Raw genomic sequence first — 55245 nt, forward strand, 5'->3', positions numbered from 1 at the left:
TGGTGGAGGGCGACAACCACAACGAACCGGTCGCCGACGCGGTGCGCGGCATCCTCGACGGCCACATCGTGATGGAGCGCCAGATCGCCGAGCGCGGCCGCTATCCGGCGATCAACGTGCTGAAGTCGGTGTCGCGGACCATGCCGCGGGCGGTGCCGGAGGAGCGGCGCGAGAGCCTGATGGAGGCCAAGCGGCTGATGGCCACCTATGCCGACATGGAGGAGTTGATCCGGCTCGGCGCCTATCGGCCGGGGTCGAGCGCCGAGGTCGACGAGGCGATCCGGCTCAATCCGGCCTTCGAGACATTTTTGAGACAGGGCAAGGAAGAATCGACGTCGCTGCCGGCGGGATACGACCGTCTCGCGGCGATCCTGGCTTCATGACGGAAAAGACTCACTTTTTGGCAAGGGGTGTCGGCTAGGATGACCTTCGATCACGGGGAGTAGCCGGTCATGAAGTCGCGCGACAGTCTCATTCGTCTGAAGCGGTTCCAGGTCGACGAGAAGCGTCGGCAAGTGTCACAGATCGAGTTGATGATCGCGGATTTCACGCGGATGATCGGCGATCTCAACGATCAGATCGTCGGCGAGCAGAACCGCGTCGGCATCCACGACATCGCCCATTTCGCCTATCCGACCTTCGCCAAGGCGGCGATCCAGCGGCGCGAGAACCTCAAGGTGTCGATCCACGACCTCGAGGAGAAGCTCTCGACCGCCCGCGACGAGCTGTCGCTCGCCGTCGAGGAGCTGAAGAAGATCGAGTTGATCGAGGAGCGCGACCAGCACCGCGAGCGCAACGAGCGCGACGCCGCCGAGCAGGACGTCCTCGACGAGTTGGCCGGCCGCCGCCACGCCTACGGCCACTGAGGTGCGGTCCGCCCGGGCTCTCCCCCGCCCGCGCGACGATCGACCCATCCCGAACCCATTCGAAGGCCGCCCAACGGGCGGCCTTTCGTCGTCTCTGGGGCCTGCGAGGGCCGCGGATCTTCGCCGCGGTCAGTGCCAGCCGACGCCGAAGCGCCAGGCGACGCCGAGGCCGACGGTGAACTGGTCGCGGGCGCCGTCGGCGCGGACGATCGGCGAGGTCGCGGCATCGTCGGCGAGGCGGGTCCAGCCGGCGTCGGCGCGGACCACCCAGCGCGGGTCGATCTCCCAGGACGCGGCGGTGGCGAGACCGGCACCGCGCACACCCCCGCCCGGACGATGGGTCGCGAGCCCGGTGCGGGCGCTCTCGGCGGCGGTGACGCCGAAATAGGTGTTCATGTAGGCGGCCGAGGCGAGGGACAGCCGCGGGCCGGCGGAGAGCGTCACGTGCTCGAACGGATGCACGATGCCGTCGAGGCCGAGATCGACGATCTGGCCGGTGTGGCCGCCGAAGCCCTGGCGGACCTCGACCGAGGCGCGGAACCAGGTGTCGGTGTAGTCGGCGGCGAGGCCGAGCTCCCAGGCGGCATCGACCTTGTCGAGGCCCCAGAGGCGATCGTGGACATCGAACTTGCGTTCGCCGACATGGCGGAAGGCCGGGCGGATGCCGAAGCCGGTGTCGGTCGTCGGCTGGCCGGTGAAGGGCGAGCGCAGGAAGCGGAAGCCGACGATCGGCATCGGCGACAGGACGTAGGACTTCGAGCCGTCCCACTCGGGGGCGAGGCGGGCGCCGCCGCCGAGCGTGACGATCGCGTCGTCGCCGGGCCCGGGCAGCGGCGCCCCGCCGGCGAAGGCCGCGAGGGTCGTGGCCGGCAGAGCGGCGAGGAGGACGAGGGTGAGGCGCATGGCGTTCCCGGGCGTGAGAGGGCTCGCGGACGGGGGTCCGAGAGGAAGCGTCGATGATGACCCCGCCATGGTTACCGGATCGTCGACGAGATTGCGCGGCGGTTCGGCAACGGTGGGGGGAAATCGCGGGGAGGGCGCACGGGGCGGGTGACGCGTCAGGGGGAACCTCTCGGCCATGCCTCGGCGGCGGCGCGGCGAAGGTCTGCCCCTGCTGCGACGACGTCCGTAGGGAACATCCCAAGGTCTACGGCCAGCGAGTCGCACTGGTTCGCCCGATCGCCCCGCCCCTGATGCAACTCGCTGTGCTCGATGCACCCTAAGATGCCATTCGTCCGACAAGGGCGCGCGACTGGCGGTTCCAACATCCAGCCGGCGCGTAGGACTCTGGGATACCGGTAGCTCTTGTCCATTAGGTGAAAGCCGATCCGGCCCGTCGGTATCGACTATTGCCAAATCAACCTGCGCTGGTAGTGTCGCGCTGGGGTGGCCAAATGGCAATTAGAAACCTTCCGCTTAGCTCGCTCGAGGTCAATCGTGCTAATGACCGGCACGGTGAACTCGAAAATGAGACGGCTGCTATCGCTTGGCTCTTCAAAGAGCGCGAGCAGCACATGCGCAATCTCGCAAAGGACATCGTTGATCGCGGCGAGATTTATGAGTTTCCGCTCGTCTCGCCGAACAAGGAAAAGTTCATCGTATTTGACGGGAATCGGCGAGTTACTTGTTTGAAATTGCTTGATGATCCTCGCCGGGCGCCGACCGTTGAGCTTCAACTTTTCTTTCGCGAGCAGCGTGCGCGTTGGAACGGCCCGTTTCCAATTCACTTCCAATGTCAGGTGGAAACCGATCGGGATCGAGTCGACGAGATACTCTATCGCCGACATACAGGCACGCAGAACGGCGTTGGCCAGAGTACGTGGGACGACCGAATGAAGTCGACCTTCGAGGCTCGTACAGGCAAGGGCAATGGTCCTAGTGTCGCTGATGAGATAGAGAAGCGCTTGGCTGACGCGCACCTATTACCCTCACGCCGCAAGATCCCCCGCTCGACGCTCAACCGCCTGCTTTCAGCTGAACCGTTTAGGAACCGGGTTGGCATTAGCATGAAGGGCGGCCGATTTGAGTACACACATGACGAGACGGCTACTCTTGGCGCGTTGGCCAGGATCGCGCACGACCTCTCAAGCCGCGAAGTCGTGCTTGGTGACATCTGGGATGTAGACGGGAAAGTGGGCTACCTGGACAAACTCGAGGGTGAAGGCATCCTTCCAGCCGCAAGTCATGAGGTTGCCAAGGATGGGAGAGCAGTTGTAACGTCAAAACCATTAAGGGTTAGGCCGACCGCGAAGGCAACTCCGACAATCCGTACGACTCTAATCCCGCCAAAGAATTTTGGACTAACGTGGCCCGGACGACTTCAGAGGCATCACCAGATTTGGGAGGAACTTCAGTTTCATCTTGATCTTCGGAAGCGCCCCAATGCAGTTTCGGTGCTGCTCCGCGTTTTGATCGAACTTGCTCTAGAAAATTACATCAGGGAGGCGGGTGTACTAGTTCACGAAAATGACAAGCTCGCTACCCGGCTGGAGAAAGCAGGCCAGCACCTCCATGCAGCTAATAAGATCGATGGAAAGCAGATGGAGGTGATCCGTAAATTCAAGCAGGGCGACAAACTTGTTTCGGCTGATACGCTAAACAAGTATATCCATTCACCAAATTTTGCACCATCTCCGGAGCATCTCACGTCAATGTGGGATAGTCTAGCTGATGTGATCGTTCTTTTTCTTAATTCTTAGATTGAAATTTTCAAAAATTTAGCGGTTTTCAGTTATTATGTCTGCTACTTGGATTTTAAGAAATACATCTTGTCGTCTACGGGGGTGGAATTTTATCAGAATTTCGGTTTCAGGTGCCATTCGACATGGTCGTAGTGGACCCGTTGCTGGTGTATATTTGGTCTATTGCATGAGACAGTTGCTTGTGGTCAGATACGCACCAGAAGGTTCCGCATTCCTCCCCCCTCAAATACTCCCCACCGTCTTCAACCGCACCCGCGGGTGGACCTCGGCCTGGCTCATCACCACGGTGTGCGGGCGGAAGCGCTCGACGATGGCGCGGACGTGGGTGCGGGTGCCGGGGCTGGTCAGCAACACCGGGATCTCGCCCATGCGGGCGGCGTCGTCGAAGGCCTCGCGCACCGTCGACACGAACTCGCCGAGCTTCGACGGCGCCATCGCCAGGCTCTTCATCTCGCCGTCGCCGATCAGGCTCTCGGCGAAGGCCATCTCCCAGGCCGGCGACATCGCCAGGATCGGCAGATAGCCCATCGGCGACAGGTTGGCCGCCGAGATCTGGCGGGCGAGGCGGCCGCGCACGTGCTCGGCGATCGACGACACGGTGCGGGTGAAGGCCACGGCCTCGGCCACGCCCTCCAGGATGGTCGCGAGGTCGCGGATCGAGATGCGCTCGGCGAGCAGGCTCTGCAGGATCCGCTGGATGCCCGACATGTTGATCTGCGACGGCACGATGTCGTCGACCAGCTTGTGCTGCTCCTTGGGCAGGTCGGCGAGCAGCTTGGCGACGTCGGCGTAGGACAAGAGGTCGGCGACGTTGGCCTTGAGGATCTCGGTCAGGTGGGTCGACATGACGGTCGCCGGGTCGACCACGGTCAGGCCGCGGATCGCCGCCTCTTCCTTCAGCGCCGGGTCGACCCAGGTCGCCGGCAATCCGAAGGTCGGTTCGGTGGTGTGGGTGCCGGGCAGGTCGATCTGCCGGCCCTCGGGGTCCATGACCATGTAGAGCGAGGGGAAGATCTGGCCGCGGCCGGCCTCGACCTCCTTGATCTTGACCACATATTCGTTGGGCTGGAGCTGGACGTTGTCGAGCAGCCGGCAGGGCGGCATGACGAAGCCCATGTCGGAGGCGATCTGGCGGCGCAGCGCCTTGATCTGGTCGGTCAGGCGATCGGAGCCGTCGGGGCCGTTGATCAGCGGCAGGAGCGCATAGCCGAGCTCGATGCGGAGCTCGTCCATCTTCAGGCTCTCGCTGATCGGCTCCTCCTTGGGGGCGGCGGCGATGCGTTCGGCGACGCCTTCGGCGGCGGTCTTGGCGGCGACCTCGGCGTGCTGGCGGGTGGCGGCGATGGCCAGTGCGGCGGCGCCGGCGGCGAGCCCGAGGAAGGGCAGAGTCGGCATGCCGGGCAGGAACGACAGGACGATCATCACCGCCGAGGACATGCCGAGCGCCCGCGGGTAGCCGGAGAGCTGGCCGATCAGCGCCTTGTCGGCGGCGCCGGAGACGCCGGCCTTGGAGACCAGCAGGCCGGCGGCGGTCGAGACGATCAGCGCCGGGATCTGGGTGACCAGACCGTCGCCGACGGTCAGCAGGGTATAGGCGTGGCCGGCTTCGGCGAAGGTGATGCCCTGCTGGGCGACGCCGATGATGATGCCGCCGATGACGTTGATGAAGGTGATCAGGAGGCCGGCGACGGCATCGCCGCGCACGAACTTGGAGGCGCCGTCCATGGCGCCGAAGAAGGCGCTCTCGCCCTCGAGATCCTTGCGGCGGGCTCGCGCCGCCTTCTCGTCGATCAGGCCGGCGGAGAGATCGGCGTCGATCGCCATCTGCTTGCCGGGCATCGCGTCGAGGGTGAAGCGCGCCGCGACCTCGGCGATGCGCCCCGAACCCTTGGTGATGACGATGAAGTTCACGATCAACAGGATCGCGAAGACGATGATGCCGATGACGAAGTTGCCGCCCATCACGAAGTTGCCGAAGGCTTCGATGACGTGACCCGCCGCCGCGGTGCCCTCGTGGCCGTGGCCGAGGATCAGGCGGGTCGAGGCGAGGTTGAGCGACAGCCGCAGCATGGTGGCGATCAGCAGCAGGGTCGGGAAGGACGAGAATTCGAGCGGCGCCTGGATGAACAGCGAGGTCATCAGGATCAGCACCGACAGGGTGATCGAGATGGCCAGCGACAGATCGAGCAGCCAGGCGGGCAGGGGGACGATCAGGACGACCAGGATGGCCATCACGCCGATGGCGAGACCGACGTCGCCGCGGCGGGCATGGGCGAGGAGTTCGCCGAAGTTGGGCAGGCCGAAGGGCATGGCGAAGCCGGCGGTGGCCGGGGTGGGGGGCGGTGTCACGGTGAGGTCGGTCATCGCGTCTCGGCATCCCTCGGTCGGCACACGGAATCGTGGCCGGCGCCTTTCGGCGGCTGGGCAATTTTTGCCGGGTTCATGGTTAACGGGTGGTTAAGGATGGGCCGGCCGAACGACGCGGGGCCTCGCGCGTTGACAGGGAAGGCCGCAGCCCGGCGAGGGCGAGGGAGGACGACGGCATGGCGGGACGGATCGGGCGGGCGGTGGCTCTCGCCGCGGCGATGGCGATGGCGGGCGCGACGAGCGGCGCGGTCGCGGCGGCCGACGGCGGCGTGCCCCAGGGCGGGGCCAAGGCCGACCAGATCCGCGCGGTACTCGCGGGCATCCGCCTGCCCGAAGGATTCCGCATCTCGCTGTTCGCCCTGGTGCCGGGGGCGCGGCACATGGCGGTGGGGCCCCAGGGCAAAGTGCTGTTCGTCGGCTCGCGCGGGTCGGGCGTCCATGCGGTCGATCTGACCGCGACGAACGGCGAGCGGCGGGTGTGGCGGTTCGCCCCGGACGTGGCTTTCAGCGTGCCCAACGGGCCGTGTTTCGCCCCCGACGGCACGCTCTACGTCGCCGAGGTCAACCGCATCCGCGCCTTTGCGAACGCCGAGAGCGAGGCCGCGCGGCCGGCGCCGCCGTCGCGCGAGGTTGTGGCCGAGGGCGATCTGGCGCCGGCCGGCGAGACCGGCGGGCACAATGCGCGGGTCTGTCGGATCGGGCCGGACGGCCGGCTCTACGTGGCGATCGGCCAGCCGCACAACGTGCCGCCCAAGGCCAAGCTGGCGCTCTACGCCGAGCGCGGCCTCGGGGCGATCGTGCGGATGGACCGCGACGGCGGCCACCGCGAGATCTACGCCTCGGGCATCCGCAATTCGGTCGGCCTCGACTTCAATCCGGCCGACGGCACGCTGTGGTTCACCGACAATCAGGTCGACCTGATGGGCAACACCATCCCGCCCGGCGAGATCGATCGCGCGACGGCGGCGGGGCAGAACTTCGGCTTTCCCTGGTACGGCGGCGGCGCGGTGCGGACGCGGGAGTATGCCGACGATCCGGTCCCGCCCGGGGTGGTCTTTCCCCAGGTCGAGATGGACGCGCATGCCGCCGATCTCGGCATGGTCTTCTACCTCGGCACGACGTGGCCGGCGCCGTGGCGGGGCGGCATCTTCTCGGCCCAGCACGGCTCATGGAACCGGCAGCCGTCGATCGGCGCACGGGTGATGTTCACGAGCGTGAAGCCCGACGGTACCGCCGGCGCGACGATGGTCTTCGCCGAGGGCTGGCGGCGCGCCGACGGCAGTTACGCCGGCCGACCGGTCGACGTCGCCGAATTGCCGGACGGCTCCCTGTTGGTCTCCGACGACGCCGTGGGGGCGGTCTATCGGATCGAGTGGACGCAGAAGTGAGGCGCCGCGGCGGGAGCACTCCCCCGCCGCGGTGCGGACGGTCGCCGGCCTCAGGCGTTCGCCAGGGCCTTTTCGGCGGCTTCGGCCGCCTTGACGATCGAATTGATGTTCAGCGTCTCGTCGGCCGCCTGTTCCGGGGTCAGCGTCAGGCCGCGGTCGAGGATCTTGCGCGAGGCCATGTGGTCGGCGACGCGGTTGAGGCTCGCCGTGCCGAGGAACTGCTCGCCCTTGAAATAGAAGGCGGAGAACTTGTAGCCCTCGATGTCGCCGCGGGTCACCACCCGGTCGTGGTCGAGCGAGGTGCCGACCATCTGCAGCTTGATCTCGTACTGGTCGGACCAGAACCACGGGGCGAGCAGGAACGGCTTTTCGCGGCCCATCAGCGCGGCGGCGCCGGATTTCGCCTGTTCGAGCGCGTTCTGCACCGATTCCAGCCGATGCAGCGGCATGCCGGGCTCGTGGGCGGTGGCGGTGCAGTCGCCGATCGCCACGATGTGCGGGTCGATGGTGCGCGAGCAGCGGTCGACGATGATGCCGTGGTCGCAGGGTAGGCCGCAGCCGCGGCCGAGCTCGTCGGCGGGCACCAGACCGATGCCGGCGACGATCAGGTCGGCTTCGATCACCCGGCCGTCGGTGAGCTTGACGCCCTTCACCTTGCCGCCCGCGACGATCACTTCGGCGACGGTCGACTCGAGCGCCAGATGGACGCCGCGTTCGCGGTGCAGGCGGGCATAGGTGTCGGAGATCAGGGGCGAGACGGCGCGGGCGAGGACCCGGGATTCGCGCTCGACGACGGTCACCACCTTGTCATTGAGGCGGCAGCAGGCGGCGATTTCCATGCCGACGAAGCCGGCGCCGACCACCACCACGGTCTCGGCTTCGGCCAGCGACACCGCGAACTTGTGGGCGTCGTCGACGCCGCGGATCGAGACGATGTCGGGATGGTCGCCGTTCGGCACCGGCAGGCGGCGATTGACGCCGCCGGTGGCGATCACCAAGCCCTCGTAGGGCTGGCGGGTTCCATTGGCCAGGGTCACTTCGCGCTTTGCCCGATCGACCGCGGTGACGCGGGTGTTGGGGCGGAAGTCGATGCCCTTGTCGACCAGGGCCTCCGGCCCGCGCAGCACGATCGACGACAGATCGAGCGGCTCGAGCAGCGCCTCCTTGGACAGCGGCGGACGGTAATAGGGCGCGATCCGCTCTTCGCCGAAGAGGATGATCTCACCCTCCCAGCCCTCCAGGCGCAGCGATTCGGCCGCCTGCAGGCCACCTTGGCCGGCTCCGGCGACGACCATCGGGCGTTCGGTGCGAGTGGGGCGTTCCATCAGTCTTGTCTCCGTTCGTCGGTTCCAGGGGCATGAGCGAGCGCTGCGGCCCACAGGGCGGTCCGCAACGTGAGGGTGGCGACCGGCGGCGTGCCGACGGTGAAGCGGCGGGCATCGCCGCCGTAGAGGGTGGCCGGTTCGTCCGGGCCGATCGAGCCCCAAGGAATCGCCACCGGATTGGTGCCGAAGCGGCCGAGCAGCGGGATCGAAATCTCCAGGCGCAGGGCCTCGGCGTCGGCGCCGACCCGCACGCAGTTGCGCCAGCGCACCGGGCCGATCATCAGATCGGCGCCGGTGGCGATCGGGTCGACGGGGCCGGTGGGGGCCTGCCAATGGGCGGCGAGGACCTTCCAGTCGCCGCCCGGCGCGGCGGCGGCTATGCCCGGGCGGGCGCCGACGACCGGCGTCGGGGGGGCGGTGAGGCGCACGGCGGGTTCGACGGGAGACACGCGGCGGCGGCGGAAGAAGGTCCGCAACACCAGAAGAACGATCGCCGCGGCGACGACGTCGATCAGGATCTCGCGGAGGTCGATGGGCATCGCGGGCTCTTGGGCTCTTGTCGGTCGGTCGCATGCGGCGGCCGTTGACCGACCCTAGCGCGCGCCGCAGCCCACGGCGTCCGTATTCGATCGGGGTTCGACGAAGGATGGAGCCATGGGGCGGCGCCGACGCTCGCCGGCATCACGGGCGCCGGGGTGGGAGGGAAGCCTCACGCCGCCTCGACGCCGCCGCCGGGCGGCGGGATCGGATGGCCGTCGTCGCCGTATTCCTTGAGCTTGTTCCTCAGCGTGCGGATCGAGATGCCGAGGATGTTGGCGGCGTGGGTCCGGTTGCCGAGCGTCGAGCCGAGGGTCTCGAGGATCAATTCGCGCTCGACGTCGGCGACGGTGCGGCCGACCAGCGCCCGCGTGACGGCTTCGGCGGTCTCGGCGGCGTGGCGGACCGCCGGATCGCGCGACAGCGGCGGGCGACCCTCGCCGTGGGCCTCGTCGAGGCGCTGGCCGTCGGGGGTGCGGATCGCCTCGACGCCGATGGTGTCGCCGATCGCCAGCAGCACGGCGCGGTGCATGCAGTTCTCGAGTTCGCGGACGTTGCCGGGCCAGCGGGCGCGGGTCAGTTCGCGGCGCGCCTCCGGGTCGAGCGGCCGGTTCTTGACGCCGTTGGCCTTGGCGTAGCGGTCGAGGAAGTGCTCGGCCAGCGCCTGGACGTCGGCGGGCCGGTCGCGCAGCGGCGGGATCTTGAGATTGACGACGTTCAGCCGGTAGAGCAGATCCTCGCGGAAGGTGCCCTTGCGCACCTCCTCGGCCATGTTGCGGTTGGAAGTCGCCAGGATGCGGATGTCGACCGGCACGGGGCGGGTGCCGCCGACCCGGTCGATGATGCGCTCCTGAATGGCGCGCAGCAGCTTGGCCTGGAGGCGCAGGTCCATCTCGGAGATTTCGTCGAGCAGCAGGGTGCCGCCGTCGGCCTCTTCGAACTTGCCGATGCGGCGGGCGACGGCGCCGGTGAAGGCGCCCTTCTCGTGGCCGAACAGCTCGCTCTCGAGCAGCGCCTCGGGGATCGCGGCGCAGTTGACGGCGATGAACGGTTTGCCCGAGCGGTGCGATTTGCGGTGGACGTGGCGGGCCAGCACTTCCTTGCCGGTGCCGCTCTCGCCGGTGATCATGATCGAGGCGTCGGAGACGGCGACCTGATCGGCGAGGCGGACGACGCGGGCCATCGCCTCGTCGCGGACCACCAACTCGCGCCCGTCCTCGGCGACCGCCGCGAGGACGGCGGCGATCAGGTCGGGATCGGGCGGCAGGGGGATGTATTCCTTGGCGCCGGCGCGGATCGCCGCGACCGCGGCGCGGGCGTCGGAGGCGACGCCGCAGGCCACCACCGGCAGGTGGATCATCTCGGTCTCGAGGCGTCGGATCAGATCGGCGATGTCGAGGCCGACGTCGATCATCACCAGATCGGCACCGCGGCCCGAGCGCAGCGACTTCATCGCCACGTCGATCGAATCGGCATGGGTCACGGTGGCGCCGCGCTCCATGACGATGCGCGAGGCGACCGCCAATTGTCCGCCCAGCGTGCCGACGATGAGGAGTCTCATGGGCGTCCCCTCATTTGTCCGACTTGATGATTTCGGTCATGGTCACGCCCAGCCGGTCCTCGACCAGCACCACCTCGCCGCGGGCCACCAGCCGGTTGTTGACATAGATGTCGATCGCCTCGCCGACCTTGCGGTCGAGCTCGAGGACGGTGCCCTGGGTCAGGCGGAGCAGGTCGGAGACCTGCATACGGGCCTGGCCGAGCACGGCCGAGACCTTCACCGGCACGTCGAACACCGCTTCCAGATCGGCGGCGGTGCGCGGCGTGGCGAGACCTTCGTCCTCGGGGCGGTGGCCGGCCGGGACGGCGTCCATCTCGTCGAGGTCGAGGCCTTCGCCGGCCGGGTCTTCGGGCGGGGTGGTCATGGGTCGGTCCTCCGGGTTCCGTCGACCGTGCGATCCCCGGACCCGTCACGGGGTCCGGCGACGGCCTCCTGCCGCGCCGCGAACCAGCGGGCCACGGCGGCGTCGATCTCGGCGGCGACGGAGTCGCCGTCGCGCAGGATACCACCATCGGCCCATTCGATGCGGCAGTCTCCGCGCTTCACGTCGTCCTCGCCGAGAATGACGATGCGGCCTTCGAAACCGGTCTCGCGGACGATGCGGTCGACGTGAGGCTTGAGGGCGTCGGCGTCGGCGGCGGGCAGGCGGATCGCCAGATGGGGGGCACGGCGCAGCGGCCCCAGGCAGTCGGCGAGGAGCGCGCGGATCTCGGCGAGGGGTTCGCGGTCGATCAGATGGGCGGCGAACTTGCGCGCCACGGCGACCGCCAGATCGATCGCCGAGCGTTCCACCGCCAGGCGTTCGGCGTCGAGCGTGTCCATCAGCGCGCGGGCGGCCGAGGCGATCGCTCCGGCCTCGTCGGCGAGCCGTTCGGCGGCGCGGGACTCGGCGTCGGTACGGCCGGCGACGAAGCCCTCCTCGCGGCCTTCGGCGAAGGCCTCGGCGCGGGCGCGCTCCTCGACCGCGACGAGTTCGGCGAGATGCTGGTCGAGGTCGATCATCGGGCGCGGCGGCGCCGCCGGGGCGGGCGTCGGTGCCGGCCGGGAGAAGTCGAGATCGAACAGGTAGCGGGCGGGGGCGGCCATGGGATCCTTTCGGGGGCGGCGCGTCAGTAGACGAGTTCGTCCTCGCCCTTCGACTTGGAGACCATGATCTCGCCCTTGGCGGCGAGATCCTTGGTGACGTTGACCATGATGCTCTGGGCTTCGTCGACGTCGCGCAGGCGCACCGGACCGAGGGCTTCCATGTCCTCCCTGAGCATGTTGCCGGCGCGTGTCGACATGTTGGCGAAGAAGAAGTCGCGCAAGGACTCCGAGGCGCCCTTGAGGGCGATCGCGAGCTTGTCCTTCTCGACGTTGCGCAGCAGCGTCTGGATGCCGCCGGCGTCGAGCTTGCCGAGGTCCTCGAAGGTGAACATCAGTGACTTGATCTTCTCGGCGCTCTCGCGGTTGTCCTCTTCGAGGGCGGCGATGAAGCGGGCCTCGGTCTGGCGGTCGAAGGAGTTGAAGATGTCGGCCATCAGTTCGTGGGCGTCGCGGCGGGTGGTGTGGGACAGGTTCGACATGAACTCGATGCGCAGGGTCTGCTCGACCTTGTCGAGCACGTCCTTCTGCACCGCCTCCATGCGCAGCATGCGGTTGACCACCTCGAGGGCGAATTCGTCGGGCAGGATCGCCAGGACGCGGCCGGCGTGGTCGGGACGGATCTTGGACAGCACCAGGGCGACGGTCTGGGGGTATTCGTTCTTCAGATAGTTGGCGAGCACGTTCTCCTGAACGTTCGACAGCTTCTCCCACATGTTGCGCCCGGCCGGCCCGCGGATCTCCTCCATGATCGCGTTGACCCGCTCGGAGGGCAGGAACGACGCCAGGATGCGCTCCGTCGAATCGAAGTTGCCGGTCAGTGAGCCCTTGGCCGAGATGCGGGTGACGAAGTCGACGAACAGGTTCTCGAGCATTTCCGGGTTGACCGGGCCGAGCTTGGACATGGCGAGCGAGATCTGCCGCACCTCGAGTTCGTCGAGCCGTTGCCAGATCTCCTTGCCGTGTTCCTCGCCGAGCGCCAGGAGCAGCACGGCGGCGCGCTCGGCGCCGGCGAGCTCGCGATAGACTTCGGTCTGGGAGACCTGGAGTTGGGCGGGCTGGGTCTTGGCGGGCAGGGCCATGGGATGTCCTCAGGCGGCTTCGTGGAGCCAGCCGCGAATGATCGCGGCGGCTTCGGCGGGACTCTCCAACACCATCTCACCGATCTTGGTGATCGATCCGGCCTGGACGGCGCCGAGCGCCTTGGCCTGATCGAGACGCAGATGGGTCGGGTGGGCCGGGTCGGCGATCGGTTGGCCGTCTTCGCCGAGGACGACGGGCAACGGCGTGCCGTCGGCCGCGACACCGGGACTGCCGGGCAGGGCGATCTGTCCGGCCGCGCCTTCGGTGGTGGTGATGGTGATCATGTCCGGGCCGGTGACCCGCTTGATCAGCGGCCGCACCGCGAAGAGCAGCACCAGGAGGGTCATGATCAGCAGCGAGCCGAGCTCGGCGAGCCGCAGGATGTCGTCGCGGCCGAAGTCGAACAGGGCGGCGAAGCCGGTCTTCTGGTTTTCGAGCGGCAGGGTCGCCGGCGCTTCGGCGAAGCGCAGATTGACCACTTCGACCTGATCGCCGCGCTTCTCGTCGAAACCGACCGACGAGCGCACCAGGGCGGCGATGCGGTCGAGATCTTCCTTGGGCCGCGGCTGATAGGTCACGGCGCCGTCGGGGGCGGTGGTGTAGAGGCCGTCGACCAGCAGGGCGACGGAGATGCGCTTGATCCGGCCGGCCTCCATGATCTCGGTGCGGCTGGTCTTGGAGATCTCGTAGTTGACGGTCTCTTCGGAGGTGTTGGAGGCTTCCTTGGTGGTGGCGCCGGCCTGATCCTGGGTGCCGCCGGGGACCTGATTGGCGACGGTCACGCTCTTGTCGCCGGAGGCGTTGGTCGAATTCTCTTCCTTGGTCTGGGTCGAGCGCACCACCTGGCCGGTCGGGTCGAAGGTGTCGGAGGTCTGAGTGACCCGGTTGTAGTCGAGATCGGCGGTGACGCGGACGCGGGCCCGGCCCTGACCGACGATCGAGGCGACGATCGATTCGATCTGGGTCTCGACCCGGGTCTCGAAGGCGGTGGTGCGTTCCTGGAGCGAGGCGGCGACCACCCCTTCCGGGTCCTCGCCCTGGCCGGAGGCGAGGAGGCGGCCGGATTCGTCGACGATCGACACCCGGCCGGGCTTCATACCCTCGATCGCCGCGGCGACGAGGTGCTGGATCGCCCGGATCTGGGCGCCGTCGAGTTGGCCGCGCAATTTCAGGGCGATCGACGCGGTGGGGTCGCGTTTGTCGCGCTGGAAGACCTGGCGTTCGGGGATGACGAGATGGACGCGCGCCGCCTGGACGCGGTCGATGGAACGGATGGTGCGGGCGAGTTCGCCTTCGAGGGCGCGCAGGTGGTTGATGTTCTGGACGTAGGAGGTGGTGCCGAGGCTGTCGGACTTGTCGAAGATCTCCCAACCGACGGAGCCGCCGGTCGGAACGCCCTTTTCGGCGAGTTTCATGCGCAGACGCAGGGCGGCGTCCTTGGGAACCATGATCTGAGCGCCTTCGTGGCGCAGCTCGTAGGTGATCGCCTGGGCCTCCAGTTCCTTGACGATCGCGGCACTGTCCTGGACGGAGAGGTCGGAATAGAGCGGAGCCATCACCGGCTGGGTGACCTTCAGGGTGATGAAGGCGAAGAAGCCGACGAGCAGAGCCGTGACCACGGCCATCGCGGCGAGGCGAGCCGGTCCGAGTTTGGTCAGGAACTCGAGGGCGCCGTTCACGTCGTCGGCTCCGAACTGCGGGGCTCCGAAGGATCCGACCGGCGAGGGCGGGGTTCGGTGCCCCGCGTTGCAACGGGGGCGAAGGGGCCCGGTTCGCCGTCCCGAAAGGGGGCGGGGGGAGAACCGGACGGCGGGTCCGACGAGCCCTCCCGGTGGGGACGGGAGAGCCGATGTGCGGACCGCTCGGCAAGAATTTCCCAGTTGATGGTAAACGACGCGTTAACGCCGTGCCGTTTCGATACGGAACGGCGGTATTCCGGCGATCGTCGTGCCTCGAACATTCACCCACCCGGTCGAAATTGCCGGGTCGCGGTAACCGAGTCGGCGAATCGCCGAGAAAGGCAGGGGGCGGGGACGGCCGTCGAGGCGGCGGCGCAGGGGGCGCGGCGAGGCTCGAGAGGGGGCCACAAAAGCCAACGGGTCGACCCGAAGGTCGACCCGTTGCGAAGACTTCCCACGCCGATGACCGGGATCACTGACGGTATTGCTGGATGCGGGTAGTCCGCAGACCTGCGAGCCCATGGCGATCGATCGACTGCTGCCAGGACAGGAATTCCTCGACTGTCAGCGTGTATCGGCTGCACGCCTCTTCGAGGGACAAGAGTCCCCCGCGCACGGCGGCGACCACTTCGGCCTTACGGCGGATCACCCAACGGCGCGTTCCCTGCGGAGGCAGGTCGGCGATGGTGAGCGGGCTTCCGTCCGGCCCTATGACGTATTTCACTCTCTGTCGAAATTGATCGGTCATCGTACTCTCACACATTCGATGCGATCACATCGATCAGGAGAGTATCGGCGCCCCCTTAAAATATGGCTAAGCGGCGGCGGTGTATCGAAGCTTTCTGCGAGAACGCCGGAGTTCGGCGCAAAACCACGGAAAACCGCCGGAATCGACGGCTCGATCCGGCGGCGGCGCGCGCTACCCGCGCGTGTGGTGACGCTGCGTCACGATCCAGAGGCGACCTTGGTCACCGAATAGGCGCTGATCTCCTGCCCGCCGATCGACAGCATCGGCGTGTCGCCGGAGAAATCGATGTCGTCGACCACGCCGGTGAGGCTGGTGGTGATGGTCAGGGCGTTGCCGCTGGTATCGGTGCCGGCCACCGAGATGGTGTAGTCGCCGGATTTGGCGGTGCCGCCGGCGGTCGTGGTGCCCTTCCAGGTGAAGGTGTTGTTGCCGGCGGTGAGCTTCTGGGTGCCGGTGTAGACGGTGGTGCCGTCGGAATTCTTGATGGTGACGGTGCCGCTGGTGGCGGCGCCCGACGAGGTGAAGTTCCAGGTCGCGGCATTGGTGCCGTCCCAGGTCGAGGTGGCGCTGCCGGCGGTGACCTTGGTGCCCACGTAATTGACCAGCGCGGTGGCGTTCTGGGTGGTCAGCAGGGCCTTGAGATCGGCGAGGTTCGAGTTGGTCTTGATCTGCTGTTCGACCGACGAGTACTGGACCAACTGACTGGTGAAGGTCGAGGTATCCGTCGGGTTCATCGGGTCCTGGTTCTTCATCTGCGTGACGAGCAGATTGATGAACATCGTGTAGTTGCTCGACAGGCTCGCCGAGTCGGTCGCCGCCGTGCTGGTCGAGGAGGACAGGGTTGGCGTGGTAAGGCCGAGAATGGACATGGCGAATACTCCGGGCGGTCACTCGATACGCATTCGGCGGGCGGATCGCCCCTCCGGCTCGACGTCAGACTCTGAGATCGAGGCCCCCGACCCGGGCGCTGCGATAGGCGACCGACGCGACGACCGGGGTGACGGTGGCGGTGTCGTCGACGGTCGACGCGACGGCGGTGGTGGTTTCCGGGCTGTTGCGGCCGTCGTTGCGGCCGCCCTGGTCGCGCAGCGAGAACTGCAGACCGGAGGAACCGACGTCGAGGCCGGCATTGCTCAGCGACCGTTCGAGGTTCTTCTGGTCGCGCAGCATCATGTCGAGCGTGTCGGCGCGCTCGACGACCAGATGGGCGCGCACTTCGCCGGTCGAGCGGACTTCGACGCTGACGTCGACCCGGCCGAGTTCGCCTGGCTCCAGCCGCATGTCGAAGCGGGTGTGGCCCTTGGCCGCCTGGGTGGCGATGGTGTCGGCGACCGCGGCGAGGGTCACGGCATGGATGGTCGGGCCGGTGCGGGTGGCGGCGGTGGTCTCGGTGGCGGCGGTGCGGCGGCTGGTGTCGATCGCCGCGATCGATGCGGCGTCGGTCGCGGTGTGGTGGGGCGCGGCGGCGTCGCGGGTGTCGAGTTTGTCGTCGGTGGAGTCGGTTGCCGACGTCGCCGCGACGGTGGTGTCGCGTGCGCTCACCGCCGCCGTGCGGGTCTCGGCGGGGGTGGCGGCGAGGTCGCGGCCGTCGCCCTCGAGGGTCGAAGCCTTCGCGGTCGTCGCGGTCGTCGCGGCCGTGTCGGTGCGGCGGGGCGGGGCGGCATAGGTCAAGGGCGTGCCGTCGCTGCGGGCGGTCTTGGCGGCGCGGCCGGTCAAGGAGGTCAGGCCGAGGGGATCGGTGTCGGTGGAGTCGCCGGAGGTGGCGGTGGGATCGGCGGTGCCGGCCTCGGCGGCGGCGGCGCGACGGGCGGTCTTGGCGGCGAGGGAGGCGGCGTCGCTGCGGTCGGCGACGGCAGCGGCGGTGGCGGCGGCGGTGGTCGCGGCGGCGGTCACGGCGTTCGCCGTGGCTGTCGCGGCGTCGTCGGCCTTGCCGGTCACCGTGGCGGTGGCGGCATCGGTCTTGGTCGTCGCGGCGAGGGCGGCTGCGGCGGCGGCGTCGGAGACGGCGGCGGCACCGGCCTCGGTGTGGAGCGGCAGAGCCGCGCCGCTGCCGGCGGTGCCGACCGCCGGGGCGGCGCCGCGACCGTCGATGCCGGCGAGCGGCGCCGAGGTCTGCGAGGCGGTCCCGGTATGGGCGCCGAGGTCGGCGGGCGAGGTGACGCCGGCGCCGGTGGCGAGACCGACCTGGCTCGACTGGAGGAAGGCGGCGAGGGCGGCGGCGGCATCGCCGGCCGCCGCGGTCTCGTCGGCGATCGTCGACTTGGACTTCTTGGTGGTGCCGCCGGTGGTGCCGGCGGTCGGATCGACCTCGGTGGCGGCGGTGGCGGCCGCGGTCGCCGCGGCGGTCTTGGCGGCCTCGGCGGCGGCGGTCGCCGCGGCGGTCGGATCGGTGCCGATCGTCGCTTCGGCCACCATGTCGAGGAACTGCGCGAACAGCCCACCGAGACCGGTGTTCGTCTGGCCGACGGCAGCGGTCGCTCGGGCGGTCGCGGTGGCCGTGGCGGTCGGGGCGATGGTGTCGACGCTGGGCAAAGTCTTCCTCCTCGGTGGCGGACGGAGCCGCTCGCCGAGGGGAGTTGCAAGGTCGGGGCCAGTCGCCGATCGGCGCCGGCGGGCGGCCGTCCCGCGGGCCCCAGGAGCGAAAGCGCCGCTCGCAGGGCCTCTTCGCGGCGGTTTCGCGGCCGATTGGCCGGCAAGGCCTGCCGGGACGGGCAAGTCCTGCCGATCCCCGGTTTCGTCCTCGCCGTGGGTCGGCTATAGTCCTCGACCGCGCCGGTACCGGCGCGTGTCCCCCCGGAACCCGGCCCTGCCGGGCGACCGGCGGTCACGAGGTGAAGGATCACCATGGCGAATTCGCTCGACCTTCCCGGTCGTCCCGAGGAGACCCGCGTCGTCGTGGCGATGTCGGGGGGCGTCGACTCCTCGGTGGTCGCCGCCCTGCTCGCCCGCGAGGGCTACGACGTGGTCGGCGTCACCCTCCAGCTCTACGACCACGGCGAGGCGACCCATCGCAAGGGCGCCTGCTGTGCGGGCCAGGACATCCTCGACGCGCGGCGGGTGGCCGAGACCATCGGCATCCCCCACTACGTGCTCGACTATGAAGACCGGTTCCAGCGCGAGGTGATCGATCGTTTCGCCGAGAGCTATCTCGCCGGCGAGACCCCGGTGCCCTGCGCCTCGTGCAACCAGTCGGTCAAGTTCTCCGATCTGCTCGGCACCGCCCGCTCGCTCGGCGCGGCGGCGCTGGCGACCGGCCATTACGTGACCTCGGCGCCGTTGCCCTCGGGGCGGCGCGGCCTGTTCCGGCCGGTCGATCTCGATCGCGACCAGAGCTATTTCCTCTACGCCACCACCCAGGACCAGCTCGACTTCCTGCGCTTCCCGCTCGGCGGGGTCGGCAAGGCCGAGACGCGCGAGATCGCCCGCCGGCTCGGCCTCGCCGTGGCCGACAAGCACGACAGCCAGGACATCTGCTTCGTGCCCTCCGGGCGCTATGCCGACGTGATCGAGCGGCTGAAGCCGGACGCGGTCGAGCCGGGCGAGATCGTCCATCTCGACGGGCGGGTGCTCGGCGGCCACGACGGCATCATCCACTTCACGGTCGGGCAGCGGCGCGGCATCGGCGTGTCGATCGGCGAGCCGCTCTATGTGGTCGATCTCGACGCGGCGCGGCGGCGGGTGATCGTCGGACCGCGCGACGCGCTGATGACACGCAGGCTTCATCTTCGTGACGTCAACTGGCTCGGCGATTCGCCGTTGGCGGCGCTCGGACCGGAGGGCATCGAGGTGTGGGCGCGGGTGCGTTCGACCCGGGCGCCGCAGCCGGCCCGCCTGTTCGTCGATGGCGGATGGGTCCAGGTCGAACTGGTCGAAGGCGAGCACGGCGTGGCGCCCGGCCAGGCCGCGGTGTTCTACGAGGGGCCCGGCGCGTCGACGCGGGTGCTCGGGGGCGGCACCATCGCCCGGGTGGAGCGACCCGCGATGCCGACCGCCGGAGAGTCCACGGGAGCGGCGGCCGCCGCCGCGGAATGAGGTCGCAGTCGTGATGTTCGAAGACAAGTCCCGCCGTCGCAACCCTTCCGCCACCACCATGGACGACGAGGATCGCCGCCGTCGGCACTCCGGCGCGGCGCCGGTCGCCTCGGCCTCGCCGCCGCGGCTCGACGAGGCGGCGGTGCTGGCCGCCTATTCGCGCTGGGCGCCGATCTACGACTGGGTGTTCGGGCGGGTGTTCGACGCCGGCCGCAAGGCGGCGGTGGAGATCATCAACCGGCGCCGCGGCGCGCTGCTCGAGGTCGGGGTCGGCACCGGCATCACCCTGCCGCGCTATGCCCCGCATCTGACCGTGACCGGCATCGATCTGTCGCCGGCGATGTTGGCGGTGGCCCGCCGGCGCGTCGAGGCCGGTGGAATCGCCACGGTGGCGGCGCTGCACGAGATGGACGCGACCTGCCTGGGCTTTGCCGACGGGTCGTTCGAGACGGTGGCGGTGATGTACACGATCACCGTGGTACCCCACCCCGACGCGGTGATGGCCGAGGTCGAGCGGGTCACGGCGCCGGGCGGCGAGGCGATCATCGTCTCCCACTTCGCCTCCGAGAGCGGCTGGCGGCGGGCGATCGAGACGGCGCTGACCCCCTTCACCAAGAAGCTCGGCTGGCGCCCCGATTTCCCGATCGACCGCATCCTCGGCCGTCCCGGTTTCGAGCTGATCGAGACGAAGCGCCTCGGCCTGTTCGGCATCTTCACGGTCGCCCGGTTGCGCCGCAAGGCGGATTGAGGCGGGGCGGGGGGCGTCCGAGTTGCCCCGAGGGGGCGGCAGGGCTTCCCGGGCACACGGGTCGGAGCGGTCACACGAGGCGCGCAGTGCCCGCGCCTCCGGCGGCGCGATGGTCGGGCAATGTGACTGCGGACCTCGCCGGGGCCGGCGCCCCGGGGGCGGGGGCGCTTTTCCCACAGGGGCGCGGGTCGGGCGGCGAGCGAGCACGGCATTGCTTGACAGCGGCGGGCGGCGAACTTAAACAACCCCCCGGTCGGCTGGGTAGCTCAGATGGTTAGAGCGGAGGATTCATAACCCTCAGGTCGGCGGTTCGATCCCGCCCCCCGCCACCAAATTCCTCGGATTTCTGTCGTTTCGTTGCGCCTCGCGGCCGATGCGGTTCACGATCGGCCGCAGACCCGTCGATCCCTCGTGGTCGACCGATTGTAGTGCCGACGGCGGGGCGGCGATCGTCGCCCCGGCCTTCGTCATTCGGCCGGCCCGTGGCGGCGCCGGTGAGGCGTATTCGCCAATTCACTTATATTTAAAGCCATCGTCATTATTCTCGGGGCGGTCGTCCGCCGCGCTGCATTTCCGTGGGCCAAAACATGCCTCGGCCTCGCATGAACTGGGTCAAAGTCAAGACCGCCACCGAAGACGGTGTCGTCATGGAGGTCCGCTCGGCGGACGGCAAGTTGCTGATCCGGCTGTGGTCGATTTCCGCACAGGAACAACGCGCGAATTGGAAATGGGTGGTCGTGGCGGGCGAACGACTCCGCACCGGCATCGACGAGACCGCGAGCGCGGCCGCCATCGCCGCGGAAGGCGCCTACGCTCTGACCCTCTGACCGATCGATACGACGGCCTCGCCGCGGTCCGCCGCGCTTCGCCGCTGCGGATCCGGTCGCGGTCGCGCCGCGCCGCCGCCCGCCGTCACTTCATCAGCGCTTCGACCTCGGTCCGGAAGGCCCGGCGCGAGGCATCGCGGGAATAGAACATGTGGCCGCCGGGGTAGACCTCCAGCCGGACGCGATCGGGCGCGCCGAGCGCCGGGATCTGGTCGAGCCGGATCTTCGAGCCGAACCACGGCGTCGCCAGATCGAACAGGCCGTGGGCGATCAGGAGCTTCAGCTTGGGGTCGGCGGCGAGGATCTGGCGCAGCGCGGTCAGCGATTCCGGCGGGGTCAGGCCGCGGCCCCAGTCCCAGGCGCGTTCGACGGCGCCGTTGCCGAGGACATACGAGCCGGTCGGCCGCCAACCGAGCCGACGGGTGGTCAGATCGACGATGGCGCTGGTCATCGGCGCGACCAGGGGATCCGAGGACGGGTCGTCGAAGCGGTAGAAGCTCGAATCGGGGAAGGGATCGACCCCGGACACCGAGGCGTCGTAGCGGCCGGCGACGCGGCCGTGGGCGCGGTCGAATTCGCGGCGGAATTCGACCGGCGCGAGGCGGCCGGCCACTCGGCGGGTCACGGCGGGATCGAGGCCGGTGAAGCCTGCGACCCGCTCGGCGAGGCGGGCGGTCGCCGCCTCGTCGGCCTCGCCGCGGATGAGATCGGTGAGGAACTCGGTCCGGGCGTAGCGCTCGACCTCGGCGAGATCGGCGCGGGTCACCGGGCCCTGGGCCTCGCGGGCGACCGCGGTCATGGTCGGCAGGCTGGCGACGTATTGCAGCACGCTGGTGCCGCCGGTGTCGCGGAAGTCAAGGAGCGGCGAGACCAGGATCAGGCCGCGGATGCCGACGCCCTCGCGGGTCGCGAGATCGCGCACCACCCGGGGCCCGCGGATGCCGCCATAGCTCTCGCCGACCAGGAATTTCGGCGAAAGCAGGCGATTGGACTTCTCCAGCCAGCGGCGGATCACGGTGGCGATCGCGCGGGCGTCGCCGTCGACGGAATAGTAGCGCTTGCGGACGTCGTCACTGCCGGAGACGAAGCGGCTGTAACCGGTGCCGACCGGATCGATGAACACCAGATCGGTGAAGTCGAGCCAGGTCTCGGCATTGGGCAGGAGCTCGGGCGGTGCCGAGGGGCTGAGGGCGTCGCCGGCCATGGCGAGGCGCCAGGGGCCGGCGTCGCCGAGCTGCAGCCAGGCCGAGGCCGAGCCGGGGCCGCCGTTGAACAGGAAGGTGACCGGCCGGGTGCGGGCCTCGGCGCCGTCGAGCGCATAGGCGGTGAAGGCCACGTCGGCCTCCGCCTCGCCCTTGTCGTCGAACAGGCGGATCGCGCCGGCGGTGGCGGTGAAGGCGAGGCTGCGGCCGGGCAGTTCCAGCGTCTGGCGGGTGGTCGAATCGGGCGGCARGCGCGGGCGCTCGGGCGTCGCCGGGGTCGCCGGGGTCGCCGGGGTCGCCGTCGCGGCGGTCGCCGCGGGCGTGTCGGCGCGCGGTCGCGGGGCGCCGGAATGCCGGTCGGCCGGGGTTGCCGTGGTGGTCGCGGCGGCGGGCGGGGGCGCCTCCTGGGCGGCCACGAGGGCGGTCGACAGCAGCAGGGCGAGGCCGAGGCCGGCGAGACGAGCGAGGGAATGCGACGGGTCCATGCGATCCCCCTCCGGCTCGGCGATCGTCGTGGGGATCGAGCCATGGAACGATGTCGGCCGTGCGACGGTCGAGGCCCGAGACTGCGACGAGTCCGCGTGGCTCGCAAGACGGAAACGGCGCGCCGAGGGGGCCCGGTGCGCCGTTTCCGTGTCGCCGAAGGGGAGGACCTCAGGCGCGGATCAGGTGGTCGAAGGCGGACAGTGCGGCGGTGGCGCCGGCGCCGACGGCGATGACGATCTGCTTGTAGGGCACGGTGGTGGCGTCGCCGGCGGCGAAGACGCCGGGGATCGAGGTGGCGCCGCGGGTGTCGATCTCGATCTCCTTGCGGTTCGACAGGCGTACGGTGCCGTCCAGCCATTCGCTGTTGGGCAGCAGGCCGATCTGCACGAAGATGCCTTCGAGGTCGACGCGGTGCAGTTCCTTGGTGGTGCGGTCCTCGTAGGTCAGGCCGGTCACCTTCTCGCCGTTGCCGAGCACCTCGGTGGTGCGGGCCGAGACGTGGATGGTGACGTTGGCGAGGCTGCGCAGCTTGCGCTGCAGGACCTCGTCGGCGCGCAGCCTGGAATCGTATTCGATCAGCGTCACGTGGCCGACGATGCCGGCGAGGTCGATCGCCGCCTCGACCCCGGAATTGCCGCCGCCGATCACCGCGACGCGCTTGCCCTTGAACAGCGGGCCGTCGCAATGGGGGCAGAAGCACACGCCCTTGGCCATGTATTCGGCCTCGCCGGGCACGCCCATCTGGCGCCAGCGGGCACCGGTGGCGAGGATCACCGTCTTGGAGCGCAGCGAGGCGCCGTTGGCCAGTTCGATCTCGATCGCGCCGCCCGGCGCCTTGGCCGGCACCAGGGCGGTGGCCTGCTGCAGGTTCATGACGTCGACGTCGTAGGTGCGGACGTGGTTCTCGAGCGCCGCGGCGAGCTTCGGGCCCTCGGTGTGGCCGACCGAGACGAAGTTCTCGATGGCCATGGTGTCGAGCACCTGGCCGCCGAAGCGCTGGGCGACGACGCCGGTGCGGATGCCCTTGCGCGCCGCATAGATCGCCGCGGCGGCGCCGGCCGGCCCACCGCCGACCACCAGCACGTCGAACTCGTCCTTGGCGGCGATCTCGGTGGCGGCGCGATCGGCGGCGCCGGTGTCGAGCTTGGCGAGGAACTCCTCGACGCCCATCCGGCCCTGGCCGTAGGTCGCGCCGTTCAGGTGGACGGTCGGCACCGCCATGATCTTCTGGGCCTCGACCTCGGCCTGATACAGCGAGCCGTCGACCATGGTGTGGCGGACGTTGGGATTGAGCGCGGCCATCAGGTTCAGCGACTGCACCACCTCGGGGCAGTTCTGGCAGGTCAACGACACATAGGTGACGAAGTCGAGGGGGCCGGTCAGGCCCTTCACCTGGGCGATCACCGCGTCGGAGACCTTGGGCGGGTAGCCGCTGGCTTGGAGCAGGGCGAGCACCAGGGAGGTGAACTCGTGGCCCATCGGCAGGCCGGCGAAGGTGATGCGGGCCGGCTCGCCGGGCTTGCCGACGGTGAAGGACGGGCGGCGGGCATCGGTGCCGTCGAAGGCGACATGGACCCGCGACGAGACCGAGGCGATGTCCTCGAGCAGGTCACGCATCTCGGCCGAGCGCGGGCCGCCCTCGAGCGAGGCGATCAGTTCGATCGGGCCGACGAGTTTCTCGAGGTAGGTCTTCAACTGGGCCTTGATGGCGGCGTCGAGCATGGGAACCTCCGAAGGACGATTGCAAGGAAGAGGCGCCGGCGGGGACGGCGCCTCGTCTTCGCAATCGCGAAAAAAGGGGGGCGCCCGGAGCGCGAGGCTCCGGGCGCCGAGGGATCAGATCTTGCCGACGAGGTCGAGCGACGGCGACAGGGTGGCTTCGCCCGGGGTCCACTTGGCGGGGCAGACCTCGCCCGGATGGGACGCGACGTACTGGGCGGCCTGGACCTTGCGGAGCAGCTCGCTGGCGTCGCGGCCGATGCCGAGGTCATGGATCTCGGCGACCTTGATCACGCCTTCCGGGTTGATCACGAAGGTGCCGCGCAGAGCGAGGCCGGCCTCTTCGATCAGCACGTCGAAGTTGTTGGAGATGATGTGGGTCGGGTCGCCGACCATCGGATACTGGATCTTCTTGATGGTGTCCGAGGCGTCGTGCCAGGCCTTGTGGGTGAAGTGGGTGTCGGTCGACACCGAGTAGACTTCGACGCCGAGCTTCTTGAACTCGGGGTAGACGTCGGCGATGTCGCCGAGCTCGGTCGGGCAGACGAAGGTGAAGTCGGCCGGGTAGAAGAACACGATCGACCACTTGCCCTTCAGATCGGCTTCGGTGATGTCCGAAAACTTGCCGTTGTGGTAGACGGTGGCGGTGAACGGCTTGATTTCGGTGTTGATCAGAGACATCGCTTCACTCCTGGTTGATCGAAATACGTGTTCCGAAAAGCGACCGGCTCCGGCGACGAACGGCGGAGGGCCGCGGTATTGCAGACCGTCGATGCGAAGGGCCGATGACGGCTCCCGCCGGACCGATCGCCCGATCGGGCAGTCGGCTTCGGCAGGCCTCGGCAGATTCGCCCGCCGCGGCCTCACCCTTCGCGTCCCCGCTTCGCGCGGCGACCACAGGGCCATGCCATCCGATCGCATCGGGTCGCAAAGCTCTGCGGGCCGTCTGTGGTGCAGGGGCCGCGATCGGAGCGAACCGCCCGATCGGCGCCTGCGCCGGGGTGGAGGGCCGAAGCCCGCCGGCATCCCGCAGTGCGGTAGACCCCGCGGAATGCCTGCACACTAGACGGCGCTGAAATATCGATCAAATAGATTATTTCTGTTATTTCAATCGGGCTCGCCGATGGCGCGGGCGGCGATCCGCGGGGGCGCGAGCCCGGCGGCGAAGGAGACGAAATGAATCTGCGCGATCTGCAATATGTCCTGGCGGTGGCCGATCTCGGCCATTTCGGGCGCGCCGCCGAGGCCTGCCACGTGTCGCAACCGACCCTGTCGGGGCAGATTCTGAAGCTCGAGGAGGAGCTCGGGGTGCGAATCTTCGAGCGGGTCGGCCGCACGATCCGCGTCACGCCGGTCGGCGATCAGATCCTGGCGCAGGCCCGGCGGGCGGTTTCGGCCGCCGACGACATCACGGTGCTGGCGCGGGCGAGCCGCGATCCGCTGGCCGGGCCGCTGCGGCTCGGGGTGATTCCGACGCTGGCGCCCTACCTGATGCCCTTCGTGCTGCCGCTCGCCGCGGAAGCGCTGCCGGCCGCACCCTTGATGCTCTACGAGGACCTGACCGCCAATCTGCTCACCGCTCTCGCCGAAGGGCGGCTCGAGGCTGCGATCCTCGCCTCCCATCCCGGCGACGCGCGGCTGACCGAACATCTGCTGTTCGACGAGCCGTTCTGGGTGGTGCTGCCGCCCGGCCATGCGCTCGCCGACAAGGCGTCGATCCGCGCCGAGGACCTCGACCCCAAGGCGCTCCTGCTGCTCGCCGACGGCCATTGCCTGCGCGATCAGGCGCTGGCGTTCTGCGGTCACCCCGATCGCGCCAATTCGGCCGGCGCCGACATCCGCGCCACCAGCCTCGAGACGCTGTTGCACCTGACCGCCGCCAATTACGGCATCACCCTGATTCCGCGGCTGGCGGTCGGCAACGAGTTGGGGCTGATCGGCCGGCTGGTCGCCCGGCCGCTCGACGGTCCGCGCCATTTCCGCCGCGTCCGTCTGGTCCACCGCGCCAACACCCCGCGCGAACACGCGCTCGCCCTGCTCGCCGGCATGATCCGCGACGGCGTGCCCGAAGGGGTCGAGCGGTTGGAGGGGTGAAATTCAGCCGTCGGCCCGCTCCCCGAACGCCACTTCGCCATAGGTCAGATCGACGGTCTTCGAGCGGGCCATCTGGCGCAGGGTGCGCAGGGCGTCGGCGAGGCGGTGGCGGGCGGCGCGGGTGGCGAAGCGCAGGCGGCCGAGGAGGCCGCGGTATTTCGCCTGATCGGGGGCGGCGGCGGCGCGGCGCAAGGGTGCGGCGACGTCGGTCGCCAGACGCAGGGCGCCGTCGGGGTCGCGCTTCATCTCCTGGATGGCCACCGCCGGCACCAGCTGGCCGACCCGGAATTGGGGCAGAACCCGGAGGCGCGGATCGAACAGCACTTCGTCCATCGCATGGGTGAAGGCGGCGGGATCGATCGCGGCGAAACGTTCGGCGTAGGCCCGCGACACGACATAGGCGGCCGAGCCGTTGTGGCGGAACCGGAGCTCGTGCACCGCATGACCGGGGCCGGCGCTCGCGCCGCGGCCGCGCAGGAAGACGCGGGTGCGGAAGGTCTCGAGCTTGACGAGGTCGGTGCCGGCCGGGATCCAGTCGGAGCCGGCGAGCAGGCGGCGGGCGGCATCGGCGAGGAACACGTCGTCTTCGAGCACCACCGCCCAAGGCGCGCCGGAGGCGAGGAATCGTCGGTGGCTTTCCTGGTGCGACAGGGTGCAGCCGAGGGCGCCGGGGGCGAGATGGCGGTTGGCGATGCCGGCTCTGGCGATCGCCGCGGCGTCGACCGCGTCGATGCGCTCGAAGGCGAGGCCGAGGCGACCGAGCTCGGCTTCCATGTGGGCGAGCCGGTCGGTCCGCGCGGCGAGATTGATCACGTAGATCGGCAGCGGCGGCGGCGTCACTTTGGAAAGATCCTGCGCTTCAGGCGGCGCCAACCGACCTTCAGCCGCTTGGTGAGCGGCGCGAAGGCCTCGTTGGGGTGGAGAGGGGCGGGCGCGCGGACCGGGGGCGTGGCGTCGAGCCGGCCGAGCACATCGGTCAGGCGGGCGAAGATGTTGGCGCGATCCATCACCGCGACGCGGGCCTCGGCGATCGCCGCGAGCCGCCGGGCGTCGACCGGCGCGTCGAGGGCGGCGATCACCCGTTCGATGGCGTCGGGGGCGGCGAGGTCGAAGCGCACCATCGAATCGGCCGGGAAATAACGCTCGATGTCGCGGCAGCCGGAGAAGATCGGCAGCGCCCAGCCGAGGTAGGAATCGGTGATCTTCTCGGTGAAGAAGCCGTCCTCGTCGTTGTTCTCGATCACCAGATGGTGGCTGTAGGGCAGGATCGCTTCGGCCTTGTCGTCGATCTCGCGGAAGCCGCGGCCGAGGAGGTCGAAACGGTCGCCGAGGCGGTCGGCGAGCGCCCGGACGAAGTCGACGCGGGCGCGGTGTTTGGGCAGCCAGCTCTTGGTCGAGATCACCGCCGACAGGCGGTGATGCTTGATCCCGAGCGGCAGATCGCGCAGGCCCGCCCAGTCCCAACGCGACGGGTAGGTCGCGGCGGTGCTGGTCATGTCGAGGCCGATCTGCCAGGGGTGGCCGACGTCGGAGACGATCTGTCGACTCTGGAAACCGGCAATGGCGACCGGCGAGATCACCAGGCCGAACTGGCGCAGGAAGCCGGGGCGATAGACCTTGATGCCCGGCGGTTCGGTGATCACCAGGGCGCGGCGGTCGCGCGGCAGATCGCTCACCACAGCCGTCTTGAGCTCGTCGTAGACCACCAGCCAGTCGGCGCCGGGACCGGCGTCGTTGAGGCGGTAGCGCCAGCCGTGCCAATCGCCGTCGCCGCCCGGCGTCTGGCGCAGCCAGGGGGTGCGGTCGTGGAGCGTCATGAAGGCGATCTGCGGCATCGCGGCTCGGGTCCCTGCGGGAGAACGGACGGGACCGGTTCCGGCCGGTTCCGCCCGCGTTCCATACGACGAAAGCGCGCGCCGGTCGACGGGGACGCCCCGACCGACGCCCACCGCCGGCTATGGCCCTGCCGCCGGGCTTGGTCTATGAGTTCCGGCCAGCGGGACGGGACGGCGGGGCTGTGCGCCGCGGGGTCGAAAGCAGAGGCGGAATGACCAAGATCGCGCTCATCACCGGGGTCACCGGTCAGGACGGGGCCTACCTCGCCGAGCTCCTGCTCGCCAAGGGCTACGTCGTCCACGGCATCAAGCGCCGGGCGTCGTCGCTGAACAGCCAGCGCATCGACCACATCTTCACCGACCCGCACGATCCCAACGGCCGCTTCCATCTGCACTACGGCGACATGACGGATTCGACCAATCTGATCCGCATCGTCCAGACCGTGCAGCCCGACGAGATCTACAATCTCGCCGCCCAGAGCCACGTCCGGGTCAGTTTCGAGACCCCCGAATACACCGCCAATGCCGACGGCATCGGCACGCTGCGGCTGCTCGAGGCGATCCGCATCCTCGGAATGGAGTCGAAGACGCGCTTCTATCAGGCCTCGACCTCGGAGCTCTACGGGCTCGTCCAAGAGGTGCCGCAGCGCGAATCGACGCCGTTCTATCCGCGCAGCCCCTATGCCGCGGCCAAGCTCTACGCCTATTGGATCACCGTGAACTACCGCGAGGCCTATGGCCTGCACGCCTCCAACGGCATCCTGTTCAATCACGAGAGCCCGATCCGCGGCGAGACCTTCGTCACCCGCAAGATCACCCGGGCAGTGGCGGCGATCCGCAACGGCGCCCAGGACCGCATGTGGCTCGGCAATCTCGATGCCCAGCGCGACTGGGGCCACGCCCGCGACTATGTCGAGGGCATGTGGCGGATCGTCCAGCAGCCGACCGGCGACGACTTCGTGCTGGCGACCGGCGAGACCCATACGGTGCGCGAATTCGTCGAGCGGGCCTTCGCCCACATCGGCGTGACCATCGCCTGGCGCGGCACCGGCGTCGAGGAGATCGGCTTCGATGCGGCGACCGGGCGGACGCTGGTCGAGATCGATCCGCGCCATTTCCGCCCGACCGAGGTCGAGATGCTGATCGGCGACGCCTCGAAGGCCGAGCGGATGCTCGGCTGGCGGCCGACCACCCGCTTCTCCGAACTGGTCACCGAGATGATGGAGGCCGACCTCGCCGCGGCGGCGACGGCGGCGGCCGGCCGGCACGAGGGGTGAGGCGATGCGGGTTCTTCTGACCGGCGGCAACGGGCTCGTCGGGCGGGCGCTGCGGCGGGTTCTCGCCGAGGGTGCCGCCGACTGGCGTCTCGATGCGCCGGGCCGCGGCGAGCTCGATCTGCTCGATCAGCGCGCGGTCGCCGCGCATTTCGCGGCCCATGCCTACGATCTGGTGATCCATGCCGCGGCGACGGTCGGCGGCATCCGCGCCAACATCGCGCATCCCACCGCCTTCCTCGCCGAAAACGCCCTGATGAACACCCTGGTGATCGAAGGTGCGCGCAAGGCCGGGGTGCCGCGGTTCCTGTTCCTCGGCTCGTCCTGCATGTATCCGAAGGATCTCGGCCGGCCGCTCGCCGAAGCCGACATGCTGACCGCGCCGCTGGAGCCGACCAACGAAGGTTATGCGCTGTCGAAGATCCTCGGGGTGCGTCACTGCGAGGCGATCGCCCGCGAGCACGGCCTCGCTTATCGCTCGATCGTGCCCTGCAACCTCTACGGTCCCGACGACCATTTCGACGCGGCGCGCGGCCATCTGGTGGCGGCGGCGCTGCTCAAGATGCACCAGGCGCGCGAAACCGGCGCCGAGACGGTGACGATCTGGGGCGACGGTCTGGCGCGGCGCGAGTTCCTCTATGTCGACGATCTCGCGCGGTTCATCGCCGCCTGGGGCGGACGCCTCGCCGAACTGCCGCCGATGCTCAACGTCGGGGTCGGCGACGACCACGCGGTCAACGACTATTACGCCGTGGCGGCCGAGGTGGTCGGCTGGTCGGGGCGCTTCGTCCACGATCTCGACGCGCCGGTCGGCATGATGCGCAAGCTGATGGACGTGTCGCAGGTCCAGGCGCTCGGCTGGCGGGCGATGACGCCGCTCGCCCAGGGCATGCGCGCCGCCTATCGCGGCTTCGTCGCCCAACTCTCCCGTCAGACCTCCGAGGACGCTCCCCGATGACCACGCCCTATCCCCTCGCCTCGACCACCTGGGACGACGAGGAGGCGGCGGCGCTCGAGCGCGTCATCGCCAGCGGCCGCTACACCATGGGGCCGGAAGTCCAGGCCTTCGAAGCCGACTTCGCCGCCCATTTCGGCAGCCGTCACGCGGTGATGGTCAATTCCGGCTCGTCGGCCAACCTGCTGGCGATCGCCGCGGTGATGTATCACCCCGACCTCGGGCTCGAGCCCGGCGACGAGGTGATCGTGCCGACGGTGTCGTGGAGCACGACCTTCTATCCGCTGCATCAGAACCGGTTGGTGATGCGCTTCGTCGACGTCGATCGGGCGACGCTCAACCTCGATCTCGATCTCGTCGAGGCGGCGATCACGCCGCGCACCCGGGCGATCTTCGCGGTCAACCTGCTCGGCAACCCCTGCGACTTCGCGCGGCTGCGCAAGATCGCCGCCGAACATTCGCTGCTGTTGTTCGAGGACAATTGCGAATCGATGGGCGCGACTTTCGAAGGCCGGGCGGCCGGCACCTTCGGGCTGTTCGGCACCTTCTCGACCTTCTATTCGCACCACATCTGCACGATGGAGGGCGGCGTCGTCGTCACCGACGACGAGAAGCTCTACCACACCATGCTCAGCCTGCGCGCCCACGGCTGGCTGCGCGAACAGCCGGCCCACAGTCATCTCGCCACCGACGTCGACGACTTCGCCGGGCTGTTCCGCTTCGTGCTGCCGGGCTTCAATTTCCGGCCGCTGGAGATGGAAGGGGCGCTGGGGCGCTCGCAGCTGCGCAAGCTGCCCGAGCTCGTCCGCCATCGCCGCGCCAATGCGCAGGTGTTCACCCGCGCCTTCGGCGACATTCCGGGCATCCGGCTGCAACAGGAGACCGGCGAGAGCTCGTGGTTCGGCTTCGCGCTGATCCTCGAGGGGCCTCTTTCCGGCCAACGGCGGGCCCTGGTCGAGGTGCTGCGCGCCGCCGGCGTCGAATGCCGGCCGATCGTCGCCGGCAACTTCCTCGCCAATCCGGTGATGCGCCATCTCGACCATTCTGTCGCCGGGCCGGTGCCGGTGGCCGAGGCGATCGACGTCGACGGGCTGTTCATCGGCAACCACCACCATCCGGTCGGCGACGATCTCGAGCGGATCGCCGAGGTGGTGCGCGGCTTCGCGGCGGCGCGCGCCTGAGGCCGCGATCGCGGCGCGCCGTCACAGGCGCAGCCAGCGCGCCGGGATCAGGTCCGAAGTGTCGTGGTCGGCGCCGGCGAACCAGCGCGCCGGGGCGACGACGCGGGCGTCGGGGCGCGGATCGAGCCAGGCGGCCCACCAGCTGAAGGTCGAATTGGCGATGACGTGGGCCTCGGCCGCGGCCATCAGGGTCATGTCGGCGGCGTCGCGCCCGTCGGGCCGGGGGTCGACGAACACCGTGCCGGCCGGCAGTCGTAGGTTGGCGCGCACCCAGGCGGGATCGTCGCTGAACACGAAGATCACCGGATCGGCGAGCCCCTCGACGGCGCGGGCGATCGCCGCTTCGTACCACTCGGGCGAGCAGGTGCCGTGGATGGCGTTGGCGGCGGGGTTTGTGACGTAGTCGCCACGGCGGACGTGGACCGACACGGAGGTCGAGGCCTCGATCTGCGCCAGCGTCGCGGCGCGGGCGGCGTCGAGGGGGGCGGCGAGGCGGAAGTCGGCGCGGATCGTCGCGGCGCTCTCGGCGAAATAGCGTTCGCTCTGCCAGAAGCCGGTGAGGTGGCCGGGACCGGTGTGGGCGAGCACCGCGGGCTCGAATCGGAAAGTCCGCTCGACGATCCGCGGCATCGGCGTGCCCCGGCGGGGCCCGAGCGCCGCGCGGAGGGCGGCGAGGCTCCAGGGCTTGGGGATCGGCGGCGGCAGTTCGTCGGGGGTCGCGGTCGGGACGGCAATCGCGAACTGGTCGAGGCCGTAGCGATGGACCCGGTAGGTCGCCATCTCGGTGAGATCGAGGCGATAGGGCTCACCCGTCGCCTGCGCGAGACGGCGGCCGACGGCGTATTGGAACATCTGGTTGCCCAGACCGCCGCAGATGCGCGAGATGATCACGTCACAGGTCCCCGTCGCCCCCGACGCGGGGCGGCGGACGCTAGCATCGCGCCCGCCGGGCGACAAGAAAGGGCGGGCGTCCCCGTTTCCGTCACGCCGGGTCGGCGGGGTCGAGGCGCCGGCGCGGTGAATCCCGCCGGAGGGACCACGCAGCGAAATCGAGATTCGTTCCGGCGCGCGGCGCTGCCACCTCGTTCCCTCCCCCCTCGAGGGGGAGGGACAGGGAGGGGGGGAGGGAGCCGCATCCTCCAGGGCCGCGCGAGGGGAGAGGCCGAGCCCCCCCCTCTCTGTCTCTCCCCCTCGAGGGGGGAGAGGACGCCTACACATAGGCCTGTCGGAGATGGGTGGGCCGATGAAGGCCAATTCCCCGGGAGCCCCACGTCGCGCCCCCGCCTCACACCGCGTCGGCGGGGTCGAGGCCGGCGCGGTCCATGGTCGCGGCGTCGCACAGCAGCACCGACGCCGGGCCGGCGGCGATCACCCGGCCGTCGCGGAACAGCGCCGCGTCGTCGGCGTGGGCCTGGGCCAGACGGGCGTCGTGGGTGGTGAAGACCACGGTGGTCCCCGTGGCCGCCAGCGCGTCGAGGATCGCCAGCAGCCTTCGGGCCGAGCGCGAATCGAGCCCGGCGGTCGGCTCGTCGAGGAGCAGGACTTCCGGCCGCATCGCCAGCGCTCCGGCGATCGCCACCCGCTTCTTCTGGCCGAAGGACAGATGATGGGTCGGCCGGTCGGCGAGATCGGCGACGTCGAGGGCGGCGAGCGATTCGGCGATGCGGGTGCGGACTTCGGCCTCGGGCAGGCCGAGGTTGAGCGGCCCGAAGGACACGTCCTCGGCCACCGACGGCGCGAACAGCTGGTCGTCGGCGTCCTGGAGGACGAGGCCGACCCGGCGGCGCCAGGCGCCGAGGCCGGCACGGTCCCAGCGCACCGGCGCGCCGTCGAGGAGGATGCGGCCGGCCTTGGGGCGCAGCGTGCCGTTGAGATGGAGCAGCAGCGTGGTCTTGCCGGCGCCGTTGGGGCCGAGCACGGCGAGGCGGCGGCCGCGGCCGACGGCGAGGTCGAGGTCGACCAGAGCGGCGACGCCGCCGGGATAGTCGTAGGCGAGGTGTTCGACGGCGAGGACGGTCATCGGGCGATCCACCCGATCGCCGCGACGGCCGCGAGCGTGGCGAGGACCGCGGCGAGACCCGCGGGCGACACCGGCCGGCGGCGCGACAAGACCGCGAGGCCGCCGCCGGTCCAGCCGCGCGCCGCGAGCCCGGTCTCCAGCCGGCGGGCGCGATCGAGGGCGCGCGGCAGCAGGTTGGCGGCGAGGATGCCGGCCGAACGGATGCGGCGGCGGACCCCGACATGGCCGAGGCGGGAGGCTTGCGCGGCGTCCATGGCCAGCGCGGTGTCGGCGAGGAGGAACAGGAAGCGGTGGGTCAACAGGGCGATCTCGGTGATCTCTTCGGGCACGCCGAGGCGACGGGTGGCGGCGACCAGATCGGTCGCCGGTGTGGTCACCGCCAGACACAGCAGGCCCGACATGGCGGCGAGCGAGCGCAGAGTCAGGGCCGCGGCGGCTTCGACTCCGTGCGGGGCGAGGGCGACGCCGTCCGGGCCGATCTCGATCAGCAGCGTCGCCGCCCCGGTCAGCACGAAGCCGAGCGGCCCGGCGAGCGTCCAGGCCCAGGCGCGCCAGGGCACGCCGGCGCCGCCGATCGCCGCGAGCGACGCGACCGCCAGGATCACCGGACCGGTCGGCCAGGCGGGCAGCCCCAGGGCGAGGGCGAGCAGCCCGAGCCCCAGCGTCGCCTTCTCGGCGAGCGAGCGGTCGCGCCAGCGGTTGGCGTGGGCGATTCTATCGATCGGCGACATCGCGGCTCCGGGCGCCGTGGCGTCGTCCCAGGGCGTAACCGAGCACGCCCGCGCCGAGCGCCGCCTGGAGGGCGAAGAGCAGGCTCTCGATCTCCTTGGAGGGCGGTTCCCAGAAGGGGCGCGCCCACGGCTGGTAACCGGGGCGGGCGGCCTCGATCGCCACGGAAGCGGCGTCGTCGGTGCCGCGGAAGGTGCCTTCGATGCCGGGCAGGACCAGCGGCGCGACGACGATCACCGCCACCAGGACGAGCAGGACCGTGGTGGTACGGCGGGAGAGGGTGAGGGTCATGTCAGCGGCTCCCCTCGATCCCGGTGGTCGGGGTGCGCAGCGCCAGCGCGCTCATCACCACCACGGTGAGCAGGCCTTCGGCGATCGCCAGCGGCACCTGCGTCACCGCGAAGATGCCGGCGAACTTGGCCAGCGCTCCGGGGAATCCGGAGAGCGGATCGGGATAGGCCAGCGCCAGCTGCAGCGAGGTGACGCCGTAGGTCGCGAGGTCGGACAGGGTGGCGCCGAGGAACACCGCGCTCGAAGCCGGCAGGCCGAGGCGGGTGGCGCCGCGCCACACCGCCCAACCGACCCAGGGGCCGACGATCGCCATGGAAAAGACGTTGGCGCCGAGCGTCGTCAACCCGCCGTGGGCGAGCAGCAGCGCCTGGAACAGCAGGACGACGGTGCCGAGCACCGCCATCACCGCCGGTCCGAAGGCGATCGCGCCGAGGCCGGTGCCGGTCGGATGGGAGCAGGAACCGGTGACGCTCGGCAGTTTCAGCGCCGACAGGACGAAGGAGAAGGCGGCGGCGGCGGCGAGCGTCAGACGGGCCTCGGGGGTGTCGCACAGGATCTTCTTCAACGAGATCGCGCCGGCGACGACGAAGGGCGTCGCGACCACGAACCAGCCGACGGCATGCCCGACCGGCAGAAAGCCTTCCATGATGTGCATGAGTCCACCTCGCGCAGAACTGCGCGTCGCACCATGAGCCCGCTCGTCCGATCGTCGATCGGCGGTCGGGCACGCCCGTCGGGACACCCCGCCCCTGGACGCGTACGACGCTCGTGCGACGGCAGGTCTCCTGGCTCGCGGGTCGTCGTGTTCGGTCCAGCCTTCCCGGTCCGTCTGCCCGCCCCGGGTGGAAATCGGGGGAGCGACCAGTGGCCGATCCGAAACGCGCGATCCTGGGGATCGCACGGGCCGGATCCGAGGGACCGATCCCTCTCCGCTCACAGTTGCGGGGGCAGCCGCGGCTCGGAGCGCTCCCGACGATCTTTCGACCGGCGCGCGCGTTCCTTCCCGTGTTCCCTTTTCACCTCGGCCGCATGGAGCGGCGCGAGGAACCGTCGCAGCGTCAGCCTACGCCGCTTCGCCGAGTCCGTGCAAGCGCGGCGGATCAGCGCGCGCAGGAGACGTGGGTGAAGCCATTGCACATGTCGGCGTCGCACACCGCGCCGGTGATCAGCCGGGTCGGTTCGGTGGCGCCGACGTTGGGCTCCATCGCGAAGTTCAGGGCGCCGACGTAGCCGCGACGCTCGCAGAAGGCGTCCGCGGCCGGCTTACCGCAGGCGCGGGCCCAGGTCAGACACCAGTCGAGCCGCATCCCGCCGATCCGCGGGCGTTCGAAGGTGCGGATCTCCGCGGCGGCGGTTGCCGCGAAGACGAGCAGCAGCAGCGTTGCGATCGCGGTGGAACGCATCGTCCAGTCCTCCCATCGATGATCGGCAGGTCGTCGGCGTCGCGGCGACCGGCGGCATGTTCAGTCGCGGATGCGGGCGGTCCAGAAGGCGCCGGGCTCGTACCAGGAGGCGCCGCCGCGCAATGTGCGGCGGTTGCGCGAGAGTTCGGCCCAGTAGGTGCCGCGCAGGCCACGCCGCCACAGTTCGATCGCGTGGCCGTCGAAGCGAGCGATCTCGATCACGTCTCGGACGGTGCCGCCGCTGTCGCTGTCGCGCCAGCGGGCGTCGAACACGTCGGTGCCGCCGCGGCGGCGCCAGACCCCGTCCCAGAAGCGGCCGCTCGGCACCTCCTCGTGCACCAGCCATTCGGATCCCAGGTCGTCGGTCTGGGCGGGCACGGGGCCGGCGAACAGAGTACCGGCGGCGGCAATCAGCAGGTGGCGTCGGTCGAGCGACATGGCCTCCTCCGTCGAACGAGCGCCGGGGTGGCGCCCGGATCCGGCGACGAAACATCCGGGCGGCGGGCGATGCCATGAGGTGGCGCAAGCCTCGCGCGAAATTCGAGGGTTCGGATGCGGATTTCGCCGGCCGCCGACGCCGGTCGTGGGGCAGGGCTCGGTTGACGGCGGACGGCGGCCCGTCCATCCTCGGGGTATGTTGAAGACGGCGCGACGGCGGACTTCGCGGATCCTGTTTGCGGTGCTGGTGGCGCTGACGACGGTGCTCGTCGGTTTCGCGCATCGGCCGCCGGACGCCGCAATGGGCGCGCCGGCCGGCTACGATCTGGGGCGCTTCGTCCTCGCCGACGGCGAGATGCCGGCGCTGTGCGGCCATTTCGCGGATCCCGGGCAGGGATCCGATGGCCCTATCCATGTCGGCGCGGTCTGCGACGCCTGTCTGATCGCCGGTGCGCCGGGGTTGGTGCCGCCGGCGGAGGTCGGTCTGCCGGTGCCACAGCCGATGGCGCGGGTGCGGCCGGCGATGGTCGCGGCGGTCGTCGCGGTGCCGACGGTGCGGGCGCCGGTGTCGCGCGGGCCACCGGACGGCGCGGCCGCGGCCTGACGCTTGCGGCGCCCCGGGCGCGTTCGCGCCTCTTTTCCCTCTTCCTTCCCCCGATCCGCCGCCGCAGGCCCCCGAGAGGCCGGGTGGCGCGATCGATGCGGACATCCGGGCGCCCGTTCCGAGGAGCGGCGACGCCGACGAGGACACTCCCCATGAAGATCCTGCTTCCCTTCGCTCTCGCCGCCGGCCTGATCGCCGCGGCGCTTCCCGCTCAGGCGCACGGCTACAAGGTCGGCGCGCTGGAGATCGGCCATCCCTGGAGCCGCGCCACGCCCAAGGCGGCGCCGGCCGGCGGCGGCTTCCTCACCGTGACCAACACCGGGACCACCGCCGACCGGCTGGTCTCGGTCACCTCGGCGGTCGCCGACAAGGTCGAGATCCACGAATCGGCGGTGGTCGACGGGGTGATGCGGATGCGGCCGCTCGAGCGCGGTCTGGAGATCCCGGCCGGTGCCAAAGTCGAGCTGAAGCCCGGCGGCAACCACGTGATGTTCGTCGGCCTCAAGGCGCCGTTCGAGAAGGGCACCGCCTTCAAGGGCACGCTGACCTTCGAGAAGGCCGGCTCGGTCGAGGTCGATTTCGCCGTCGAAGAGATGGGTGCCGCCCCGGCCCATCACGGCAGCACGAACTGAAGCACCGACGGCGGGCGGATCGCGAGATCCGTCCGCCGGTCACCGGGTCGTCGCGGGCTCAGGCGCGGGGGCGGGCGAGGATGGTCCAGTAGATCCCCACGAAGCCGACGAAGGCGACGAGCCAGCCGAGCACCGCGACGTGGAGCAGGGCGAATTCGGCCCAGCCGAAGCCGACGGCGATGCGGGCGATGAGTGCCACCCCGGCGCCGACATAGATCACCTTCAACCCGCGGCCGGCGTGCATCGCCCGGCCGGTGTGGCCGAGGCTCGCCCGGGTCATCACCGCCAGCGTCATCAGGCCGACGGCGCCGATGGTCCAGGCGTGGAGCGCGGCGCTCGGGGCGAGCGGCAGGCCGAGGTTCGCGGCACCGAGCAGCAGGAAGCCGAGCGGCAGCGACAGATAGGCGACGTGGAGGACGAGCAGCAGCGCCTCGGCGCCGGTGCGCCAGCCGGCCCAGCGGGCGAGCCGGGCGGCTTGGGCGAGGCCGGCGACGATCAGCGCGACCGCGGTCGCGCGATGGTCGGGGGCGGCGATCCAGGCGGCCAAGGCAAGAGCGGAGACGACGATCACCGCGCCGTCGAAGCGCCCGAAGGGAATCGGCATGAAGCCGGGGGCGCGGTTGCGCAGCCAGTTGGCGGTGAAGCTCGGGACGATGCGGCCGCCGATCACCGAGACCAGCAGCACCGCCGCGGCCAGACCGATGCGGGTGCCGATCACCGCGTGGCCGTCGCGCATCACTTCGAAGTGGAACGCGGCATTGCCGGCCAGCAGCAGGCCGAGCAGGGCGAGGACGCGCAGATTGCGCCAGTTGCGCCCGGCGATGACTTCGCGGGCGATCAGGCCGATCAGCGCCACCAGAAAGGCGAGGTCGATCGCCGCGGCGAGCGGCGCGCCGATCCACGCCGAGAGGGCGATCGCCAGCCGTCCGGCGGCCCAGATCGCCACCAGCGCGGCGAGCGGCGTGCCGACCACCGGCAGGCGGCCGGTCCAGTTGGGCACCGCGGTCAACAGGAACCCGGCGGCGGCGGCCGGCAGATAGCCGTAGAGCAACTCGTGGACGTGCCAGTCGAGGGCCGGGAAGATGGTCGGCAGGACCAGATGGCCCTCCCACATCGGCAGCCACAGCGCGACGGCGATCGCCGCCCAGACGGCGCCGAACAGGAAGAACGGACGGAAGCCGCCCGACAACAGGATCGGACCGTCGTAGGCCCGCCTCTTTTCCGCGGTTGTCGCCATGTTCGTTCCTCGTTTCGACGGGGCCGCGACGGGCCCGGAGGCCGAGCTTATCTCATCGCCGTCGCCGTCACGGCTTGACGAAGGGCAAGTGGAGCGGGTTTCGTCGCGACCACCCGCGCCGCTCCCGGCGCCCCGATCGCGAGGATCCCCGATGACCGCCGACCCCGTCTCCGTTCCCCCGGTTCCGATCGGTGTGGTGACCGCCTCCGACCGCGCCTCGCGCGGCGTCTATGCCGATCTCTCGGGGCCGGCGATCGAGAGCTATCTCGCCGAAGTGCTGGCGACGCCTTTCCGGATCGTCCGGCGGCTGGTCGAAGACGAGCGGCCGGCGATCGAAGCGGCGCTGATCGAGTTGGTCGACGTCGAAGGCTGCAGCCTGGTGGTCACCACCGGCGGCACCGGGCCGTCGCCGCGCGACGTCACGCCCGAGGCGCTGGCCGCGGTCTGCGACCGGATGATGCCGGGCTTCGGCGAGGCGATGCGGGCCAAGAGCCTCGCGATCGTGCCGACCGCGATCCTGTCGCGCCAGGAGGCGGGGCTCCGGGGCCGCGCGTTGATCATCAATCTGCCCGGCAAGCCGGCGTCGATCCGGGATTGTCTCGATGCGGTGATGCCGGCGGTGCCCTATTGTCTCGACCTGACCGGGGGCGATCGTCTCGACACGCGCCCCGAGCGCATAGTGGCGTTCCGACCGAAGGGCGCCTGAGGAGCGAGCGATGACCCGCGATCCCGATCTTCCGATCCTGGCGGTGGTGGTCCATCGGCCCGGCGAGGGTGCGATGATGGAACGGGTGGCCGCGGCGGCCGCCGCCGCCGGGCTGCGGCTGGCCGGCATGATCCAGCACGACGTGGCGCGCGCCGACCGGCCCTATTCGACGATGCTGCTCACCGACCTGTCGGGCGGCCCGGAGATCGTGCTGTCGCAGGATCGCGGCGCGGCGTCCGAGGGCTGCCACCTCGACACCGCGGCGCTCGAGGAGGCGGTCGGCCGCCTCGCGGTGGTGCTCGACGCCACCCCGCTGCCGGATCTCTTGATCCTGTCCAAGTTCGCGCGGCGAGAGGCCGAAGGTCACGGTTTCCGCCAGACCATCGAGCGGGCGGTGGATCACGGCGTGCCGGTGCTGGTCGGGGTGTCCGATCCGCATCTCGACGGCTTCCGTGCCTTCGCCGACGGCCTCGAACTGGTGCTCGACGGCGAAGCGGCGGCGATCGACTTCCTGCGCGAGCTGGCCGCCGAGACCGGCCGAGTCTCCGCCTGAGCCTGCGATCCCCGGGGGTCCGACGCGACGCTCACCCCTCGGCGGGGTCGGGCGGCAGCCGTTCGATGCCGGTGGTGTCGACCGCGGCGAGCAGGTCGGCGACGCGGCGGCCGCCGATCAATCGATCCGGCACGATCTCGGCGAGCGGCACCAGCACGAAGGCGCGTTCGGCGAGTCGCGGGTGGGGCAGCGTCAGATTGGGCTCGGCGACGACCCGGCCGTCGACGTCGAGGAGATCGAGATCGATCGCCCGCGGTCCCCAGCGGATGGTGCGGACGCGGCCGAGGTCGCTCTCGGTGGCGAGCAGCAGGGCGAGCAGGGCCTGGGGCTCGAGCGTGGTGGCGACCCGCACGCAGGCGTTGACGAAGGGCGGCTGACGGGTCAGCCCCCACGGCGGGGTGCGCCAGTTCGACGAGCGCGTGACGACCCGCACGCCGGCCGCCGCCAGCCGGTCGAGGGCGGCGACGAAGGTCGCCGGCACGTCGCCGAGATTGCCGCCGAGACCGATCAGCGCATCAGCCATCGCGGTGGCGCTCGATCTCGATGGCGACGCCGTCGAGGATGATCGGGATCGGCGCCGCCGGTTTCTCGACCCGGACCACCAGGCTCTCGACCTGGGCATAGGTCGCGAGCACCTGCTGGGCGATCGCTTCGGCCAAGGCCTCGATCAGCGAGAATCGGCGCTCGGTGGCGACGTCGACGACGATCTTGGCGAGGCGGTCGTAGGAGACGGTGCGGCGCCAGTCGTCCGACACGCCGGCCGGGCGCAGATCGAGGCGGGCCTCGACCGACACGTAGAAGCGCTGGCCGAGCTTCTCCTCCTCCGGATGGAGGCCGTGGTAGGCGTAGACGGCGATGCGGGTGAGGAGGATGCGGTCGGTCACGGGCGGGCTCCTGCGGGCGCGGCGGCACCGGCGGTCGGGCGAGGGTTCGGGCGGGCGGCGACCAGGGCGTCGGCGATGCGGGCGGCCTCGACATGGGGGCCGACGTCGTGGACCCGCAGGATCGCCGCGCCGGCGAGGATGCCGGCGACGTTGGTGGCCAGCGTGCCGTTGAGGCGGCGGTCGGTGGGCAGGTCGAGGATGCGGCCGATCATCGACTTGCGCGAGGTGCCGAGCAGGATCGGCCGGCCGAGCACCGCGAGTTCGCCGAGCCGGGCGAGCGCCGCGAGGTTCTGCTCGAAGGTCTTGCCGAAGCCGATGCCGGGATCGACGATCACGTCGGCCTCGGGGATGCCGGCGCGCACCGCGATCTCCAGGGCGCGCTCGAAGAAGGCGAGCTGATCGGCGATCACGTCGAGGGCCGGATCGATGGTGTCGCGGTTGTGCATCACCACCACCGGGGCGCGGTGGTCGGCGGCGACCCGGGCGAGATCGGGATCGCGGGTCAGGCCCCAGACGTCGTTGAGCAGGCTCGCGCCGGCGGCGAAGGCGGCGCGCGCGGTCGCGGCCTTGGAGGTGTCGATCGAGATCGGCACGGCGACCCGCGGCGCCAGGGCGGCGATCACCGGTACGACCCGGGCGATCTCCTCGTCCGCCGGCACGATGGCGTGGCCGGGGCGGGTCGACTCGCCGCCGACGTCGATCAGGTCGGCGCCCTCTTCGATCATCGCGAGGCCGTGGGCGAGCCCCGCGTCGAGGGCGTCGAAGCGGCCGCCGTCGGAGAAGCTGTCGGGGGTGGCGTTGAGGATGCCCATCACCAGGGTGCGGCGTCCGAGGTCGGCCAGCCGGGCGATGCCGTCGGGGCGGGCGGGGAAACCGGAGAGGGGCGTGGCGACGGCGGCCATGGGACCTCGGAGCGCGCGAGTGGACGGGCGGGCGACGGGCGACGCGTCGCGGTCTCCACCTCTAGACCGGTTTGCGATCCGAATGCATCCGTTCCCGGACCCTTCCCGAGGAATATCGGCGCCGGTCGCCGCGGGCACACCGGACGCGACGCGCGCGGATTCCGCTGCGGGGGCGCCGCAGCGGCGGCGGTTGGAACGCCGGATGAAGTCCCTCGACTTCGACCGGAGAGTCGGGCGGCGAACTCGAGGAGCGCGTCCGGATCCGTGCCCAAGCCATTGATATTAATTGACTAAACAGCTGAAGTTGAAGCTTCGATTCCGCGTCTTCACACGGCGAGTCCGGATCTTCACGCAACGAGTCGGGTCGTTCGCGCGAGGCGCTCGAAGCGGCCACAGCGTCATGGGGACGGGTCACTGGGGAGAGGTCGAGGGGCGCGAGGATTCGCTCAGCCGACCGCCACGACCCGGGCGCCGACGGCGGCGGCGAGGGCGGCGGGGGCGACGGCGAAGACCGTGAAGGGCGTACCGCCGGCCGCCCAAACCACGTCGTGGGCGAGGAGGTCGCGGTCCATGAACACGGTGAGCGGATTGGCGTGGCCGAGCGGCGGCACGCCGCCGATGGCATAGCCGGTCAGCGCCCGCACGTCCTCGGCGTCGGTGCGCTTCAGCGCCTCGCCGATCGAGGCGGCGACCGCCTTTTCGTCGACCCGGTTGGCGCCGGAGACCAGCAGCAGATAGGGGCTGTTGCTGGTGCGGCCGCGGAACACCAGCGACTTGACGATCTGGGCGACGGCACAGCCGCAGGCGGCGGCGGCCTCCTCCGCGGTGCGGGCCGAGGCGGTGCGCTCGATCACCTCGACGTCGAGACCGAGGGCGCGGGCGGCGGCGGCGACACGGGCGGAACTCTCGGGCAGGTCGGGCATCGGTGGGCTCCCGGTCGTGGGGGACGGCGGATCAGGGGACCAGCGGCGCGCGGGCGATCTCGACCAGGCCGGATTCGGCGTCGCGGAAGCCGCGTTCGATGCGGGTGGTGTGCCAGGCGCCCGGGGCGCCGTCGATCTCGAACAGGTTCCAGCCGGCGCCGCGCCGATCGGGGCCGGGGTTGCGCGAGGCGGAGGGCACGCCGACCAGCGGGATCGGCCGCGTCGGCCCGTCGAGCCACTCGACGGTGGAGCGGTGGGTGTGGCCGTGGAGGATCAACTCGGCGCCGTGGTGGAGGAACAGGTCGCGGATCGCCTGGGTGCCGATCAGCCGGCCGGCCCAGTGGACCGGCTGGCGGGCCGGCGGATGATGGATCAGCACCACCCGGTAGAGGCCTTCGTGGGCGGTGTGGTCGAGGATCTCGGCGAGCCGCAGGGCCTGACCGGGGCCGACCCGGCCGGTGGCCATGAAGGGCGCGGTGGTCTCGGCCGAGGACACGCCGATCAGCGCGACCGGACCGCGGCGGCGGACATAGGGAAAGCGGCCGCTCTCGCCGGTATCGCCGCGCAGGAACGGGCCCCAGCTGTCGGTGGCCCGCTTGAGGGCGCCGCGGACATAGGCGTCGTGATTGCCGGGCACCACCGAGACGTCGCGCGGCGCGCCGAGGCTGTCGAGCCAGCGTCGGGCCGGCTCCAATTCGGCATCGAGGGCGATGTTGACGATGTCGCCGGTGACCGCGACGTGGTCCGGGGCGAGATCGTGGAGGTCGTCGACCAACTCGTCCAACACCGCCGGACGCAGCGAGCCGCGACCGCGGTTGAGGCGCCAGTTGATGTAACCGAGCACACGCTTGCCCACCAGCTCGCGCAGCTTCGGTCGAGGCATGGGGCCGAGATGGGGATCGGAGACGTGCGCGAGCCGGAACATGGGCAGGACCTACAATCCCCGCCCGCCGTCGTCCAGACCGCGAGCGCACAAAAGCGCATCGCCGCCGCCCGAAAAAAAATCGGAGCCCGCGAGGGCTCCGAGTGGGCGTCGATCGACGACGTGGCCGATCGATCGTTTGGGTGTCAGGCCTGGGCGAAGACGCGCATCATGGCGGCGACCTGCGGGGCGCTGTATTCGAGAGCCGGCTTCCAGGTGTAGGTCGGGCGGCGGAGACGGCGGAACAGGGCGATCATGATCGGGCTCCTCGTGGGTTTGGCGTCGACGCCGGCGATCCGGGCTGGGACCGCACGACCCGTTCCGCTCCGGGGAGTGAACGCGTAGGCTGTCGTCGTAGGCAAATCGGTGGCGAAGATTTATGCATTTGCACAAGAACGAGCCAGGGGCGGGGAGGCCGAGCCGCCATGCGTCGGTCGCATGGCCCCGGCGACGGAATCTTCACGAAGCCATGTCGGACACGGGGGAAGGGCGATGACCTGGGCGGAACGACTGCAGCCGCTGACCCGCCGGCTGGCGATCGCCGTCGGGCTGATGCGCCGGGCGACGACCCTCGGGGTGCGCGGCGTGGTGCGGCGGCACGACGGCGCGGTGCTGCTGGTGCGCCACACCTATCTCGGCGGCTGGTATCTGCCGGGCGGCGGCGTCGACCTCGGCGAGACGGTGGCGGCGGCCTTCGCCCGCGAGGTGGTCGAGGAGACCGGGGTGCGCCTCGCCGGGCCGCCGCGGCTGGTATCGTTCCACCACAATCCCGCGGTGTCGCGCCGCGACCACGTCGCCTTCTTCGTCGCCGAGGCGGAGGAGAGCGAGCTCGGGCCGTCGCCGTCGCCGTGGGAGATCGCCGAGACCGGCTTCTTCACCCTCGACGATCTGCCCGCGACCGCCACCGCCGGCACCCGGCGCCGCCTCGCCGAACTCTACGACGGGGTGCCGGAGAGCGCCGAGTGGTAGCTCCGGTCTTGCCTCGAGGGCGCCCGTCGTGCTAACCGCCAGCGGCGCGGGCGACGGCCGCCCGCAGCGGTCGAGGTCCCGATGACGCCTGCGGCGGGAACGATGCAGCGACGACGAACCGAGCGACGTGGATTCGTCCGCGCCGTCGTCGCGGTCGCGTGCGCCTGACCCCCGATCGGTCGATCCGATCCCCGCGGGGCTTCGGCGTCGCGGCGCCGGCGGTGCGGTTCACCAGACCCCCCGCTTTCGGATGCCTCACCCCATGAAGACCCTCGCTCCCGAGATCCGGCCGGAGACGGCCGCCGATGCCGCCGCCGTCGAAGCCCTCCATGAATTCGCCTTCGGCCCCGGCCGCTTCGCCCGCACCGCCTTCCGGCTGCGCGAACGGGTACCCTATGACCCGCATCTGTCGCTGGTGGCGATGGTCGGGCCGCGGCTGGCCGGATCGATCCGGCTGTCGCCGATCCGCATCGGCGCCACGCCGGCGCTGCTGCTCGGGCCGCTGGCGGTCGATCCCGACCACGGCCGGCGCGGCCTCGGCAGCGCCCTGGTGCGGCTGTCGCTGGCCGCGGCGCGCGAGCGCGGCCATGAACTGGTGCTGCTGGTCGGCGACGCCGCCTATTACGGCCGGCTCGGCTTCCACCACGTCCCGCCGACCCGGGTGCGTCTGCCCGGCCCGGTCGACACCCATCGGGTGCTGATCGCCGAACTGGTGGCGGGCGCGGCGGCTCGGGCCGAGGGGCTGGTGGCGCCGGTCCGCTCGGCCTGAGCGGAAGCGATCGGCGATCCGAGGACGTCGCGGGCCCCCGAGCGGAGGGCGCCTCCCGGCCGGACCTCAGCGCCGCGCCCGGCTTTCCACCGCCCCATCGAGGAACAAGCCGACGAGATGGGTGATCCGTGCCGCCGGGTCGCTCGCTTCGGCGGTCGCCAGCGCGACGGCGGTGATCACGCAGATCAAGTCGTCCATGGACACGTCCGGACGAACGACGCCGGCGGTCTGTGCGCGATGCAACAGCCGTCGGCCTTGTTCGGTGGTCGCCGCGCATCCCCGGGTCGGGTGTCCGAGAACGGTTCCGAGCGAGGCGGCCAGTCCCCGATAGACATTGGTGGCCGCCACCAGTTCCTCGATGAAGACGCGCAGCGCACCGACCGGATCGCAACGGCCTTCGCGGGCCCGACCGGCCTCGGCAATGGCCAGAAGCCGCTCGTCGCACATCGCGGCCAGCAGCGCCTCGCGGGTCGGAAAGCGCCGGTAGAGCGTGCCGATGCCGACTTTCGCCCGCTTTGCCACGTCGTCGAAGGTGGTGGCCGCACCCTGCTCGGAGAACAGTTCCTCGGCGGCTGCGAGTAGGCGCTCGCGGTTGCGTCGGGCATCGGCTCTCAGGGGCATCTCGTTCGACGTGCTGGGCATGTTCGGACCACCGCTTGAAAAGTGGAGGGTACCTCCGTATATATAGTGGAGCAATCCTCCACTTATGGGAGCCGATCATGGACGACAAGAGCGAGACGATGCTGGTCCTGGGCGCGACCGGGCAGCAAGGCGGCGCCGTCGCACGGGCGTCGGCGGCGGATGGCCGGCGCGTTCGGGCCCTGGTGCGCGACGAGCGGAGCGCCGAGGCGCAGGCTCTGGCGCATCTGGGTATCGAGCTGGTGCCGGGTGATTTCCGCGAGCCTACGTCGCTCGAGAGGGCGATGGCCGGTGTCCACGGCGTCTTCGCCGCCCTGCCGAGTTCGGCCGACGCCCAGTATGGGCTTACCGACGAGGACGAGGTGCGGTTCGGCCTCGCCGTGGGCGATGCCGCGAAACGGGCCGGGGTGCGGCATCTGGTCTACAGCTCGACGATCGGCGCCAACCCCGACATCGGTCTCGGTCACTATGCGAGCAAGTGGCACATCGAGCAGTATCTTCGCCGAAGCGGCGTGCCGTTCACCATCGTGCGTCCGGCGCCGTTCATGGAGCTCCTGCTCTATCCGCACTTCGGCCTGCGCCAGGGCGTCTTGACGTTTTTCGGAGCGCCGGATCAGGTCGTCCAGTTCATCGCCGTTGCGGACATCGGCGCCATCGCGGCGAAGCTGCTCCCCGATCCGACCCACCCCCTGGGTGTCACCATGGACATCGCCGGCGATGCCCTCTCGGGCAACGACATCGCGGCAGCGATCAGCCGGGCGACGGGGCGACAGGTGCCGTATCTGCAGATCCCGATCGAAGCCGCTGCACAGAACCCGATGCTGGCGCGCCTGTTGGAGGCGATGAGCAACGGGAAACTCGACGGGCGGGCGGATCTCCCGTCCCTGCGGGCCTCGCATCCCGGATTGCTGAGCTTCGATCAGTGGCTCGCGGCCGGTCACGCGGAGGAGATCAGGAAACTTCTGCCCCTTCTTCGGGCCGAGGTCGGATTCCGATCCGATCGCATCCGACCCTAGCGGCCCTCGCGCCACCAGGCGCCGGCGAACAGGCCGAGGAGCGCCGCCACCGCCAGCAGGCCCTGGACCAGCGGCGTGCGATCGGCGCTCTTCAAGACCGAGGCGCGCGAGGTCGACAGGCCGATCCAGTCGCCGCCGGCCATTGTCGAGCCTGCCGGGCGGGCGAGGATGCGCGGTACCGCGAAGCCCGAGCCGTCGTCGAGGCGGCGCACCGCGCCGCCGGTGGCGGCGACCAGCGGCGCGACCTTGGCGGCGGTCGAAAGCACGTCGGCGAATTCGCGGGGATCGCGCGGGCCGACGTCGGCCAGCGCGGTGAGGGTGCCGTCGGTCGCGCGCCACAGGCCCTGGCGATCGGCCGGGGTGGTGGCGGTCCAACGGCCGGGTTCGCGTTGGACGAGATCGAGCCGGCGCTCGGCGCCGTCCGGGCCGGTGACGGTGACCGGGGCGACCGAGTCGGCGAGGGTGCGGCGCTCGATCTCCAGATCGCGGCCGCGGCGGACGAGGCGCAGCGCCTCCTCCTCGAGGTCGGGCTGTTTCATCAGCCAATGGGCGAGGCGGCGCAGCAGCGGCGCATGGGGGCCGCCGCCGTCGTAGCCGCGGGCCCACAGCCACACCTGATCGGAGGTCAGCAGAGCGACCCGGCCCTTGCCGCGCCGCGCCACGGTGAGCAGCGGCCGGTCGCCGGTGCCGGTCATCAGGGTCTGCGAATCGGCGGCGGCGGTGAGGCCGGAGAGCCGGAACCAGCGGCTCCAGGCGGGCGGCTCGCTGCCGGCCCCGGGCAGGTCGCGGGTCACCGGGTGGCGCCGGCCGAGCGCCGAGATCTGCGGCCGGAACGGCTCTTCGAAGCTCTCGCCGGTCGGCTCGCCGGGCAGGACGTCGCCGAGCGGGGTCGAGAACAGGCTGCCGCGGCCGGCGAGGTCGGGGCCGGCGGCGATCAGCACGGCGCCGCCGTCGCGCACCCAGCGGGCGATGTTGTCGAGATAGATCGCCGGTAGGATCGCGCGCTGCTGCCAGCGGTCGAAGACGATCAGGTCGAAGTCGCGGATCTTCTCCTGGAACAATTCGCGGGTCGGGAAGGCGATCAGCGCCATCTCGTCGACTGGGGTGCCGTCCTGCTTGTCGATCGGCCGCAGGATGGTGAAGTGGACGAGGTCGACGGCGGCGTCGGACTTCAAGAGGTTGCGCCAGGTGCGCTCGCCGGGGTGGGGCTCGCCGGAGACCAGCAACACCCGCAGATGTTCGCGGATGCCCTCGACGGTGGCGGTGGCGCGGTTGTCGAGAGTGGTCAGTTCGCCGGCGAGCGGCTCGGCCTCGATCTCGACGACCACGTCGCCGGCGTGGGGAATCGCGATCGCCACGGTGGTGCGCACACCCGGCCGAACCGACCGGCGCTCGATCACCTCGCCGTCGCGGCGGATGGTGACGGCGACGGCGCGGCCGGCGCCGGCCGGCGTGTCGACGACGCGGAAGGCGAAGGGCAGGGTCTTGCCGACCAGCCCGAAGCGCGGCGCCTCCAGCATCTCGACCCGGCGGTCGATCTCGTCGGGGCGGCCGGACAGCAGCATATGGACCGGCGCGGTGAAACCGAGGGCGGCGGCGTTGGCCGGCACGTCGTGGACCTGACCGTCGGTGATCATCACCGCACCGGCGACCCGGTCGGGCGGCACGTCGGCGAGCGTCCGGGCGAGGAGCTCGAACAGGCGGGTGCCGTCGCCGTCGACGCTGCCGTGGTCGTCGAACACCGCCTCGCGCAGTTCGATGCCGGGAAGCGCGCCGATGCGTTCGGCCACCAGCCGCCAGGCGCGTTCGGTGGCGGCGGCGCGGCCGGCGAGGTCCTGACTCGCCGAGCGGTCGGTGACCACCACGGCGACGCCGGGCAGGGCGTCGCGGGTCTCGCTGCGCAGCTCCGGCCCGGCCAGGGCGATCACCACCAGGGCCAGCGCCAGGGCGCGGGGGATTGCGCCGCGGCGGCGGGCGACGAGGCCGGCGACGGCGGCGACCGCGGCGGCGAGGCCGAGGACGGCGAGCCAGACGAGGCCGATCGACGGGGCGAAGGCGAGGCTCCAGGTCACGTGCGGATCCCTCTCATCGGCCGAGCCGTTGCAGGAGGGTCGGGACGTGGACCTGATCGGCCTTGTAGTTGCCGGTGATCGCATACATCACGATGTTGATGCCGACCCGCATCGCCATTTCGCGGGCCTTGGGGTCGGCGCTCTGGACCGGCAGCAGCGGGTCGCCGCCGTCGTCCTCGGCCCAGGCGCCGATCCAGTCGGCACCGGTGATCAGGATCGACGAGACGCCGTCGCCGGCCCGCAGCGGCCGCGGCGCGCCGTCGCCCTCGACGCCGCCGGAGGCCTCGACCCAGGGGCGACCGCCGTCGAAACGGCCGGGGAGGTCGCGCAGCAGGAAGAACGTGCGGCCGAGGACGTGGTCGACCGGCAAGGGCTCGAGCTCGGGCAGATCGAGGCGCGACAACAGGGCGCGCAAGGCCTCGCCGGCCGGCGTGGCACGGGCGCGGCCGGGGGCGGCGCCGTCGACCGCGTCACGGGTGTCGAAGACCACGAGGCCGCCGTTCTTCATGTAGGCGTCGACGCGGCCGAGGACGCGGGCGTCGGGGATCGCCACGCCCGGGGCGATCGGCCAATAGAGGATGGGGAAGAAGGCCAGTTCGTCGCGCGCCGGATCGACGCCGACCGGCTCGCCGGGCTCGAGGGCGGTGCGTTCGCCGAGCGCCCGGCTGAGGGCGACGAGGCCGCGGCGGGCGACGTCGTCGGTCTCGGAATCGCCGGTGACCACATAGGCGAGGCGCGTCGAGGTGGCGGCGGCGCGGGCGAAGGCATCGGCGTCGGCGGCCTGGGCGCGATCGGGCGTCGCGAGAAGCGCGGCGGCGAGGAAGAGAGCGACGAGGCCGTGCACCGGGGCCCGGCGGGGCCGGTGCAGACGCGGGGCGAGCGCAATGGCGGCGTCGAGGAGGGCGAGGAGCAGCGCCGCGACCAGCAGGGCCGGAGCGAGATCGCGGCTCTCGTCGGCGCGGCGGACGGTGGCGGTGAAGCCGGCGACCGCGTCGAGCGGGGCGAGCCGGTCGCCGAGGCGGAAGGTCGGCAGCGACACGAAGGCGAGATCGTCGCCGTAGAGGCCGGGCGGATGGCTGCGGTCGGGCTTCGGCAGGGCGCCGCCGGTGCGCTCCAGCGGTCGCGCCTCGGCGCTCGGGGCGCCGAGCTGGCCGGCGCCGTCGAGCAGTCGCCACGGCGGCAGCGCCGCGCCGCTGGAGGTCGAAGCGCCGCCGACCGCCAGGGCGGTGATCCGGCGCAGCATCTCGACGAAGGTGCCGGACAGGGCGAGGTTCGACCACGAGGTGTCGGCGCCGACGTGGAACAGCACCACCCGTCCCTCGCCGAGGCGCTGGGCGGTGACCAGCGGCGTGCCGTCGTCGAGGCTCGCCCAGGTGCGCTCGGCGAGCTCCGGGCCGGGCTCGGCGAGGATCTGGCGGGCGACGCGGACGTCGCCGGGCACCGCGAGGCCGGCGAAGGGGCCGGTGGCGGCGAAGGGGCCGAGGCCGTGCGGTTCGCTCCACGACAGGGCGCCGCCGAAGCTGCGTTCGCCCTGGCGCAGGGCGACCGGCAACAGCGGATCGGGCCCGCGCGCCGCGGCGAGGCGGGGTCCGGCGAAGCGCACCAGCACGCCGCCGCGCTTCACCCAGGCTTCGATCCGGGCGGCGACCTCGCCGGTGAGGCCGCCGAGATCGGCGGCGATCAGCACCGACAGGCCGGGCTCGAGCAGTTCGGTGACCGCCGGGGCGAGCTCGCCGGCGCGCGGCCGGCGCAGGTCGGCGAAGGGGATGAGCGCCGCCTCGAGATAGTGCTCGGGGGTCAGCAGCGGCTGGGCGCGATCGCTGCCCGAGCCGCCGATCAGGCCGACGGTGCGCCGCCGCGAACTCTCGTCGAGGAGACGGACGCCGCCGGCGCCGGTCGGCTCGACCACTTCGACCCGGGCGATCTCGTCGAGCACGGCGCGCGGCAGGGCGAAACGGGCGGTCGCGGCGGTCGATCCGGGGGCGAAGGGGGCGGCGACCTCGGCGAGGACGCGGCCGCGGCGATCGAGGGCGCGCAGGGCGACGGTCGCCGCGCTCTCGGTCGCGGCGCGGACGAGGCGCAGGGCGAGGGCATCGGTACTCGGCTCCAGATCGGCGATCGCCACGGTGTCGAGCCGGGCCGGGCGCGACAGGCGGCGGACCGCGTCGGGGGTGAGGCGGGCGAGGCCTTCGGCGAAGCCGGCGCTGCTGCCGGCAGGGTCGAGATCGGCGCCGTGGGTCAGCCACACCACCGCTCCCGGCTGGGCGCGGGCCGCCGCCGCGGCGAGGCCGGCGAGGAGGGCGGGACGGTCGTCGGGCAGCGCGCGGGGGCCGAGCACCGCGAGGCGGCGGGCGGCGTCTTCGGGCGGTTGCGGGTCGAAGTCCTGGGCGGCGCCCTCGACGGTGCCGACCAGGGTGGTCGGGCGGCCGGTGCGGGCGGCGTCGGCGAGGATCCGCTCGGCGGCGCGGCGCTGTTCCTCCCAGCCGGCGGCGGCCGGCCAGCCGTCGTCGACGATCAGCCACAGCGGCCCGCTGCCGAGCGCGGGCTCGGGGTCGGGGCGCCATTCGGGACGAGCCAGCGCGGCGATCAGCAGGGCGGCGAGGGTCAGGCGCAGCAGCGTCAGCCACCACGGGGTGTGGGCCGGGGTGCGGTCGGCGGGATCGAGATCGGCGAGCAGCGCGGTCGGCGGGAAGACCACCCGGCGCGGCCGCGGCGGCGTCAGCCGCAACAGCCACCAGATCGCCGGCAGGGCGAGGAGGGCGGCGAGCGCCAGCGGCGAGCCGAAGATCAGCGAGGCGAGCGCGCTCATGGTTCGCCCTCGCGATCGCCGGCCCGCGGCGGGGCGACGCCGTGGCGGGCGCCGCCGAGCGCGGCATGAACGGCGAGCAGGGCCTCGGCGGCGCTGCGGTCGGTGCGATGGGTGACCAGGGTGCGGCGACCGCCGCGGGCGAGGTCGGCGAGCGCCGCGCCGTGACGGCGCCAACGCGCCTCCCAGGCGCCGGCGAGATCCTCGACGCGCGGCAGGCGCAGGCGGTCGCCGCTCTCGGGGTCCTCGAACTCGACCTCGCCGGCGAAGGGCAGCAGCGCCTCGGCGGGATCGACGATGCGCACCAGATGGAGCCGGGCGCCGGTCGCGGCCAGCGCCGCCAGCCGGGTCTCCAGCCGTTCCGGTGGCTCCAGGAAGTCGCCGATCACCACCACTTCCGCCAAGGGGGCGATCGGGCCGGGGTCGGGCACCGCGTCGGCCGGACCCGAGCGCACCAGGGCGACGGCGAGGCGTTCGGCGGCGTGGCGGTCGGGGCGGGGGGCGAGCCGTCCGGGCACGCCGATGCGTTCGCCGGCCCGTCCGAGCAGGTCGGCCAGCGCCAGGGCCAGGACCACCGCGCGGTCGCGTTTGGAGACCGCGGCGAGGTGCGAGCGGTACGCCATCGACGGGGTCAGGTCGGGGGCCAGCCAGACGGTGTGGGCGGCCTCCCATTCGCGTTCGCGCACGTGCAGGACGTCGTCGCGGGCCGAACGGCGCCAGTCGACGGCCGCCGCCGACTCGCCCGAGCCGAGGGGGCGGAACTGCCAGAAGCCCTGACCGGAACCGGCGCGGCGGCGGCCGTGCCAGCCGGAGGCGACGGTGGCGGCGACCCGGCTCGCTTCGACCAGCAGATCGGGCAGCACCGCGGCGAGATCGCGGGCATCGACCAGCGACCGGAACGCCTCCGGCGCGTGACCCTGACCGATCGGATGGGACGTCGGGGACGCCAAAGCGGTTCGACCCTCCACGGGACGGTTCAGGCGATGCGCCGCACGGCGCGGGCGATCAGATCGCCGACGACGACGCCGTCGGCGCGGGCGGCGAAAGTCAGGGCCATGCGGTGCTGCAGCACCGGACCGGCCAGCGCCGCGACGTCGTCGAGCGACGGCGCGAGGCGGCCGGCGAGCAGGGCGCGGGCGCGCACCGTCAGCATCAGCGCCTGACCGGCGCGCGGCCCCGGTCCCCAGGCGACGTGACGGGCGATGTCGTCGCGCGGGGCGTCGGCGGCGGCCGGGCGGACCGAGCGGATCAGCGTCAGGATCGCCTCGACGACGCTCTCGCCGACCGGCATCAGACGCACCAGCTGCTGCAGTTCCGCCAGTTCGGCGGCGTCGGCGACCGCCTCGGCACGCGGCTCGGCGACGCCGGTGGTGGCGATCAGGATGCGCCGTTCGGTGGCGAGATCGGGGTAGTCGACGTCGATCTGCATGAGGAAACGGTCGAGCTGGGCCTCGGGCAGCGGATAGGTGCCCTCCTGCTCCAGCGGGTTCTGGGTGGCCAGCACATGGAACGGCGCCGGCAGGTCGTGGCGACGCCCGGCGATGGTGACGTGGTGCTCCTGCATCGCCTGGAGCAGCGCCGACTGGGTGCGCGGGCTCGCCCGGTTGATCTCGTCGGCCATCAGCAGCTGCGCGAAGATCGGGCCGCGCAGGAAGCGGAACGAGCGGGCGCCGTCGGGGGCCTGATCGAGCACTTCCGAGCCGAGGATGTCGGAGGGCATCAGGTCGGGGGTGAACTGGACGCGGCCGGCGTCGAGGCCGAGGACGCGGCCCAGGGTCTCGACCAGACGGGTCTTGGCGAGGCCGGGGACGCCGACCAGCAGGCCGTGGCCGCCGGACAGCAGGGTCACCAGGGCGCGTTCGACGACGCTCTCCTGGCCGTAGATCACCCGGGCGATGGCCGTGCGCACCAGCGCCAGCCGTTCGATCGCGCGCTCTGCACGTCGGACGATCGCGTCGCCCGTCTCGGCCGTCACTTCGGTCATGAGCTCGTCTTCACACCTTGCTGCGATCCCCGCGTCCGGCGGTCGCCGGGACGGGATTCTCTTTCGTCGCTTCGAAGAGTTTGACAGGATCGCCGCTGCGGCGCATCCCGAAAGCGTGCGATCCTCGCATCGACTGCGTCGCTGCGCGACATTTCGGACGGACCCGGGCGATGACCAACACCGACGATTCGAGGGGGAGAGGCCAGCCGGGCGGCGATCTCGCCGGGCTTTCGGCGCGGTTCGGGCGGATCCCGACGGGCCGTGGACCGGCGCCGGTCGACGATTGGCATCCGCCGTTCTGCGGCGACATCGACATGCGGATCGACGCCGAGGGGGTGTGGAGCTACGGCGGCACGCCGATCGGCCGCGAAGCGATGGTCAAGCTGTTCGCCTCGATCCTGCGCCGCGAACCCGACGGCCGCACCGTGCTGGTGACGCCGGTCGAGATGTGCGCCATCCGGGTCGACGATGTGCCCTTCGTGGCGGTGGAGATGAAGGTCGAGGGCGGCGGCGTCGACCAGCGGCTGGTGTTCCGCACCAACGTCGACGACGTGGTGACCGCCGACGCCGCCCATCCGCTGCGCTTCTCCGTCGATCCGCGCAATCACGGCCTGAAACCCTATCTGACGGTGCGCGGCGGGCTCGAGGCGCGGCTCGCCCGACCGGTGCTCTACGATCTGGTGGAACTCGGCGACGAGGCCTCGGTCGACGGGCACCGCTGGTTCGGGGTGTGGAGCGGCGGTCGCTTCTGGCCGATCCTGCCGGTCGCCGACATCGAGGCGGTGGCATGAATTCGGCGATCGGCGGCGCGAACCGGGGCGCCGGCCCGCGGCCGGACTTCGACGTCGAGACCTTCCTCGATCTCGCCCGCCCGCATCTCGTCACCGATCCGTCCCGCTTGCCGCTGCTGCCGGCCTTCGGCGACGGCTCGCTCGACCCGACGCTTTCGCCGCCGCGCAGCGGCTTGCGCGATGCCGCGGTGCTGGTGCCGGTGGTCGCCCATCCGGGCGAGGCGGGGGTGATCCTGACCCTGCGCACCGCCCATCTCGCCGCC

55 protein-coding genes, 1 tRNA gene and 1 riboswitch (2 of these 57 cut by a window edge) are annotated in these 55245 nt (G+C 71.0%); of the genes, 21 read left to right on the forward strand and 35 right to left on the reverse strand.

The window, feature by feature from the left end:
• Positions 1 to 383: the 3' portion of a flagellar protein export ATPase FliI gene (fliI, locus tag EYW49_RS11515; RefSeq protein WP_131309774.1), read on the forward strand. The gene continues 931 nt to the left of window position 1, outside the view; only the last 383 of its 1314 coding nucleotides appear in the window; its start codon lies off the left edge, out of view; it ends in the stop codon at positions 381 to 383.
• A 69-nt stretch (positions 384 to 452) separates the two neighbouring features.
• Positions 453 to 866, forward strand: a complete 414-nt coding sequence (fliJ, locus tag EYW49_RS11520) for a flagellar export protein FliJ (RefSeq protein WP_131309720.1) — start codon at positions 453 to 455, stop codon at positions 864 to 866.
• A gap of 129 nt (positions 867 to 995) precedes the next feature.
• Here fliJ and EYW49_RS11525 read toward each other — a convergent pair whose 3' ends face one another.
• A complete protein-coding gene (locus EYW49_RS11525; protein ID WP_165498217.1) occupies positions 996 to 1769 on the reverse strand; it encodes a MipA/OmpV family protein in 774 nt (257 codons plus the stop codon).
• Between the two features lie 611 nt (positions 1770 to 2380).
• Here EYW49_RS11525 and EYW49_RS11530 point away from each other — a divergent pair.
• Positions 2381 to 3565 (forward strand): hypothetical protein, encoded by a 1185-nt coding sequence (locus EYW49_RS11530; RefSeq protein ID WP_228259578.1) that lies wholly within the window; start codon positions 2381 to 2383, stop codon positions 3563 to 3565.
• A 225-nt stretch (positions 3566 to 3790) separates the two neighbouring features.
• Here the strand turns inward: EYW49_RS11530 and flhA are convergent, their stop codons facing one another.
• Entirely contained in the window at positions 3791 to 5878 is a 2088-nt protein-coding gene (gene flhA, locus EYW49_RS11535) for a flagellar biosynthesis protein FlhA (RefSeq protein ID WP_131309776.1), read from the reverse strand.
• 233 nt (positions 5879 to 6111) lie between these two features.
• Here flhA and EYW49_RS11540 point away from each other — a divergent pair, with 233 nt between their 5' ends.
• On the forward strand, positions 6112 to 7323 hold the full coding sequence (locus EYW49_RS11540; RefSeq protein WP_131309722.1) for a PQQ-dependent sugar dehydrogenase: 1212 nt from the start codon (positions 6112 to 6114) through the stop codon (positions 7321 to 7323).
• A 50-nt stretch (positions 7324 to 7373) separates the two neighbouring features.
• On the opposite strand, the gene EYW49_RS11545 is transcribed toward EYW49_RS11540, so the two are convergent.
• The 10 genes from EYW49_RS11545 to EYW49_RS23610 all read right to left on the reverse strand — a co-directional run bounded on the left by EYW49_RS11545 (position 7374) and on the right by EYW49_RS23610 (position 17871).
• Complete coding sequence (locus tag EYW49_RS11545) at positions 7374 to 8648, reverse strand: NAD(P)/FAD-dependent oxidoreductase (protein WP_206365452.1); 1275 nt, start codon at positions 8646 to 8648, stop codon at positions 7374 to 7376.
• The gene (locus EYW49_RS11550) at positions 8648 to 9187 is read right to left on the reverse strand and encodes a hypothetical protein (RefSeq protein WP_131309723.1); all 540 of its coding nucleotides are present in this window, start codon (positions 9185 to 9187) and stop codon (positions 8648 to 8650) included. Before EYW49_RS11550 ends, EYW49_RS11545 begins: the two co-directional genes overlap by 1 nt.
• Before the next feature lie 170 nt (positions 9188 to 9357).
• The gene (flbD, locus tag EYW49_RS11555; RefSeq protein WP_131309724.1) at positions 9358 to 10746 is read right to left on the reverse strand and encodes a sigma-54-dependent transcriptional regulator FlbD; all 1389 of its coding nucleotides are present in this window, start codon (positions 10744 to 10746) and stop codon (positions 9358 to 9360) included.
• A 10-nt stretch (positions 10747 to 10756) separates the two neighbouring features.
• The gene (fliN, locus tag EYW49_RS11560) at positions 10757 to 11059 is read right to left on the reverse strand and encodes a flagellar motor switch protein FliN (protein WP_131309778.1); all 303 of its coding nucleotides are present in this window, start codon (positions 11057 to 11059) and stop codon (positions 10757 to 10759) included.
• Positions 11060 to 11106: 47 nt separating this feature from the next.
• Entirely contained in the window at positions 11107 to 11832 is a 726-nt protein-coding gene (locus tag EYW49_RS11565) for a FliH/SctL family protein (RefSeq protein ID WP_131309725.1), read from the reverse strand.
• A gap of 23 nt (positions 11833 to 11855) precedes the next feature.
• Positions 11856 to 12911: a flagellar motor switch protein FliG gene (gene fliG, locus EYW49_RS11570; protein WP_131309726.1), complete on the reverse strand. Its 1056-nt coding sequence runs from the start codon at positions 12909 to 12911 to the stop codon at positions 11856 to 11858.
• Positions 12912 to 12920: 9 nt separating this feature from the next.
• Positions 12921 to 14591 (reverse strand): flagellar basal-body MS-ring/collar protein FliF, encoded by a 1671-nt coding sequence (fliF, locus tag EYW49_RS11575; protein ID WP_131309727.1) that lies wholly within the window; start codon positions 14589 to 14591, stop codon positions 12921 to 12923.
• Positions 14592 to 15063: 472 nt separating this feature from the next.
• Complete coding sequence (gene sciP, locus EYW49_RS11580) at positions 15064 to 15339, reverse strand: CtrA inhibitor SciP (protein WP_131309728.1); 276 nt, start codon at positions 15337 to 15339, stop codon at positions 15064 to 15066.
• 197 nt (positions 15340 to 15536) lie between these two features.
• Positions 15537 to 16208: a flagellar hook assembly protein FlgD gene (locus tag EYW49_RS11585; RefSeq protein ID WP_131309729.1), complete on the reverse strand. Its 672-nt coding sequence runs from the start codon at positions 16206 to 16208 to the stop codon at positions 15537 to 15539.
• Positions 16209 to 16272: 64 nt separating this feature from the next.
• Positions 16273 to 17871, reverse strand: a complete 1599-nt coding sequence (locus EYW49_RS23610) for a flagellar hook-length control protein FliK (protein ID WP_131309730.1) — start codon at positions 17869 to 17871, stop codon at positions 16273 to 16275.
• A 312-nt stretch (positions 17872 to 18183) separates the two neighbouring features.
• Here EYW49_RS23610 and mnmA point away from each other — a divergent pair, with 312 nt between their 5' ends.
• The 4 genes from mnmA (at position 18184) to EYW49_RS11610 (ending at position 20946) form a co-directional block, all read left to right on the forward strand.
• Positions 18184 to 19371, forward strand: coding sequence for a tRNA 2-thiouridine(34) synthase MnmA (gene mnmA / locus EYW49_RS11595; RefSeq protein ID WP_131309731.1), 1188 nt, complete (start codon positions 18184 to 18186; stop codon positions 19369 to 19371).
• Between the two features lie 13 nt (positions 19372 to 19384).
• Entirely contained in the window at positions 19385 to 20119 is a 735-nt protein-coding gene (locus EYW49_RS11600; protein WP_228259579.1) for a class I SAM-dependent methyltransferase, read from the forward strand.
• A 255-nt stretch (positions 20120 to 20374) separates the two neighbouring features.
• Positions 20375 to 20451 (forward strand) — tRNA-Met (locus EYW49_RS11605).
• Between the two features lie 270 nt (positions 20452 to 20721).
• Positions 20722 to 20946 (forward strand): hypothetical protein, encoded by a 225-nt coding sequence (locus EYW49_RS11610; protein ID WP_131309732.1) that lies wholly within the window; start codon positions 20722 to 20724, stop codon positions 20944 to 20946.
• An 85-nt stretch (positions 20947 to 21031) separates the two neighbouring features.
• Here the strand turns inward: EYW49_RS11610 and EYW49_RS11615 are convergent, their stop codons facing one another.
• The 3 genes from EYW49_RS11615 to ahpC form a co-directional block, all read right to left on the reverse strand.
• Positions 21032 to 22633 (reverse strand): S10 family peptidase, encoded by a 1602-nt coding sequence (locus EYW49_RS11615; protein WP_131309733.1) that lies wholly within the window; start codon positions 22631 to 22633, stop codon positions 21032 to 21034.
• Between the two features lie 169 nt (positions 22634 to 22802).
• On the reverse strand, positions 22803 to 24356 hold the full coding sequence (gene ahpF, locus EYW49_RS11620) for an alkyl hydroperoxide reductase subunit F (RefSeq protein ID WP_131309734.1): 1554 nt from the start codon (positions 24354 to 24356) through the stop codon (positions 22803 to 22805).
• A gap of 114 nt (positions 24357 to 24470) precedes the next feature.
• On the reverse strand, positions 24471 to 25034 hold the full coding sequence (ahpC, locus tag EYW49_RS11625; RefSeq protein ID WP_131309735.1) for an alkyl hydroperoxide reductase subunit C: 564 nt from the start codon (positions 25032 to 25034) through the stop codon (positions 24471 to 24473).
• Between the two features lie 495 nt (positions 25035 to 25529).
• Between ahpC and EYW49_RS11630 the strand changes: the two genes are divergently transcribed.
• Entirely contained in the window at positions 25530 to 26447 is a 918-nt protein-coding gene (locus tag EYW49_RS11630; protein ID WP_131309736.1) for a LysR substrate-binding domain-containing protein, read from the forward strand.
• A gap of 3 nt (positions 26448 to 26450) precedes the next feature.
• On the opposite strand, the gene EYW49_RS22995 is transcribed toward EYW49_RS11630, so the two are convergent.
• Positions 26451 to 27287, reverse strand: coding sequence for a glycosyltransferase family 25 protein (locus EYW49_RS22995; protein ID WP_165498218.1), 837 nt, complete (start codon positions 27285 to 27287; stop codon positions 26451 to 26453).
• Positions 27284 to 28282, reverse strand: a complete 999-nt coding sequence (locus EYW49_RS23000; RefSeq protein WP_165498219.1) for a hypothetical protein — start codon at positions 28280 to 28282, stop codon at positions 27284 to 27286. Before EYW49_RS23000 ends, EYW49_RS22995 begins: the two co-directional genes overlap by 4 nt.
• A 212-nt stretch (positions 28283 to 28494) precedes the next feature.
• Between EYW49_RS23000 and gmd the strand changes: the two genes are divergently transcribed.
• From gmd to EYW49_RS11650, 3 genes are read left to right on the forward strand one after another with little or no spacing between them, the layout of a single operon-like run.
• A complete protein-coding gene (gmd, locus tag EYW49_RS11640) occupies positions 28495 to 29559 on the forward strand; it encodes a GDP-mannose 4,6-dehydratase (RefSeq protein WP_131309738.1) in 1065 nt (354 codons plus the stop codon).
• Between the two features lie 4 nt (positions 29560 to 29563).
• On the forward strand, positions 29564 to 30514 hold the full coding sequence (locus tag EYW49_RS11645) for an NAD-dependent epimerase/dehydratase family protein (protein WP_131309739.1): 951 nt from the start codon (positions 29564 to 29566) through the stop codon (positions 30512 to 30514).
• A complete protein-coding gene (locus EYW49_RS11650; RefSeq protein WP_131309740.1) occupies positions 30511 to 31692 on the forward strand; it encodes a DegT/DnrJ/EryC1/StrS family aminotransferase in 1182 nt (393 codons plus the stop codon). The genes EYW49_RS11645 and EYW49_RS11650 overlap by 4 nt, the downstream gene beginning before the upstream one ends.
• A gap of 21 nt (positions 31693 to 31713) precedes the next feature.
• Here the strand turns inward: EYW49_RS11650 and EYW49_RS11655 are convergent, their stop codons facing one another.
• From EYW49_RS11655 to EYW49_RS11685, 7 genes are all read right to left on the reverse strand, one after another.
• The gene (locus EYW49_RS11655) at positions 31714 to 32583 is read right to left on the reverse strand and encodes an alpha-1,2-fucosyltransferase (RefSeq protein ID WP_165498220.1); all 870 of its coding nucleotides are present in this window, start codon (positions 32581 to 32583) and stop codon (positions 31714 to 31716) included.
• Positions 32584 to 32977: 394 nt separating this feature from the next.
• Positions 32978 to 33712, reverse strand: coding sequence for an energy-coupling factor ABC transporter ATP-binding protein (locus tag EYW49_RS11660; RefSeq protein ID WP_131309742.1), 735 nt, complete (start codon positions 33710 to 33712; stop codon positions 32978 to 32980).
• Positions 33709 to 34443, reverse strand: a complete 735-nt coding sequence (gene cbiQ / locus EYW49_RS11665) for a cobalt ECF transporter T component CbiQ (RefSeq protein ID WP_131309743.1) — start codon at positions 34441 to 34443, stop codon at positions 33709 to 33711. The genes EYW49_RS11660 and cbiQ overlap by 4 nt, the downstream gene beginning before the upstream one ends.
• A complete protein-coding gene (locus tag EYW49_RS11670) occupies positions 34427 to 34732 on the reverse strand; it encodes an energy-coupling factor ABC transporter substrate-binding protein (RefSeq protein ID WP_131309744.1) in 306 nt (101 codons plus the stop codon). Before EYW49_RS11670 ends, cbiQ begins: the two co-directional genes overlap by 17 nt.
• 1 nt (position 34733) lies before the next feature.
• Positions 34734 to 35387 carry an energy-coupling factor ABC transporter permease gene (locus tag EYW49_RS11675; protein WP_131309745.1) on the reverse strand — a complete coding sequence of 218 codons (654 nt, stop codon included), beginning with the start codon at positions 35385 to 35387 and terminating at the stop codon, positions 34734 to 34736.
• A gap of 103 nt (positions 35388 to 35490) precedes the next feature.
• A riboswitch (cobalamin riboswitch) is annotated at positions 35491 to 35799 on the reverse strand.
• A 33-nt stretch (positions 35800 to 35832) separates the two neighbouring features.
• Complete coding sequence (locus tag EYW49_RS11680; RefSeq protein ID WP_131309746.1) at positions 35833 to 36135, reverse strand: hypothetical protein; 303 nt, start codon at positions 36133 to 36135, stop codon at positions 35833 to 35835.
• A gap of 60 nt (positions 36136 to 36195) precedes the next feature.
• The gene (locus EYW49_RS11685) at positions 36196 to 36573 is read right to left on the reverse strand and encodes a hypothetical protein (RefSeq protein ID WP_131309747.1); all 378 of its coding nucleotides are present in this window, start codon (positions 36571 to 36573) and stop codon (positions 36196 to 36198) included.
• 199 nt (positions 36574 to 36772) lie between these two features.
• Between EYW49_RS11685 and EYW49_RS11690 the strand changes: the two genes are divergently transcribed.
• Complete coding sequence (locus EYW49_RS11690) at positions 36773 to 37177, forward strand: hypothetical protein (protein WP_131309748.1); 405 nt, start codon at positions 36773 to 36775, stop codon at positions 37175 to 37177.
• A gap of 152 nt (positions 37178 to 37329) precedes the next feature.
• Positions 37330 to 37809 (forward strand): copper chaperone PCu(A)C, encoded by a 480-nt coding sequence (locus tag EYW49_RS11695; RefSeq protein ID WP_131309749.1) that lies wholly within the window; start codon positions 37330 to 37332, stop codon positions 37807 to 37809.
• A 58-nt stretch (positions 37810 to 37867) separates the two neighbouring features.
• Here the strand turns inward: EYW49_RS11695 and EYW49_RS11700 are convergent, their stop codons facing one another.
• Positions 37868 to 39046, reverse strand: coding sequence for an NnrS family protein (locus EYW49_RS11700; RefSeq protein ID WP_131309750.1), 1179 nt, complete (start codon positions 39044 to 39046; stop codon positions 37868 to 37870).
• 151 nt (positions 39047 to 39197) lie between these two features.
• Here EYW49_RS11700 and mog point away from each other — a divergent pair, with 151 nt between their 5' ends.
• The gene (gene mog, locus EYW49_RS11705; protein WP_131309751.1) at positions 39198 to 39752 is read left to right on the forward strand and encodes a molybdopterin adenylyltransferase; all 555 of its coding nucleotides are present in this window, start codon (positions 39198 to 39200) and stop codon (positions 39750 to 39752) included.
• Positions 39753 to 39762: 10 nt separating this feature from the next.
• Positions 39763 to 40305 carry a DUF2478 domain-containing protein gene (locus EYW49_RS11710; protein ID WP_131309752.1) on the forward strand — a complete coding sequence of 181 codons (543 nt, stop codon included), beginning with the start codon at positions 39763 to 39765 and terminating at the stop codon, positions 40303 to 40305.
• A gap of 31 nt (positions 40306 to 40336) precedes the next feature.
• Here the strand turns inward: EYW49_RS11710 and folK are convergent, their stop codons facing one another.
• The 5 genes from folK to EYW49_RS11735 all read right to left on the reverse strand — a co-directional run bounded on the left by folK (position 40337) and on the right by EYW49_RS11735 (position 43939).
• Positions 40337 to 40828: a 2-amino-4-hydroxy-6-hydroxymethyldihydropteridine diphosphokinase gene (gene folK, locus EYW49_RS11715; RefSeq protein ID WP_131309753.1), complete on the reverse strand. Its 492-nt coding sequence runs from the start codon at positions 40826 to 40828 to the stop codon at positions 40337 to 40339.
• On the reverse strand, positions 40821 to 41189 hold the full coding sequence (gene folB, locus EYW49_RS11720; protein WP_131309754.1) for a dihydroneopterin aldolase: 369 nt from the start codon (positions 41187 to 41189) through the stop codon (positions 40821 to 40823). The genes folK and folB overlap by 8 nt, the downstream gene beginning before the upstream one ends.
• Positions 41186 to 42091 carry a dihydropteroate synthase gene (folP, locus tag EYW49_RS11725; RefSeq protein ID WP_131309755.1) on the reverse strand — a complete coding sequence of 302 codons (906 nt, stop codon included), beginning with the start codon at positions 42089 to 42091 and terminating at the stop codon, positions 41186 to 41188. The genes folB and folP overlap by 4 nt, the downstream gene beginning before the upstream one ends.
• 446 nt (positions 42092 to 42537) lie before the next feature.
• A complete protein-coding gene (locus tag EYW49_RS11730) occupies positions 42538 to 43014 on the reverse strand; it encodes a YbaK/EbsC family protein (RefSeq protein WP_131309756.1) in 477 nt (158 codons plus the stop codon).
• Positions 43015 to 43045: 31 nt separating this feature from the next.
• Positions 43046 to 43939, reverse strand: coding sequence for a metallophosphoesterase family protein (locus EYW49_RS11735; RefSeq protein WP_228259580.1), 894 nt, complete (start codon positions 43937 to 43939; stop codon positions 43046 to 43048).
• Positions 43940 to 44428: 489 nt separating this feature from the next.
• Here EYW49_RS11735 and EYW49_RS11740 point away from each other — a divergent pair, with 489 nt between their 5' ends.
• Positions 44429 to 44905, forward strand: coding sequence for an NUDIX domain-containing protein (locus tag EYW49_RS11740; protein ID WP_131309758.1), 477 nt, complete (start codon positions 44429 to 44431; stop codon positions 44903 to 44905).
• A gap of 262 nt (positions 44906 to 45167) precedes the next feature.
• Positions 45168 to 45674, forward strand: coding sequence for a GNAT family N-acetyltransferase (locus EYW49_RS11745; protein WP_131309759.1), 507 nt, complete (start codon positions 45168 to 45170; stop codon positions 45672 to 45674).
• Between the two features lie 66 nt (positions 45675 to 45740).
• Here the strand turns inward: EYW49_RS11745 and EYW49_RS11750 are convergent, their stop codons facing one another.
• Positions 45741 to 46316, reverse strand: coding sequence for a TetR/AcrR family transcriptional regulator (locus EYW49_RS11750; protein ID WP_131309760.1), 576 nt, complete (start codon positions 46314 to 46316; stop codon positions 45741 to 45743).
• Between the two features lie 77 nt (positions 46317 to 46393).
• Here EYW49_RS11750 and EYW49_RS11755 point away from each other — a divergent pair, with 77 nt between their 5' ends.
• The gene (locus tag EYW49_RS11755) at positions 46394 to 47329 is read left to right on the forward strand and encodes an NmrA/HSCARG family protein (protein WP_131309761.1); all 936 of its coding nucleotides are present in this window, start codon (positions 46394 to 46396) and stop codon (positions 47327 to 47329) included.
• On the opposite strand, the gene EYW49_RS11760 is transcribed toward EYW49_RS11755, so the two are convergent.
• Genes EYW49_RS11760 through EYW49_RS11775 form a run of 4 tightly spaced genes read right to left on the reverse strand, consistent with a single transcriptional unit; the run spans position 47326 to position 54191 of the window.
• Complete coding sequence (locus EYW49_RS11760; RefSeq protein ID WP_131309762.1) at positions 47326 to 49401, reverse strand: hypothetical protein; 2076 nt, start codon at positions 49399 to 49401, stop codon at positions 47326 to 47328. The two genes, EYW49_RS11755 and EYW49_RS11760, sit on opposite strands and share 4 nt — an antisense overlap.
• 13 nt (positions 49402 to 49414) lie before the next feature.
• Positions 49415 to 52210, reverse strand: a complete 2796-nt coding sequence (locus EYW49_RS11765; protein WP_131309763.1) for a DUF4159 domain-containing protein — start codon at positions 52208 to 52210, stop codon at positions 49415 to 49417.
• Positions 52207 to 53133, reverse strand: a complete 927-nt coding sequence (locus EYW49_RS11770; protein WP_131309780.1) for a DUF58 domain-containing protein — start codon at positions 53131 to 53133, stop codon at positions 52207 to 52209. Before EYW49_RS11770 ends, EYW49_RS11765 begins: the two co-directional genes overlap by 4 nt.
• Before the next feature lie 50 nt (positions 53134 to 53183).
• A complete protein-coding gene (locus EYW49_RS11775) occupies positions 53184 to 54191 on the reverse strand; it encodes an AAA family ATPase (RefSeq protein ID WP_131309764.1) in 1008 nt (335 codons plus the stop codon).
• A 170-nt stretch (positions 54192 to 54361) separates the two neighbouring features.
• Here EYW49_RS11775 and EYW49_RS11780 point away from each other — a divergent pair, with 170 nt between their 5' ends.
• Positions 54362 to 54982, forward strand: coding sequence for a DUF1285 domain-containing protein (locus EYW49_RS11780; protein ID WP_131309765.1), 621 nt, complete (start codon positions 54362 to 54364; stop codon positions 54980 to 54982).
• A protein-coding gene (locus EYW49_RS11785; RefSeq protein ID WP_131309766.1) for a CoA pyrophosphatase crosses the window boundary here: on the forward strand, positions 54979 to 55245 show its 5' portion. It continues 459 nt past the right edge of the window; 267 of the gene's 726 nt are visible here — the first part of the coding sequence; it begins with the start codon at positions 54979 to 54981; the stop codon falls past the right edge of the window. Before EYW49_RS11780 ends, EYW49_RS11785 begins: the two co-directional genes overlap by 4 nt.

The organism is Siculibacillus lacustris (assembly GCF_004328075.1).
In the GTDB taxonomy this organism is placed as follows: Bacteria; Pseudomonadota; Alphaproteobacteria; order Rhizobiales; family Ancalomicrobiaceae; genus Siculibacillus; species Siculibacillus lacustris.

Coding starts and splice junctions, on each gene's coding strand:
- flbD (WP_131309724.1), bottom strand. CDS start 10,746: ATGAGACTCCTCATCGTCGGCACGCTGGGCGGACAATTGGCGGTCGCC.
- EYW49_RS11780 (WP_131309765.1), top strand. CDS start 54,362: ATGACCAACACCGACGATTCGAGGGGGAGAGGCCAGCCGGGCGGCGAT.
- EYW49_RS11735 (WP_228259580.1), bottom strand. CDS start 43,939: ATGTTCCGGCTCGCGCACGTCTCCGATCCCCATCTCGGCCCCATGCCT.
- gmd (WP_131309738.1), top strand. CDS start 28,495: ATGACCAAGATCGCGCTCATCACCGGGGTCACCGGTCAGGACGGGGCC.
- folK (WP_131309753.1), bottom strand. CDS start 40,828: ATGGCTGATGCGCTGATCGGTCTCGGCGGCAATCTCGGCGACGTGCCG.
- EYW49_RS11540 (WP_131309722.1), top strand. CDS start 6,112: ATGGCGGGACGGATCGGGCGGGCGGTGGCTCTCGCCGCGGCGATGGCG.
- EYW49_RS11565 (WP_131309725.1), bottom strand. CDS start 11,832: ATGGCCGCCCCCGCCCGCTACCTGTTCGATCTCGACTTCTCCCGGCCG.
- EYW49_RS11695 (WP_131309749.1), top strand. CDS start 37,330: ATGAAGATCCTGCTTCCCTTCGCTCTCGCCGCCGGCCTGATCGCCGCG.
- EYW49_RS11545 (WP_206365452.1), bottom strand. CDS start 8,648: ATGGAACGCCCCACTCGCACCGAACGCCCGATGGTCGTCGCCGGAGCC.
- ahpC (WP_131309735.1), bottom strand. CDS start 25,034: ATGTCTCTGATCAACACCGAAATCAAGCCGTTCACCGCCACCGTCTAC.
- EYW49_RS11525 (WP_165498217.1), bottom strand. CDS start 1,769: ATGCGCCTCACCCTCGTCCTCCTCGCCGCTCTGCCGGCCACGACCCTC.
- EYW49_RS23000 (WP_165498219.1), bottom strand. CDS start 28,282: ATGCCGCAGATCGCCTTCATGACGCTCCACGACCGCACCCCCTGGCTG.
- cbiQ (WP_131309743.1), bottom strand. CDS start 34,443: ATGTCGCCGATCGATAGAATCGCCCACGCCAACCGCTGGCGCGACCGC.
- EYW49_RS11775 (WP_131309764.1), bottom strand. CDS start 54,191: ATGACCGAAGTGACGGCCGAGACGGGCGACGCGATCGTCCGACGTGCA.
- EYW49_RS11685 (WP_131309747.1), bottom strand. CDS start 36,573: ATGTCGCTCGACCGACGCCACCTGCTGATTGCCGCCGCCGGTACTCTG.
- EYW49_RS11585 (WP_131309729.1), bottom strand. CDS start 16,208: ATGTCCATTCTCGGCCTTACCACGCCAACCCTGTCCTCCTCGACCAGC.
- EYW49_RS11675 (WP_131309745.1), bottom strand. CDS start 35,387: ATGCACATCATGGAAGGCTTTCTGCCGGTCGGGCATGCCGTCGGCTGG.
- EYW49_RS11670 (WP_131309744.1), bottom strand. CDS start 34,732: ATGACCCTCACCCTCTCCCGCCGTACCACCACGGTCCTGCTCGTCCTG.
- EYW49_RS11745 (WP_131309759.1), top strand. CDS start 45,168: ATGAAGACCCTCGCTCCCGAGATCCGGCCGGAGACGGCCGCCGATGCC.
- EYW49_RS11600 (WP_228259579.1), top strand. CDS start 19,385: ATGTTCGAAGACAAGTCCCGCCGTCGCAACCCTTCCGCCACCACCATG.
- EYW49_RS11765 (WP_131309763.1), bottom strand. CDS start 52,210: ATGAGCGCGCTCGCCTCGCTGATCTTCGGCTCGCCGCTGGCGCTCGCC.
- EYW49_RS11630 (WP_131309736.1), top strand. CDS start 25,530: ATGAATCTGCGCGATCTGCAATATGTCCTGGCGGTGGCCGATCTCGGC.
- EYW49_RS11650 (WP_131309740.1), top strand. CDS start 30,511: ATGACCACGCCCTATCCCCTCGCCTCGACCACCTGGGACGACGAGGAG.
- EYW49_RS11710 (WP_131309752.1), top strand. CDS start 39,763: ATGACCCGCGATCCCGATCTTCCGATCCTGGCGGTGGTGGTCCATCGG.
- fliN (WP_131309778.1), bottom strand. CDS start 11,059: ATGGACGCCGTCCCGGCCGGCCACCGCCCCGAGGACGAAGGTCTCGCC.
- ahpF (WP_131309734.1), bottom strand. CDS start 24,356: ATGCTCGACGCCGCCATCAAGGCCCAGTTGAAGACCTACCTCGAGAAA.
- mnmA (WP_131309731.1), top strand. CDS start 18,184: ATGGCGAATTCGCTCGACCTTCCCGGTCGTCCCGAGGAGACCCGCGTC.
- EYW49_RS11660 (WP_131309742.1), bottom strand. CDS start 33,712: ATGACCGTCCTCGCCGTCGAACACCTCGCCTACGACTATCCCGGCGGC.
- folP (WP_131309755.1), bottom strand. CDS start 42,091: ATGGCCGCCGTCGCCACGCCCCTCTCCGGTTTCCCCGCCCGCCCCGAC.
- EYW49_RS11755 (WP_131309761.1), top strand. CDS start 46,394: ATGGACGACAAGAGCGAGACGATGCTGGTCCTGGGCGCGACCGGGCAG.
- EYW49_RS11610 (WP_131309732.1), top strand. CDS start 20,722: ATGAACTGGGTCAAAGTCAAGACCGCCACCGAAGACGGTGTCGTCATG.
- EYW49_RS11730 (WP_131309756.1), bottom strand. CDS start 43,014: ATGCCCGACCTGCCCGAGAGTTCCGCCCGTGTCGCCGCCGCCGCCCGC.
- fliJ (WP_131309720.1), top strand. CDS start 453: ATGAAGTCGCGCGACAGTCTCATTCGTCTGAAGCGGTTCCAGGTCGAC.
- EYW49_RS11700 (WP_131309750.1), bottom strand. CDS start 39,046: ATGGCGACAACCGCGGAAAAGAGGCGGGCCTACGACGGTCCGATCCTG.
- EYW49_RS11530 (WP_228259578.1), top strand. CDS start 2,381: ATGCGCAATCTCGCAAAGGACATCGTTGATCGCGGCGAGATTTATGAG.
- EYW49_RS11750 (WP_131309760.1), bottom strand. CDS start 46,316: ATGCCCAGCACGTCGAACGAGATGCCCCTGAGAGCCGATGCCCGACGC.
- mog (WP_131309751.1), top strand. CDS start 39,198: ATGACCGCCGACCCCGTCTCCGTTCCCCCGGTTCCGATCGGTGTGGTG.
- EYW49_RS11550 (WP_131309723.1), bottom strand. CDS start 9,187: ATGCCCATCGACCTCCGCGAGATCCTGATCGACGTCGTCGCCGCGGCG.
- EYW49_RS11740 (WP_131309758.1), top strand. CDS start 44,429: ATGACCTGGGCGGAACGACTGCAGCCGCTGACCCGCCGGCTGGCGATC.
- EYW49_RS11645 (WP_131309739.1), top strand. CDS start 29,564: ATGCGGGTTCTTCTGACCGGCGGCAACGGGCTCGTCGGGCGGGCGCTG.
- EYW49_RS11680 (WP_131309746.1), bottom strand. CDS start 36,135: ATGCGTTCCACCGCGATCGCAACGCTGCTGCTGCTCGTCTTCGCGGCA.
- sciP (WP_131309728.1), bottom strand. CDS start 15,339: ATGACCGATCAATTTCGACAGAGAGTGAAATACGTCATAGGGCCGGAC.
- fliG (WP_131309726.1), bottom strand. CDS start 12,911: ATGGCCCTGCCCGCCAAGACCCAGCCCGCCCAACTCCAGGTCTCCCAG.
- flhA (WP_131309776.1), bottom strand. CDS start 5,878: ATGCCCTTCGGCCTGCCCAACTTCGGCGAACTCCTCGCCCATGCCCGC.